This window comes from Patulibacter sp. (assembly GCF_030655195.1).
Classification (GTDB): Bacteria; Actinomycetota; Thermoleophilia; order Solirubrobacterales; family Solirubrobacteraceae; genus Patulibacter.
Genome location: NZ_JAURWA010000133.1, coordinates 1 through 54182, shown reverse-complemented (window position 1 = coordinate 54182; position 54182 = coordinate 1). Strand labels below are relative to the sequence as shown.

Annotated in this window: 64 protein-coding genes, 2 tRNA genes and 1 pseudogene (1 of these 67 running past the window's edge); 31 read left to right on the top strand and 36 right to left on the bottom strand. The window is 72.9% G+C overall.

Features of this window, described 5'->3' with window-relative positions; all coding sequences use genetic code 11:
- Positions 1-520 carry the end of a hypothetical protein gene (locus tag Q7T67_RS14995; RefSeq protein ID WP_304791247.1) on the top strand. The gene continues 1349 nt to the left of window position 1, outside the view, so 520 of the gene's 1869 nt are visible here — the last part of the coding sequence; its start codon lies off the left edge, out of view; its stop codon occupies positions 518-520.
- A 42-nt stretch (positions 521-562) separates the two neighbouring features.
- Here the strand turns inward: Q7T67_RS14995 and Q7T67_RS14990 are convergent, their stop codons facing one another.
- The 4 genes from Q7T67_RS14990 to Q7T67_RS14975 form a co-directional block, all read right to left on the bottom strand.
- Complete coding sequence (locus tag Q7T67_RS14990; RefSeq protein WP_304791244.1) at positions 563-1426, bottom strand: type II secretion system F family protein; 864 nt, start codon at positions 1424-1426, stop codon at positions 563-565.
- Positions 1427-1460: 34 nt separating this feature from the next.
- Complete coding sequence (locus Q7T67_RS14985; protein WP_304791241.1) at positions 1461-2294, bottom strand: type II secretion system F family protein; 834 nt, start codon at positions 2292-2294, stop codon at positions 1461-1463.
- Positions 2291-2674: an ATPase, T2SS/T4P/T4SS family gene (locus Q7T67_RS14980; RefSeq protein ID WP_370695406.1), complete on the bottom strand. Its 384-nt coding sequence runs from the start codon at positions 2672-2674 to the stop codon at positions 2291-2293. Before Q7T67_RS14980 ends, Q7T67_RS14985 begins: the two co-directional genes overlap by 4 nt.
- Before the next feature lie 142 nt (positions 2675-2816).
- Complete coding sequence (locus tag Q7T67_RS14975; protein ID WP_304791235.1) at positions 2817-3335, bottom strand: hypothetical protein; 519 nt, start codon at positions 3333-3335, stop codon at positions 2817-2819.
- A 115-nt stretch (positions 3336-3450) separates the two neighbouring features.
- Between Q7T67_RS14975 and Q7T67_RS14970 the strand changes: the two genes are divergently transcribed.
- Complete coding sequence (locus Q7T67_RS14970; RefSeq protein WP_304791231.1) at positions 3451-3957, top strand: hypothetical protein; 507 nt, start codon at positions 3451-3453, stop codon at positions 3955-3957.
- Between the two features lie 10 nt (positions 3958-3967).
- Here the strand turns inward: Q7T67_RS14970 and Q7T67_RS14965 are convergent, their stop codons facing one another.
- Positions 3968-4246: a hypothetical protein gene (locus Q7T67_RS14965; RefSeq protein ID WP_304791226.1), complete on the bottom strand. Its 279-nt coding sequence runs from the start codon at positions 4244-4246 to the stop codon at positions 3968-3970.
- Positions 4247-4692: 446 nt separating this feature from the next.
- Here Q7T67_RS14965 and Q7T67_RS14960 point away from each other — a divergent pair, with 446 nt between their 5' ends.
- The 4 genes from Q7T67_RS14960 (at position 4693) to Q7T67_RS14945 (ending at position 7378) form a co-directional block, all read left to right on the top strand.
- Entirely contained in the window at positions 4693-5448 is a 756-nt protein-coding gene (locus Q7T67_RS14960; protein WP_304791223.1) for a recombinase family protein, read from the top strand.
- Positions 5449-5585: 137 nt separating this feature from the next.
- A complete protein-coding gene (locus Q7T67_RS14955) occupies positions 5586-5807 on the top strand; it encodes a helix-turn-helix transcriptional regulator (RefSeq protein ID WP_304791220.1) in 222 nt (73 codons plus the stop codon).
- Complete coding sequence (locus tag Q7T67_RS14950) at positions 5804-5959, top strand: hypothetical protein (RefSeq protein WP_304791217.1); 156 nt, start codon at positions 5804-5806, stop codon at positions 5957-5959. Before Q7T67_RS14955 ends, Q7T67_RS14950 begins: the two co-directional genes overlap by 4 nt.
- Positions 5960-6292: 333 nt before the next feature.
- Positions 6293-7378 carry an AAA family ATPase gene (locus Q7T67_RS14945; protein ID WP_304791213.1) on the top strand — a complete coding sequence of 362 codons (1086 nt, stop codon included), beginning with the start codon at positions 6293-6295 and terminating at the stop codon, positions 7376-7378.
- Positions 7379-7956: 578 nt separating this feature from the next.
- Here Q7T67_RS14945 and Q7T67_RS14940 read toward each other — a convergent pair.
- Positions 7957-8511, bottom strand: a complete 555-nt coding sequence (locus Q7T67_RS14940) for a hypothetical protein (protein ID WP_304791210.1) — start codon at positions 8509-8511, stop codon at positions 7957-7959.
- 124 nt (positions 8512-8635) lie between these two features.
- Between Q7T67_RS14940 and Q7T67_RS14935 the strand changes: the two genes are divergently transcribed.
- From Q7T67_RS14935 to Q7T67_RS21250, 5 genes and pseudogenes are all read left to right on the top strand, one after another.
- Positions 8636-8923 carry a hypothetical protein gene (locus Q7T67_RS14935; RefSeq protein WP_304791207.1) on the top strand — a complete coding sequence of 96 codons (288 nt, stop codon included), beginning with the start codon at positions 8636-8638 and terminating at the stop codon, positions 8921-8923.
- The gene (locus tag Q7T67_RS14930) at positions 8920-9255 is read left to right on the top strand and encodes a hypothetical protein (RefSeq protein ID WP_304791204.1); all 336 of its coding nucleotides are present in this window, start codon (positions 8920-8922) and stop codon (positions 9253-9255) included. Before Q7T67_RS14935 ends, Q7T67_RS14930 begins: the two co-directional genes overlap by 4 nt.
- On the top strand, positions 9252-9587 hold the full coding sequence (locus Q7T67_RS14925; RefSeq protein WP_304791201.1) for a hypothetical protein: 336 nt from the start codon (positions 9252-9254) through the stop codon (positions 9585-9587). Before Q7T67_RS14930 ends, Q7T67_RS14925 begins: the two co-directional genes overlap by 4 nt.
- Positions 9587-9988, top strand: a complete 402-nt coding sequence (locus Q7T67_RS14920; protein WP_304791198.1) for a hypothetical protein — start codon at positions 9587-9589, stop codon at positions 9986-9988. Before Q7T67_RS14925 ends, Q7T67_RS14920 begins: the two co-directional genes overlap by 1 nt.
- A gap of 438 nt (positions 9989-10426) precedes the next feature.
- Positions 10427-11419 (top strand): annotated as a pseudogene (locus Q7T67_RS21250) (recombinase family protein); the annotation flags it as partial.
- A 29-nt stretch (positions 11420-11448) separates the two neighbouring features.
- On the opposite strand, the gene Q7T67_RS14910 reads toward Q7T67_RS21250, so the two are convergent.
- From Q7T67_RS14910 to Q7T67_RS14895, 4 genes are read right to left on the bottom strand one after another with little or no spacing between them, the layout of a single operon-like run.
- Complete coding sequence (locus tag Q7T67_RS14910; protein ID WP_304791192.1) at positions 11449-12894, bottom strand: CpaF family protein; 1446 nt, start codon at positions 12892-12894, stop codon at positions 11449-11451.
- On the bottom strand, positions 12891-13571 hold the full coding sequence (locus tag Q7T67_RS14905; RefSeq protein WP_304791189.1) for an RcpC/CpaB family pilus assembly protein: 681 nt from the start codon (positions 13569-13571) through the stop codon (positions 12891-12893). Before Q7T67_RS14905 ends, Q7T67_RS14910 begins: the two co-directional genes overlap by 4 nt.
- Positions 13568-14284, bottom strand: coding sequence for a sensor histidine kinase KdpD (locus Q7T67_RS14900; protein WP_304791185.1), 717 nt, complete (start codon positions 14282-14284; stop codon positions 13568-13570). The genes Q7T67_RS14905 and Q7T67_RS14900 overlap by 4 nt, the downstream gene beginning before the upstream one ends.
- Positions 14281-14658, bottom strand: a complete 378-nt coding sequence (locus Q7T67_RS14895) for a winged helix-turn-helix domain-containing protein (RefSeq protein ID WP_304791182.1) — start codon at positions 14656-14658, stop codon at positions 14281-14283. Before Q7T67_RS14895 ends, Q7T67_RS14900 begins: the two co-directional genes overlap by 4 nt.
- Before the next feature lie 476 nt (positions 14659-15134).
- Between Q7T67_RS14895 and Q7T67_RS14890 the strand changes: the two genes are divergently transcribed.
- Positions 15135-15425, top strand: a complete 291-nt coding sequence (locus Q7T67_RS14890; RefSeq protein WP_304791179.1) for a hypothetical protein — start codon at positions 15135-15137, stop codon at positions 15423-15425.
- Complete coding sequence (locus tag Q7T67_RS14885; protein WP_304791176.1) at positions 15425-15619, top strand: hypothetical protein; 195 nt, start codon at positions 15425-15427, stop codon at positions 15617-15619. The genes Q7T67_RS14890 and Q7T67_RS14885 overlap by 1 nt, the downstream gene beginning before the upstream one ends.
- A gap of 69 nt (positions 15620-15688) precedes the next feature.
- Here the strand turns inward: Q7T67_RS14885 and Q7T67_RS14880 are convergent, their stop codons facing one another.
- From Q7T67_RS14880 to Q7T67_RS14870, 3 genes are all read right to left on the bottom strand, one after another.
- Positions 15689-16738, bottom strand: a complete 1050-nt coding sequence (locus Q7T67_RS14880) for a hypothetical protein (protein ID WP_304791174.1) — start codon at positions 16736-16738, stop codon at positions 15689-15691.
- Between the two features lie 221 nt (positions 16739-16959).
- Entirely contained in the window at positions 16960-17778 is an 819-nt protein-coding gene (locus tag Q7T67_RS14875; RefSeq protein ID WP_304791171.1) for a hypothetical protein, read from the bottom strand.
- 165 nt (positions 17779-17943) lie between these two features.
- On the bottom strand, positions 17944-18414 hold the full coding sequence (locus Q7T67_RS14870; RefSeq protein ID WP_304791168.1) for a hypothetical protein: 471 nt from the start codon (positions 18412-18414) through the stop codon (positions 17944-17946).
- Between the two features lie 62 nt (positions 18415-18476).
- Here Q7T67_RS14870 and Q7T67_RS14865 point away from each other — a divergent pair, with 62 nt between their 5' ends.
- The 5 genes from Q7T67_RS14865 (at position 18477) to Q7T67_RS14845 (ending at position 22678) form a co-directional block, all read left to right on the top strand.
- Positions 18477-19583, top strand: a complete 1107-nt coding sequence (locus Q7T67_RS14865) for an MrcB family domain-containing protein (protein WP_304791163.1) — start codon at positions 18477-18479, stop codon at positions 19581-19583.
- Positions 19584-19785: 202 nt separating this feature from the next.
- Positions 19786-20403, top strand: coding sequence for a recombinase family protein (locus tag Q7T67_RS14860; RefSeq protein WP_304791160.1), 618 nt, complete (start codon positions 19786-19788; stop codon positions 20401-20403).
- Positions 20404-20777: 374 nt separating this feature from the next.
- Positions 20778-21002: a hypothetical protein gene (locus Q7T67_RS14855; protein ID WP_304791158.1), complete on the top strand. Its 225-nt coding sequence runs from the start codon at positions 20778-20780 to the stop codon at positions 21000-21002.
- A gap of 130 nt (positions 21003-21132) precedes the next feature.
- Entirely contained in the window at positions 21133-21333 is a 201-nt protein-coding gene (locus Q7T67_RS14850; protein WP_304791155.1) for a hypothetical protein, read from the top strand.
- 19 nt (positions 21334-21352) lie between these two features.
- Positions 21353-22678, top strand: coding sequence for an AAA family ATPase (locus tag Q7T67_RS14845; RefSeq protein WP_304791152.1), 1326 nt, complete (start codon positions 21353-21355; stop codon positions 22676-22678).
- Positions 22679-22848: 170 nt separating this feature from the next.
- Here Q7T67_RS14845 and Q7T67_RS14840 read toward each other — a convergent pair whose 3' ends face one another.
- Both Q7T67_RS14840 and Q7T67_RS14835 read right to left on the bottom strand, forming a co-directional pair.
- On the bottom strand, positions 22849-23274 hold the full coding sequence (locus tag Q7T67_RS14840; RefSeq protein WP_304791149.1) for a hypothetical protein: 426 nt from the start codon (positions 23272-23274) through the stop codon (positions 22849-22851).
- A 105-nt stretch (positions 23275-23379) separates the two neighbouring features.
- A complete protein-coding gene (locus Q7T67_RS14835; protein WP_304791146.1) occupies positions 23380-23973 on the bottom strand; it encodes an HK97 family phage prohead protease in 594 nt (197 codons plus the stop codon).
- A 160-nt stretch (positions 23974-24133) separates the two neighbouring features.
- Between Q7T67_RS14835 and Q7T67_RS14830 the strand changes: the two genes are divergently transcribed.
- The 5 genes from Q7T67_RS14830 (at position 24134) to Q7T67_RS14810 (ending at position 27367) form a co-directional block, all read left to right on the top strand.
- Complete coding sequence (locus Q7T67_RS14830) at positions 24134-24394, top strand: hypothetical protein (RefSeq protein WP_304791144.1); 261 nt, start codon at positions 24134-24136, stop codon at positions 24392-24394.
- Entirely contained in the window at positions 24394-24714 is a 321-nt protein-coding gene (locus Q7T67_RS14825) for a hypothetical protein (protein WP_304791140.1), read from the top strand. Before Q7T67_RS14830 ends, Q7T67_RS14825 begins: the two co-directional genes overlap by 1 nt.
- A 5-nt stretch (positions 24715-24719) precedes the next feature.
- On the top strand, positions 24720-25043 hold the full coding sequence (locus tag Q7T67_RS14820) for a hypothetical protein (protein ID WP_304791138.1): 324 nt from the start codon (positions 24720-24722) through the stop codon (positions 25041-25043).
- Position 25044: 1 nt separating this feature from the next.
- Positions 25045-25524 carry a helix-turn-helix transcriptional regulator gene (locus tag Q7T67_RS14815; protein WP_304791135.1) on the top strand — a complete coding sequence of 160 codons (480 nt, stop codon included), beginning with the start codon at positions 25045-25047 and terminating at the stop codon, positions 25522-25524.
- Positions 25525-25600: 76 nt separating this feature from the next.
- The gene (locus Q7T67_RS14810) at positions 25601-27367 is read left to right on the top strand and encodes a recombinase family protein (RefSeq protein ID WP_304791132.1); all 1767 of its coding nucleotides are present in this window, start codon (positions 25601-25603) and stop codon (positions 27365-27367) included.
- On the opposite strand, the gene Q7T67_RS14805 is transcribed toward Q7T67_RS14810, so the two are convergent.
- The 4 genes from Q7T67_RS14805 to xseA form a co-directional block, all read right to left on the bottom strand.
- Positions 27301-27699, bottom strand: a complete 399-nt coding sequence (locus Q7T67_RS14805) for a response regulator (protein ID WP_304791129.1) — start codon at positions 27697-27699, stop codon at positions 27301-27303. The genes Q7T67_RS14810 and Q7T67_RS14805 overlap by 67 nt on opposite strands.
- A 30-nt stretch (positions 27700-27729) precedes the next feature.
- On the bottom strand, positions 27730-29607 hold the full coding sequence (locus Q7T67_RS14800; protein ID WP_304791126.1) for an FUSC family protein: 1878 nt from the start codon (positions 29605-29607) through the stop codon (positions 27730-27732).
- A gap of 215 nt (positions 29608-29822) precedes the next feature.
- On the bottom strand, positions 29823-30422 hold the full coding sequence (locus Q7T67_RS14795) for a hypothetical protein (protein ID WP_304791123.1): 600 nt from the start codon (positions 30420-30422) through the stop codon (positions 29823-29825).
- Entirely contained in the window at positions 30419-31801 is a 1383-nt protein-coding gene (xseA, locus tag Q7T67_RS14790) for an exodeoxyribonuclease VII large subunit (protein ID WP_304791121.1), read from the bottom strand. The genes Q7T67_RS14795 and xseA overlap by 4 nt, the downstream gene beginning before the upstream one ends.
- 284 nt (positions 31802-32085) lie before the next feature.
- Between xseA and Q7T67_RS14785 the strand changes: the two genes are divergently transcribed.
- Complete coding sequence (locus Q7T67_RS14785) at positions 32086-32562, top strand: hypothetical protein (protein ID WP_304791119.1); 477 nt, start codon at positions 32086-32088, stop codon at positions 32560-32562.
- 320 nt (positions 32563-32882) lie between these two features.
- On the opposite strand, the gene Q7T67_RS14780 is transcribed toward Q7T67_RS14785, so the two are convergent.
- The 6 genes from Q7T67_RS14780 to Q7T67_RS14755 form a co-directional block, all read right to left on the bottom strand.
- Complete coding sequence (locus Q7T67_RS14780; RefSeq protein WP_304791115.1) at positions 32883-34244, bottom strand: transcription termination factor Rho; 1362 nt, start codon at positions 34242-34244, stop codon at positions 32883-32885.
- Positions 34245-34500: 256 nt separating this feature from the next.
- Complete coding sequence (locus tag Q7T67_RS14775) at positions 34501-35190, bottom strand: transaldolase family protein (protein ID WP_304791112.1); 690 nt, start codon at positions 35188-35190, stop codon at positions 34501-34503.
- Positions 35191-35440: 250 nt separating this feature from the next.
- Positions 35441-36409, bottom strand: a complete 969-nt coding sequence (folP, locus tag Q7T67_RS14770) for a dihydropteroate synthase (protein WP_304791109.1) — start codon at positions 36407-36409, stop codon at positions 35441-35443.
- Positions 36406-37179 carry a dihydrofolate reductase family protein gene (locus tag Q7T67_RS14765; RefSeq protein ID WP_304791106.1) on the bottom strand — a complete coding sequence of 258 codons (774 nt, stop codon included), beginning with the start codon at positions 37177-37179 and terminating at the stop codon, positions 36406-36408. Before Q7T67_RS14765 ends, folP begins: the two co-directional genes overlap by 4 nt.
- Positions 37176-38528 (bottom strand): hypothetical protein, encoded by a 1353-nt coding sequence (locus Q7T67_RS14760; RefSeq protein ID WP_304791103.1) that lies wholly within the window; start codon positions 38526-38528, stop codon positions 37176-37178. Before Q7T67_RS14760 ends, Q7T67_RS14765 begins: the two co-directional genes overlap by 4 nt.
- Before the next feature lie 89 nt (positions 38529-38617).
- Entirely contained in the window at positions 38618-40291 is a 1674-nt protein-coding gene (locus tag Q7T67_RS14755; protein ID WP_304791100.1) for a glycerol-3-phosphate dehydrogenase/oxidase, read from the bottom strand.
- Between the two features lie 182 nt (positions 40292-40473).
- Between Q7T67_RS14755 and Q7T67_RS14750 the strand changes: the two genes are divergently transcribed.
- Genes Q7T67_RS14750 through Q7T67_RS14740 form a run of 3 tightly spaced genes read left to right on the top strand, consistent with a single transcriptional unit; the run spans position 40474 to position 43512 of the window.
- The gene (locus Q7T67_RS14750; protein WP_304791097.1) at positions 40474-41547 is read left to right on the top strand and encodes a PspC domain-containing protein; all 1074 of its coding nucleotides are present in this window, start codon (positions 40474-40476) and stop codon (positions 41545-41547) included.
- Positions 41544-42797 (top strand): sensor histidine kinase, encoded by a 1254-nt coding sequence (locus Q7T67_RS14745; RefSeq protein WP_304791094.1) that lies wholly within the window; start codon positions 41544-41546, stop codon positions 42795-42797. The genes Q7T67_RS14750 and Q7T67_RS14745 overlap by 4 nt, the downstream gene beginning before the upstream one ends.
- A 37-nt stretch (positions 42798-42834) precedes the next feature.
- On the top strand, positions 42835-43512 hold the full coding sequence (locus Q7T67_RS14740) for a response regulator transcription factor (protein WP_304791091.1): 678 nt from the start codon (positions 42835-42837) through the stop codon (positions 43510-43512).
- A gap of 19 nt (positions 43513-43531) precedes the next feature.
- Here Q7T67_RS14740 and Q7T67_RS14735 read toward each other — a convergent pair whose 3' ends face one another.
- The gene (locus Q7T67_RS14735; protein WP_304791088.1) at positions 43532-44344 is read right to left on the bottom strand and encodes a DUF4328 domain-containing protein; all 813 of its coding nucleotides are present in this window, start codon (positions 44342-44344) and stop codon (positions 43532-43534) included.
- 193 nt (positions 44345-44537) lie between these two features.
- Here Q7T67_RS14735 and Q7T67_RS14730 point away from each other — a divergent pair, with 193 nt between their 5' ends.
- Entirely contained in the window at positions 44538-45626 is a 1089-nt protein-coding gene (locus Q7T67_RS14730) for an SDR family oxidoreductase (RefSeq protein ID WP_304791085.1), read from the top strand.
- Positions 45627-45667: 41 nt separating this feature from the next.
- The gene (locus Q7T67_RS14725) at positions 45668-46777 is read left to right on the top strand and encodes a hypothetical protein (protein ID WP_304791082.1); all 1110 of its coding nucleotides are present in this window, start codon (positions 45668-45670) and stop codon (positions 46775-46777) included.
- 57 nt (positions 46778-46834) lie between these two features.
- Here Q7T67_RS14725 and Q7T67_RS14720 read toward each other — a convergent pair whose 3' ends face one another.
- Complete coding sequence (locus Q7T67_RS14720; RefSeq protein WP_304791080.1) at positions 46835-47839, bottom strand: hypothetical protein; 1005 nt, start codon at positions 47837-47839, stop codon at positions 46835-46837.
- Positions 47840-47917: 78 nt separating this feature from the next.
- Here Q7T67_RS14720 and Q7T67_RS14715 point away from each other — a divergent pair, with 78 nt between their 5' ends.
- Entirely contained in the window at positions 47918-48478 is a 561-nt protein-coding gene (locus Q7T67_RS14715; RefSeq protein ID WP_304791077.1) for a cob(I)yrinic acid a,c-diamide adenosyltransferase, read from the top strand.
- A 23-nt stretch (positions 48479-48501) separates the two neighbouring features.
- Here the strand turns inward: Q7T67_RS14715 and Q7T67_RS14710 are convergent, their stop codons facing one another.
- The 7 genes from Q7T67_RS14710 to Q7T67_RS14680 all read right to left on the bottom strand — a co-directional run bounded on the left by Q7T67_RS14710 (position 48502) and on the right by Q7T67_RS14680 (position 51939).
- A complete protein-coding gene (locus Q7T67_RS14710; protein WP_304791074.1) occupies positions 48502-49446 on the bottom strand; it encodes a phosphatase PAP2 family protein in 945 nt (314 codons plus the stop codon).
- Positions 49447-49470: 24 nt separating this feature from the next.
- Entirely contained in the window at positions 49471-50010 is a 540-nt protein-coding gene (locus Q7T67_RS14705) for a glutathione peroxidase (protein ID WP_304791071.1), read from the bottom strand.
- A 35-nt stretch (positions 50011-50045) separates the two neighbouring features.
- Positions 50046-50258, bottom strand: coding sequence for a DUF3072 domain-containing protein (locus Q7T67_RS14700; RefSeq protein ID WP_370695407.1), 213 nt, complete (start codon positions 50256-50258; stop codon positions 50046-50048).
- 114 nt (positions 50259-50372) lie between these two features.
- On the bottom strand, positions 50373-50792 hold the full coding sequence (locus tag Q7T67_RS14695; RefSeq protein WP_304791065.1) for a hypothetical protein: 420 nt from the start codon (positions 50790-50792) through the stop codon (positions 50373-50375).
- A 191-nt stretch (positions 50793-50983) separates the two neighbouring features.
- A complete protein-coding gene (locus tag Q7T67_RS14690; RefSeq protein WP_304791063.1) occupies positions 50984-51334 on the bottom strand; it encodes a hypothetical protein in 351 nt (116 codons plus the stop codon).
- Positions 51335-51461: 127 nt separating this feature from the next.
- Positions 51462-51788 (bottom strand): hypothetical protein, encoded by a 327-nt coding sequence (locus tag Q7T67_RS14685; RefSeq protein ID WP_304791060.1) that lies wholly within the window; start codon positions 51786-51788, stop codon positions 51462-51464.
- Between the two features lie 78 nt (positions 51789-51866).
- Positions 51867-51939, bottom strand: a tRNA-Glu gene (locus tag Q7T67_RS14680).
- Between the two features lie 203 nt (positions 51940-52142).
- On the opposite strand from Q7T67_RS14680, the gene Q7T67_RS14675 reads away from it, so the two are divergent.
- Positions 52143-52226 (top strand) — tRNA-Leu (locus tag Q7T67_RS14675).
- 167 nt (positions 52227-52393) lie between these two features.
- Here Q7T67_RS14675 and Q7T67_RS14670 read toward each other — a convergent pair.
- A complete protein-coding gene (locus Q7T67_RS14670) occupies positions 52394-53572 on the bottom strand; it encodes an NAD(P)/FAD-dependent oxidoreductase (protein WP_304791057.1) in 1179 nt (392 codons plus the stop codon).
- Positions 53573-53582: 10 nt separating this feature from the next.
- Positions 53583-53978 (bottom strand): translation initiation factor, encoded by a 396-nt coding sequence (locus Q7T67_RS14665; RefSeq protein WP_304791054.1) that lies wholly within the window; start codon positions 53976-53978, stop codon positions 53583-53585.
- Positions 53979-54182: the final 204 nt, after the last annotated feature.

Here is a 54182-nt window from a genome sequence, read left to right as displayed (position 1 = left end):
GCTCGGCGGGACCGGCGGCCTGACCGCCAAGCCGCAGTCGATCGACGGCGCAGACTCCGGCTTCGTCCTCGGCCTGCCCGGTCTCCCCCTCCAGCTCGCCGCCGGCGTCCAGGGCGACCGCGTCGCGATCGGCCTCGGCCCCGACTCGGTGACGAAGGCGCTGAAGCCCGCGAAGCCGTTCTCCGACGACGCGCTCTACGCGCAGGCGAAGGAGGAGCTCGGAGGCGTCGCCCCGTCGTTCGTCCTGCAGCCCAAGCCGCTGACCGACCTGCTCTCCAGCCTCGGCGACGGCCTCGGCGGGCTGCTCGGCAACATGGGCGGCCTCGGAGGCGGCTCCGGCAGCGCGAAGGGCGCCTCGGGCATCGGCGGTCTGCTGAGCTCGGACGGCTTCGGCCGGGCGGTCGACGCCGCCGGTCGGGTCAAGCTGGTCACCGCCGCGCGCGAGAAGACCGGTGCGACGACGTGGCGCGGCAGCCTCGTCGTCCGGTACGACGCCGCGAAGGCACCGGCCAAGCCCTGAGTCCGGGCGGCGCGCGGTCCTCCGCCGCGCGCCGGCATCGGCTCAGCCGCGCATCTGCAGGAGGCCCGCGGCGATCAGGAGCATCGCGGCGGGGACCAGCAGGAGGGCCACGACGAGCTGCACCTTCGGGGCGGCGCGCGCGGCCCGGTCGATCGCGGCCCGGGCGCGCCGTGCGCGCAGGTCCTCGGCCAGCGCCTGGAGCCCACCGGCCGCCGTGCCGCCGTGGCGGTGGGCGCGCAGGAGCAGGGCCACGAGCTCAGGAGCGCCGTCGGCCGGGCACCGGCGCCCCAGGGCGACCAGCGCCCGGTCGGTCGGCACGCCGATCCGCATCTCGGCCGCCGCCCGCCGGAGCTCCGCGCCGATCGCACCAGGGTGGTGGGCGCCCACCCGGGCGAGGGTCTCCGGGACGGATCGTCCGCTGCGCAGCGCGATCCGCAGCAGGTCGATGACGTCGGGCAGCTCGACCAGCATCCCCTCCCCGCGGGCGCGGATCCGGCGGCCGACCAGGAGGTCGGGCAGGAGGACCAGCGCCACGGGCACCGCCGCCGCGAGGAGCAACGCGCCGATCCCGAGGACCGGCAGCAGGACGACCGCGAAGGCGGCCCCGACCAGCAGGGCCGCGCCGCGGACGGCCCCGAGGTCCGCAACGGTGACGCGCGGCGAGAGTCCCGCCGCCTCCAGGCGGGCGGCGGCGTCTCGGGGTCCAGGTAGTCGTCGCCCGGCGCCCGGCCCGATGCGCCGCGCCAGCCCGAGCACCACGCCCGCCGGACCGGCGGGCTCGGCCACGCATCCGGCGTCGGTCGTCGGGCGACGCACCGCGCGCCGGTCGGCCCGGGCCACCAGCGCCTCGCCCGCACCGGCCCCGAGCGCGGCCCCGGCCAGCCCGGCCAGCACCGTGGCGATCATCGGCCCGTCCCCTCGGCCGCGTGGCGGACGGCGCTCACCGGCTCAGCCCCATCGTCAGGCGGCGGACCGCGATCATCGCCGCGACCTGGAGCAGCACCGCGGCGACGACGAGCACGGCACCCAGCGCGTTCCCGGTCACCTGCGCCACCGCGCCGGGGGCCAGCACCACGGTCCCGATCATCACGAGCGCGGGGATCCCTCCGACGATGCGGGCGGCCGACCGCGCCTGGACGATCGCGCTCTCGGCCTCGGCGGTCGCCCTCCGCGCGCGTTCGAGCGCCTCGGCCTGGTCGCGCAGGACGTCGGCCAGCTCGCCGCCCGCCTCGCCGTGCAGGAGCAGCCCGGCCACGATCGTCCGGTGCGCCGGCTCGTCGGTACGGGCCCGCCAGGCGTCCAGCGCCGGAGCCAGCGGCTCGCCCGACTCGAGCCGTGCGGCGACCCGACGCAGCTCCTCGGCCGCCGGTCCCGTCAGGCCGCTGGACCGGGAGGCCTCGCCGATCGCGCGGCGCACGCCGTGCCCGGCGTCCAGTGCGTCGGCGATCGACCGGGCCACCTGCGGCGCGCCCCGTCCGACCGCCCGCCGACGCCGCTCGTGCCGACGGCGGCGGAGCGCCCGCAGCCCCGCGGGGCCGATGCCGACAACGAGGGCGAGCGTCGGCGTGCCGAGCACCAGCAGCACGAGCGCGGTCCCGACGGACGCGGGCACGAGCCGTCGTCCCGCCCGCGACGTCCCGGCCGCATCGGACGCCCCGGCTGCGCGCCGCGCCCGCCAGCGGCGCGCACCGGCCACGACGTCCGGCGTCAGGTCCACCAGCCCGCCCGCCGCGAGCGCCCCCGCCAGTCCCGCGGCGGCGACCGCCCCGGTCACGACGGCGCCTCCGCGTCGACGGGCTCCAGCGACCACCCGTCCGCACCGGAGGTCACCCGGGCGGCCGCGGTGACGCGCCGGTGCCCGTCGGCGGTGCGGGTCTGCTGGAGGACGACGCCGACCGCGTCCCCGACCATCCGTGCGACGGCGACGTGCGGCAGGCCGACGTCCGCCATCAGGCAGAGCGTCTCCAGCCGGCGGAGCGCCGCGTCCGGCGAGCGGGCGTGGATGGTCGAGAGCGAGCCGTCGTGCCCCGTCGTCATCGCGAGCACCATGTCCAGCGCCTCGGCACCCCGGACCTCCCCGACGACGATGCGATCGGGCCGCATGCGCAGGCCCATGCGTACTTCAGATCGCAGCCCGGTGCGGCCCTTCGGCATCGTCCGTATGCCGCCCAGCCGCAAGTAGCAACCCAAGCGGCACGCTGACCGCCTCCTACCGGCGTGGACCCGGCCTGCGCGCCTCGCGGTGCCGCTTGGGGTGCTGGTAGAGGTACCTGCCAGCGGGCGGGTTCTCTCCCCCCTACTTCTCGTCCGGGTCGTTCTCCTGAACGGCCATCAGGGTCACGAGGATGGCTCCGACGAGGCCCAACGTCGTCACGAGGTCCTTCGTGGCGGTGTCGACTGCGCCAGCGCGCTCAGAGAGGTCCGCGAGAAGCGCCAGGACGGCGAACAACAGCGTCGACCGCTGAGACGGAGTGGCGCTCGTCAGGAATCCGTCATGGGTCGTGTCGTCCGCGACCTCGCGCCAGAGTTCGTCGGGAACCTCCTGGTACGCCGCGAGAGCATCCTCAGACACGGGAAGGTCGGCGGCGACTACCCGCGCGTACTCGACTATCGGAGCAACGTCGTGGGCGAGCGCGTTCCGCAGCGGCGCTAGATCAGAAGTCGTGCGGAGGGACTTCCGCAGGGTCTCCAACTGCGACGGAGAGAACGCGAGTCCAAGCGGCGCGATGCGGTCCAAGGTGCGCTGCATGTCGTTGAACGGCGCGATGCGGTCCAACGTCTTCTGCATGTCGTACAGCGGCGCGATGCGGTCCAAGGTCCGCTGCATATCCGCCGTCGGGTCAGAGCGCCTTGCCACAACCCACACCGTAGGCCGTCAGCCGGACGCCCTACTGCTAGCAGGCGTCCGGCCGGCGCGGGACCATGCCCGCATGGCCGACGAGCCCAAGAAGTCCGGCGCAGACAGCATCCTGGCGAGGATTCGAGAAGGGCGCGCACGCTACGAGGCGATGACGCCCGAGGAACGCGCCGAGTCCGACGCCCGGTCGCGCGAGCGGACGGACCGGCAACTAGCGGAGTTGCAGGCGCAGAACGAGGCTACGCGCCTACGTCAGATTCGGAACGAGCCGTTCATGCGGATGCAGGCTGACCAAGAGGACCGGATGCGCGACCTCCAGCGGTCGAACGCCGAGATGGCCGAGACGATGGCGAAGCGCCGCGCGGAGGGCGTCGGCCGTGAGGAGGCGATGATCGAGCGGCTGGGGGTACTCGCGGAGGCCGCGACGCACGAACGCGCCGAGGCCCAAGAGCGCGAGCGCGTGGCAGAACGTCGCCATACAGAGGCTCTAGCCATCGCCCGTAGCGGTGTGTTCTGGGCGCGCGTCGCCGGAATCCTGGCTGCCGTGGCGATCATCGCCACCGTCGCGGTCGCGGTCTAGGAACAGACGCCTACTGCTCGCAGGCGATGCCGTCGCCGTCCCGGTCGTGACGGTCGTACGCGCCGTCCGGCACCGAGTACGAGTGGCCGATGTCGTCGCAGTTGCCGCCGGGCGCGGTGTAGGTCTCGGTCACCCGTGCCGGTGGCGACGGGTTGTTGATCTCGTCGATGATCGCGCTGCCGATCCCGATGCCGAACCAAGCCACGAGCCCGAGCGCGACGAGCCACGCGACGCCGACGCAGGCGTAGATCCCCGGCTCGTCCCGAACGTTCCTGATGAACCCACGCACGGGGCCACCGTACACCGAGGGTCCTGGCGCGAACCAAGGGTGCAGCGGGTCAAGTGGTACGGAGCCTGTTTGGACCCTCAGGTGAGGGACCACTAGCCCGAGTGTGGACGCCCCCGATTCTTCGGGTCGATTCTTCGCTGGACACCCGGTCGGCCGTCGGCCCGACCGCAGCGACCCAAGCGGCCCCGGCTCCCCGGTCATCGTCGGCACCGCTCGCGGCCCTTGGGTCGCTTGGGTCGCTGGCCCTCGACCTTGGCTTGAAGGTCGACGGCCCAGGCCACCCACGCCTCCGGTCCCGGATGGAGGTCCGCCCCGACCGCCGACGTACACACTTCGCTTGCGTTACGTGTACGAAACTGGGACGATGGCTCGGCCGCTACGAAAGATCGGAGCGCGAACCAACCAAGCCGATGACACCCCTCCCCGCCCCCGTCCCCACCCGCGCCGTGATCCTGGCGCGAGTCTCGTCCTCCGAGCAGAAGGACGATGGGTACGGACTGAGTGCCCAGGTCCATGCCTGCCGGCAGTTCGCCAAGGCAGAAGGCATCGAGGTCGTGGAGGTCCACGAGGAGGACGCGAGGTCCACCGTCCTCCTCTCTCAGCGGAAGGGTGGGCGTGCGGCGCTCGACGCGATGCTCCTACACGGGGCCGGGGTGCTCCTTCTCGCACGTCGCGACCGCCTAGCCCGTGACCCGTACGTGGCTGGGGATGCAGAGCGCACGGTGGCTGCTGGTGGCGGGCGCATCCTCTACGCCGACGGGTCCAACGGCACGGACGACGGCGCGCTGCTGCTGAACGACATGCAGCACGCCATCGCAGCCCACGAGCGCCGCGCCATCGTGGCGAGGTTGAAGGCGGGCCGCGAGGCCAAGGCACGCGAGAAGGGTCCCAAGGCGTACACGGGCGGGCGTCCTGCCTTCGGCTACAAGGCTGACCCCGCCACGCGGGAGTTGGTCGTGGACGACGAGGCGGCCGAGGTCGTACGGCGAGCGTTCGGCATGGTCCGCGACGGGTCCAGCATCCGCGCCGTTGCCGAGGCCCTGAGCGCCGAGGGTGTAGGCGGGCGGCGCTGGCATCCGACGGCCGTTGCCCGTCTCCTGAGCCACGAGCAGTACAAGCAGGCCCACCCCGGTCGGATCGTGGACCCCAAGGTCTACAACGCCGCCCAGCGCGCACTTGCGGCGCGTCGTCGGGGTGCTTGACATATGGCAGTTTTGCCGTAGTCTGCAAGCCCGCCGAGCGCGCTACCACACCTCCTACGTCTTGTCAACACGGCTGGTATGCTTGACCCATGGTCAGTCATCGAAGCCGTGGACATCGCGGCAGGAAGGAGAGGCCCATGCCTCGCACCATGCTCAGGAAGTACAGGAAGGCCGCTGGTCTGTCTCAGGTTCAGCTTGCAGCCGCCATCGGGGAGGGCGTCGACCCGTCGACCGTCTCCTACTGGGAGAGCGGAGACCGCTGCCCGAGGTTCGTCCACGCGATGGCGCTAGAGGACGTGTTGGGAGTAGCCGCCACACGGCTTCTCGCACCCGCGCCCGTCAACGTAGAAGGGGCGTGATCTTCATGCAGATCACGCCCCAGACAACGCCGAGCAGCACGGGTATCGACAACCGGACCGCCACGGACATCGTACCGCGCGTCCTGTCGTCTCGTGGCCTCTGGACGACGCTCTACGTCCTCGCCTTCGCGACCGCTGCGGTGGTCGTATGAGCGCGGCTGACGTAGTCCGGCGGAAGATCATCGACGCGGTGGCTACGGCCTTCGCTACGGAGGGCTTCACCCGCGACGACGTGCCCGAGCTTCGCGCCATCGCGCGTGCAGAAGCTGCGAAGCACGGTGCGGCCGTGACCCGTCGCGAGCTTGACCGCCTCGTGCGGCTGGGGGTGCCTCGTGCAGTCCGTATCTAGCTCTCTCGACGCGGCGCGCGATGCCGTGGCGCAGGCCCTTGAACACGCCGACATCGACCGCGAGACCTTGGCCGGACCCGCACGCGACAGGCAGGCGGGACGTAAGCGCACCACGGAGGCGCAGAATCGTCAGCGCGTGGCCTCCGTCATGGAGGACATCGACGCCGCGCTCGTGGAGTCCATCCCGGACGACACGGAGCGTCTGGGAGCCATCGACGCGGTCCTCGTGGGCGCGGACGTGCCTGCCACGAGGTACAAGCCCGTGGACCTCGGCGCTCTGATGCGAGATGGCGTTCCGCCCGTCGAGTTTGCGCCCGGCCCGCTGGCGCGCGGCCTGGTCTACGCCTCCGGGGTGACCGGCTTCACGGCGCACCCGGAGTCGGGCAAGACCACCATCGTCCAGCGCCTCGCGCTCGACGCGCTGCGCGCCGGCGGGCACGTCATCTACTTGGACTTCGAGCAGGGCGAGGCCGAGACCGTCCGCCGATTCTCGGCGTTGGGCGCTGTCCCGGCCGACCTCGATCCGGCGAGGTTCGTCTACCTGCCCTTCCCCGGTCCGGTCGACTGGATCGCCCTCGGGGCGCTCTGGGACGACCACCCCGGCGCTATGGGCGTGTTCGACTCGACGCGCGGGATTCTCAGGACGCTTGGCCTTGACGAGGACCGCGCGTCGGAGGTCGGGCAGTTCATGGACCCGCTCGTGGAGTTCGCGTTGACGCGGGAGGTTCCGTGCCTCTTGATCGACCACGTAGCGAAGGCCGCGACGGACTCGACCGGGTACGCGCGCGGGTCCGGCGACAAGCTCGCGGCCGTGCAGGCTCAGTGGTTCGTGAAGCGCGTGCGGCCGTTCTCTGAGACCGAGGCGGGCGAGGTCGAACTACACCGCTGGAAGGCCCGCAGCGGAGGACTCCCCCGCGTCCACCGGCTCGGCATCGGTGACGGCGAGGGCAGGCTGCCGATCACGCGCCTGGACGCCGACCTGAGCGCGGAGGGCAAGATCGACACCGCGATCATCAAGTTCCTCCGAGACCACGACGAGTCCGCGTCGCTCGCCGTCGTGGAGAAGGGCATCGAGGGTCGGGCCGACACCATCCGCGACCGCGTGAAGGCTCTCGCGCAGGACGAGTCACGCCCCGTCATCGCGGTGCCTGCCGGGCAGTTCACGCGATACGCCTATGACGCGGACCTCGACCACGAGCCCACGGCACCCTTGGCGTTCTAAACCAAGTGGTACGCGAGACCTCGTCCCGGCTCGGGACGAGGTCGGACGAGGCACCTGGAGCCAAGTGGTACGCCGAGGGTCGTCCCGAGTCGGGACGAGGCCGGACGAGGTCGGCCTCGATCCCGCTCCCTCACGGAAGATGCGCCTCGTCCGCCTTCGGGACGAGGCGGGACGACCCCAGCCACCGGGCCAACGCTCGACCCTCGTCCCCCGCCTCCACCCCTATGGGTGGAGGCGGGACGAGGGGGCGGGCGGGAAGAAGAAGTAGAAGAACCGGAGGCCAGGATCCACGCGGCCCGGCCTCCGAAGGCCCGGACGCCAGCAACCCCAGCCGCGTCCTCGATCCTTCTCGATCCGGCGTCGATAACTCCGGTGACGGGGTGCGAATCCGCAGCCCTTCGGGCCGCTGGGGTTGCTGGCCGGCTACCTCCCACGAAGCGCGAAACTCCGGGCGCGAGTTGGGGCGGTATCGCACGGCCTAAGCAACCCCAGCGAAGCCCGCCACGGGCGCGATACAGCCCCTCTCAGGGCATCCGGCTGCCGGGACGATGTCCGGGAGGCTGGGGGCGCTGGGTTGCTTAGCGGGCCTGCATCAGGAAGACCTCTGCACGTAGCTCTGCGAGCTTGGCAGCGGCGAGGGCGTCGGCCGAAGGGTCCGCCCCGACCTCTACCACCCGTAGCCAGGTTCCATCGTGGACGGCTACGGGCGTGGCGCTGACCTCCGTCAGGTCGACGCCGACGATCATGCCGCCGTCGCGTCGGAAGATGCCGCCCACGCTCAGTCCCCGGATCGAACCGCTGAGGATCCCCGAGTACGCGAATCGAGCCGGGGAACCGGGCTCGGCGTAGTCCACGACGGCGTCCATCATCAGGCCCTCGTCGGTCTCCCACAGGGCCTCGACGCGCCCGAGCGGTAGGTCGTGGCGGTGGTGGTAGTGGAAGCCCAGCCCGGACGCGCGGTTCATGGCGCGGTCGACGCCCGACGCGAAGGCACCGGACGAGAACGCCCCCTTGACGAAGTTCTCGCCCTGGCGGTCGTAACCCGACCAGTTGGCCGCGAGCCCGTGCACCCGAAGGGCTCCGGTCGAGAGCTTGGACACGGTCTGGATCTTGGGCAGCGCGGCGGTCGTCATACGTTCATCCTACGGGCAGGTTCGCCGTCTTCCTTGACTTCGACCGGGTGATCCTGTAGCGCCTGTCACGTCGGTCCCTATCGTGTGTTCCAGAGCAGCAGATCACTCGACAGGAGCACCACCGATGCACAACCCGCTAACCAAGCTCCGCGCGCCGATCCCGGCCCGCGAGACTCCCAAGCCCAGCCCTAACGCTTCGATCCCGCACACGCCGTGGAGGACGGAGCCCACCGCGCCGGTCGACCCCAACACCGGCAACTCGACGGACCGTGCAGTCCGCACCGACGGACGCGCCGCCCTGGCTCGCCTACAGCAGCAGCAGCGCGACGAGGCCGAGCAGGCCCGCGCAGCAGCCCGCGCAGCGCGTCCGCCCCTGTTCCCGCACCACCCGACGCCGGGGTACGGCGCATGAGTTCCGTAGACGACCCGCGTCAGTCCTGGCCCGGCGCGGCTGACGTTCCCGGCAGCGGCACCGTCTGGGTCCTGCGCGACCCGGCTTCCGCTCCTCCTGAGCTACAGCCCTACGCAGCCGTGACGATCACGGCAGTTCACCAGGGCAACGAGTCCGACGACCCCGAGTCCTTCGGGCGCGGGCGAGAGCTAGTGCTACAGCCCGTCGAGTTCGGAGCGCCCGCCATCCCGGCCGCGCTGGATCTGTTCGAGCAGTTCTACACGCCCGAGACCGCGTCGGCCGGGGATGACCTCGACGCAGCGATGGACGCCCTGCAGGCGGTGACCGGATGACGCGCGTCAGCGTAGGCGACACCCTGAGGAACCGCGACGGCCGGGAGTTCACCGTTGTGGGTCAGGACGGCCGCTGGATCCTCTCGGCAGTCGATGGGATGTCCTCCCCCGAGCGCGTAAGCGCGTCGCGCCTTCGCCTGGAGTTCGACGTGAACGACGCGACGAACCCCGCGCCCGTAGCGGACGACGCGGGTGCCGCCGGCTTGTCCCGCTACGGCGCTGAGTTCGCGCGGGCGGCGGTCGCCGCGTCTCCCTACGCAGACCTCGACGCCGCCTGGCGCGAGTCGGAGGAAGCACGCCGCCGCGCGTCGATCTGCGAGGACGACGACTGATGGCCGAGGTAGACGAGGCGCAGTTGGTAGCGGTCTACGACAGGCTCGACGCCGAGGCGAAGGCCCAGGTCGCCCGGTGGGACGCCTATGCCAAGGGCCGGGCAGCGGGCCGCGCAGAACGGACCCCGTTGGCGGTAGCGGCCGAGACCCGAAAGCGCCGCCGGGACGCTGGCCTCCACCGCGAACGGAAGGCCATCGCAGCCAACCCCGACGCCTACTCCAAGCTGCGCCGCGCTCGCGTCAAGAACGACTACACGCAGGCAGAGTTGGGGGCCTTGATCGGGCGGTCCCGGCGAAGCATCTTCATGGCCGAGAAGACCGGCCGGGTACGCGCCGCGACAGCCGCCCGCCTACGGGTGGCCCTCGGAACGCGGGACCTGGGGCTGACCCTATGCCGGTAAGGGTGTGCGCCACGCCTGAGTGCGAGCAGCAGGCCACAGAGCCCGCCAACTGGGGCCACAACCCGATCCGCTGGTGCGCGGGCTGCAAGGAGCGCCTACCCATGATCGTGGGGAAGCGCGGCACCCCTAGCTCCGTAGGCGGCGCTGAGAAGGCGAAGGCGCAGCGGATGACGCCCGACGCCCGCGCGACCGCCTTCACCAAGCTCGTCCACGACAGCCCGGCCGGACTCCCGGTGACCCTGCCGCAGGCGGCGAAGGCCCTGCGGACCTCTGAGCGCACTACGTCTCGGGCGGCGGCGACAGCCGTCGAGCGCGGGGCGGTGCGGCGAGCGCAGGGTGGCGGCTGGCTGCCAGCGACCCCAGAGGCGCAGGCAGCCTGAGCGTCTACTAGTACGCATCGCCGTTGCGGACTACCGGACGACGGGGCATGATGCCTGCATGGCAGAGAAGATCCGCGCGGCCGGCTACGTCCGAGTTTCGACATCGCAGCAGGCGCAGGGCGAGTCCCTAACCGAGCAGACGAAGAAGGTCGAACGGCTCGCGGAGTACGAAGGTTGGGACCTCGTGGAGGTCTACGAAGACGCCGGGCGTTCGGGCCGGAACGTGGACCGCCCTGCGCTCCAGAGGATGCTGGGGGCGCTGGACAGCGTCGACCGCATCGTGGTCCCTCGACTTGACCGCCTCGGGCGATCCGCTACGCAGTTGTTCAGGGTCTACGAGGCCCTGGACGCTGCTGAGGTTGGCCTCGTCAGCGTCCGTGAGAAGTTCGACACGGGCACGGCCCAGGGCAAGCTCATGCGGTCGCTGTTGTCGGCGCTGGCAGAACTGGAGTCGGACCAGATCGCTGAGCGACTGGAGGACTTCAACCGCCGCAAGATCGAGCAGAACCTCCACAACGGAGGCCCCCGCCCCTTCGGCTATCGCTGGGCAGGCGGCAACAAGCTAGAGGTCGTCCCGGAGGAGGCCGTGATCGTCGAGCGGATCTTCTCGGAGTTCGTCGGCGGTGACTCCATGCACCAGATCGCCAAGCGCCTACAGGCTGAGAAGGTGCCGACGGCCCGTATGAACGGGGTGTGGACGGAAGGAAGCGGCCGCTGGACGACAGCCCGCGTGCGGGAGCGTCTGGAGTCCGTCGTCTACCAGGGGGACCTCGGGTCGCGGCTTCACGACAACGTCAGGCCCGGCTCCCACGAGGCCATCGTCAGCCGTTCGACGTTCGCTAAGGCTGCTGCACGTCGGCAGGCACAGCAGACGCAGTCGGGTCAAGGCCGAGGGCGCGCGACGAACGCACTTCTCCCCGGCGGCTTCTTTCGTTGTGGGCTGTGCGGCTGCGGCATGAGGCCGAAGTACAACCGCAACACGTACCGCTGTAGCGGCCGGGACGAACTGCACAACGGCTGCGAGCTTCCGTCGATCCCCCGAGACAAGGTGGACGACGCCCTCCGCACCTACTTCCTGACCTACGTGTTCGACCCGGACGCGAGCCGCGTGGAGTACGAAGCCGAACGCGAGCGGGCGACGGCAGAGGCCCGCGAGTCGTGGAACGTCTGCCTTCGGGGTGCCGCGCAGGCCAAGACCCGCCGGGCGAACATCAAGACCCTCATGCAGGACGGCAAGCTCCCCGCCGACGTATGGGCCGAGCAGGACGCAGACCTCGCGGGCGAGCACGACGAACTGGCCGCGCAGGCCGAGACCGCCAAGCGCCGCCTGGACGCCCTCCTGGCACCTGACGATGCGAGGTTCGAGGACTGGCAGTCGCTCCGCGAGTCTGCCCTCGGAGACCTGACGAAGGACTCCGACCGCGAGCAGTTGCGGGCCGTCCTGCAACGGCTGTTCGAGTTCATCAGCGTTGCGGAGGTCAACCCCGACCCTGCCCCCGGAGAGCCGCCGCTACCGGACGACCTCCCCACGTTCGAGTACAGGGGTAAGCACTTCGCGTTGTGGCTGGAGACCCGTCCCGAGGCGCTGGCCTGGATCGAGCCCGACGACCCGGAAGGCGGCGACCCGTTCCCGGACGGCGTCGGCCCGGTCGGGCTACCGCTCCGACCCGAAGCCCGCAACGGGAAGCCCATGCGACCTTCGGACCCAGACGGCGACGTTCCCGAAGGCCGCAACGGCAGCGCGTTGCGGACGAGCTCGCGGATCGAGATGCCTCCGTGGCCCCCTCCGCGGGCGGGCCGTGCCTCGAGCCGGACGACGTGGGGCTGCCCGAGGCGCAGCTCGGCCGTGTCCTCGACCGTGACGATGCGCTCGGCCGGGTGCAGCAGCGACGCCGCCGCGCCCAGGGTCGTCGTCTTGCCGGCGCCGGTGCCGCCGGCGACCAGGATCGAGCGGCGGTCGCGCACCGCCTCGGTCACGAGCTCCGCGACCGCCGGGGTCCAGGTGCCCCGCTCGACGAGCTCCTCCGGCGTCCAGCGACGGGCGCGGAAGCGGCGGATCGTGACGGCGGGACCGTCGACCGCGACGGGCGGCAACGCGACGTGGACGCGGGAGCCGTCGGGCAGCCGCGCGTCGCACAGGGGCTCGGAGCGGTCGACCCGGCGGCCCGCGCCGGCGAGCATGCGCTCGATCGCGTGCAGCAGCTCCTGCTCGTCGGCGAACGCGACGCCGGTCTCCTCGATGCGCCCGCGCCGCTCGACCCAGACGGGGCGGGTGCCGCTGATCATGATCTCGTCGATCTCCTCGTCGTCGAGCAGCGACTCCAACGGGCCGAGCCCGACCGTCCGCTCCAGGAGCAGGCGGCGGACCTCGTCCCGGTCCTCCGGCGGCAGCAGCGGCGCGTCCCGGCGGAGGACGCGCTCGAGCAGCTCCTCCGGCGACGGGCTGATGCCGCCCTCGGCCGGGGCCGCCGCGAGCACGACCAGCCGCGCGTGCAGGTCCGCCGCGATCTCCCGGTGCACGCTCATCCCGTGCCCTCCAGGGTCGACCTGGCGGTGGTCCCGGCCGCGCCGCTCCCGTCGTCGCCGGGGCCCCGGGGCAGCACCCGCAGCTCGCTGGCGAAGTTCTGCGCGGCCGCCAGGTAGACGGCCTGCTTGACCGTGACGCGGAGCGCCACCGCGATCCGGCCTCCCCCGCCGTCGCCGTTCTCCGACGGTGCCTCCCCGGTGGTCACCACCTCGGCGTTCTCGAGCGCCAGGCGGGTGGTGCCCTCGGCGCCGTCGGAGCCGCGGGTCACGAGGAGGTCGATCCGGCCTCCGGGCCGCACCTGTTGCGGGTCGCCGATCGCCACGATGTCCGCGATCCGCTCCCCGGGCCGCAGCTGCGGCCCGGCGCCGTCGTCGAGCATCGGCACGGAGACGTCCGCGCCGGGCGGGACGGCCAGCCGCGGACGCTGACCGACGATCTCGCCGACCGCGCCGATGCGGTCGGCCGGGGCGTAGCGGCGCGGCACCCGCCGGACGGTGACGTCGGAGCGGCCGACCGCACGGCCGGGCTCGAGCGCCGTGCGGGCCACGACGACGGGCACGCTCGGGCCCAGCCCGGACGCCAGCGCGCGCTCCCGCCGACCGACGTCCCCGGCGGCGAGCGCGCCGAGGACGAGGGCCAGACCGAGGAGCAGGGCCGCCCGCCGACGACGACTCATCGGACGACCGCCCGCGACCGGGCGGCCGGCAGCTCGGCGACCATCCGCGCCCCGGCGGCCGACGGTGCGGAGCGCAGGCGACCCCCGTGGGCGCCCAGGGCCTCGGCCACGATCCGCATCCCGCGGCCGCGACGACCACGTCGGGGACCGTGCACCAGCCGGTCGATCGGGACGCGCAGCCCGTGCCCCTCGTCGGCGACCTCCACGTGGACGCAGCCGGGCCCGTGGCCGACCCCGACCCGGACGGTCCCCTGCCCGTGCTCCACGGCGTTGCGGACCAGGTTGCCGATCGCCTGGGCGAGGCGGTCGCGGTCGCCGAGGACGGTGGCCTCGGCGTCGAGGGCGGCGAGCACGACGCGCCGGCCGCGCGTCCGGGCCGCGACGTCGTGCACGGCGACGAGGTCGCGCACCAGCGGCACCAGGTCGATCCGGCGGACCTCGTCGCGGGCGGCGCCGCCCGCGGTGGCGGCGGCGAGGTCCTCGACGGCGCGGGTCGCCCGGGTCAGCTCGACCGCGAGCGCGCGCAGCGGTGGCCGCCGCGCCTCGTCGTCCGGTCCGCCGAGCGCGAGCATCACGTTCTGCAACGGACCGCGCAGCTCGTGGCAGGCACGGACGACCCGTTCGGTGCTGCGCATCGCCGATCGACGCGCCAGGAGCAGCAGGACCGCGGAGCCGACGGCCAGCAGCCAGCCGGCGAGCAGCAGCCGGCTCATGCGGCGACCCTCGCCGTGACGGCGTCCGGGGCGGCGTCGACGAGCCGGTATCCGACGCCCCACACGTTGACGACGAACTGGTCCCCGGCGTGGCCGAGCTTGCGACGCAGTCGACAGGCGTGGGAGTCGATCGTCCGGGTGACCCCCGGTGAGCGGAAGCCCCAGACCGTCCGCAGCAGGTCGTCCTTGGCGAAGACGCGCGTGGGCTCGCGGACCAGCGCGAGCAGCAGGGCGTACTCCTTCTGCGTCAGCGAGACCGGCGTGCCCCGTACGACCACGGACCGCCGGGAGGGATCGACGACGAGCTCGCCGACCCGGACCACCCCGGCCTCGGGCCGCCCGTCGGCGCGCCGCAGCAGCCCGGCGATCCGCAACCGCAGCTCGGCGTAGGAGAACGGCTTGCCTTACACGTTGGTTGTCGCACTGTCACAGCGCATTCCGATTCCGCCGCCTGAGGTGCCCACGTCCAAGGTCTGTAGCCGGTGCCGCCGGGACCTGCATCTCGACGCATACAACGCCGATAGTCGGCACCGGGACGGCCACCGCTCGGAGTGCCGGGACTGTCAGCACCCAGGCCGGTAGACGGGCCCACTTCACCGGCCCCTTGCTGGGGTTGCCGTGCAGCGAGCCCCGTATGGCGATGTACGAGCCGTCATATCCGAAGGTCCGCACGGGGCCGCGTTCGACCCGCAGAACGCGCAGCGACGAGATGTGGTACGTCGATCCGTCCGGCCCGTATGGGATCGTCTGCAGTCCGGCCTGAGAAGACCGAACGCAGGACAAGGTGCTGCGACGCCGGCTGGAACCCGGCGTCGCAGCGGAACTACGAGTGACTACAGAAGGAATCTATATGGCACGCACGCTGATGGTCCAGTACGACCTGATGTCGCCGGGGCAGAAGTACGACAAGCTCATCGAGTTCGTCAAGACCCATGACGGATGGGCCAAGGTGCTCCAGTCGACGTGGCTGATCGTCACCGACAAGTCGGTCAAGACGGTGCGCGACCAGACCCTCGGGATCATCGACACCAACGACAAGGTGCTGGTGACCGACGTGACCAACGCCCCGATGGCCTGGTACGGGCTGACCGACGAGATCGGCACCTGGATTCAGGGTCGGTACCGGAAGGCGGCGGTCTGATGGCCGGGAAGAAGGCCCCGGCCCGCAGGGCCACGGCCAAGAAGGCTCCGGCCCGTAAGGCCCCGGCTAACAAGCCCCCCGCGAAGAAGTCGACCGGCGTCGCCCACTCCGCGATCACCGGCCGGATCGTCACGATGGCGACCGCGCGTCGGCACCCGAACACCACCTTCGTGGTGCCGAGGAAGAAGAAGTAGCGTCCGGCGCCCCGGCTACATGCCGGGGGCGCTTCGGAGCCCTTCTGGCCCGACCATCGCGAGGTGCGGCTAGAGCCCGGCTAGGTTCAGCTCGGAAGCTGACGTGCCGCAGACGAGGACGATGCCGTAGGCCGTGCAGACATCCCGCCAACGGTCCGCGACCGAAGGAACATCGGAGGTGACGATCGCGCCCTTGAACGGCACGTTGATTCCGTACTTCAGGTTGAGAGTCTTCTGCCGGTGCAAGAACTCAAGGAGTTCACCGAGCGCCAGCCGGAGCTGAGTGGTCTCGTTCTGGGCGGTGATGCCCTTCACCTCTGCGATCCAGACGTGCGTGCCGTCGTTCCACTTTATGTCGTAGTTCGGGGCGGGCTTCTTCGGCTCAACCGGGTCGTAGTTCTTCGCCTGCGCGGCCTTCGCAAGGGCGAGGAGAGTGGTGCGGTGCTTGTTCAACGTGTCCCCGACTACCTCCGGGTTGGAGGCGCTCGACGCCCCCGACAACGTGATGAGCTTCTGCCCGGCGAAGTCGAAGGGCTGTTCCATCACGGGAACGACCCCGCCGGCTATCGGCACCGGGCCCCCTGGGGCAACCGCTCCGGAATCCAACGAGAGGACAGCCTCGTCGAGGGCCCCGAAGCCCTGCGCGAAGCTCGACTGCGCCGCCTCGCTGGCGAACCCGAAGCCCTGGGGGAACCAACCGGTGCCGTGGCCAAGAGCGGTCTGAACCCCGGCGAGATCGACCGGAGCGCTGAACGCAGTGACCTCAAGGAAGAACATCAGGGACCAGGCCGCCCCGTCGCTCGCGTCGGTTCCCCAGAGGCTCGTGGCCGTCAGGGGGTCGTCAACCTTGTCCAGGACCGTCGCCCAGTACCCGAACTTCTTCGACGCGGTGTAGATCAGGCCGACATCACCGGGCTGGATCGAATCCCAGGCTCCCTGCCGTGCTGGCTTGACACCCCAGCACCGTACGTCGGCCGCGGGCACGGTCACGTCGAGGAGCCCCGCAGTGGCGCCGCCGATCATGGCGATGTCACCCGCCGAGACCGGGTTGACGACGGTTGCTTCGAGGTTGACCTTCGCCACTCCGTCGACGCCGGTAAGGAAGAACAGCTTGCTCATCAGCGAGCTCCAGGTTGGGACTTAGGACGACTCCACGCAGAGTCGGTTGCACCGTACTTCCTTGGTGGTGCATCTCCAACCGTCGAGACTGAGTTGCCGTGCTCCTGCACCGGAGCTGCCCCCGCGCCGAGGTGACCGCCTCCTGACCGGAGTGGTCCCGGCTCGCGCGTCGCCAGCGACGCGGGGGTCGCTGGTAGGTAGACCCGCGACGACCGCACAGGTCACCCCCCGAGTTCGCGGTCCTTCAAGTAGAGAACCGTGTGGATCGTGGAGAGGTACACGTAGAACGCCCACTGCAGCCACGCCCCAGAGTCGTAGTCGCGGCGCTGGTCGCGCTTGTTATGCCGGATGGCGAAGCCGTTGGCGAGCAAGAACAGGGCCGATTCGTCCTCTCGCAGCATCAGCGCCCTCACCTCATCGCGCATGGCTTCGAGGACTGCGGCCAAGTTGGTGACAGCGTCGCGGCGGTCGGCGATGGACGAACCACGTGTCGTGAAGACGCGCTTCGCGTGCTCGACCTTGAGGCTGACGCTCTCAGCGTCGGCCGACTCGGGGACCGACGCCGCCATGAGGTTCCTGAACTCTCCAGGCGTCGAAACTACGACTTCTCCGTCTTCATTCATCTCGAACGGGGGTGAGTGATGGGCGAGGGCTACGTTCACCTTGTCGATGAACTCTCGGCGGCCCGGCTTCGTCAGGAACGAGGACGCGTGGTAACCGCACCCACCGAAGTCGTGGACGGCCCCGCGCGTGGGCTTCGCCACGACATCGTGCAGGGCTTCGACGACATCCATCAGGGTGTCCTCGTCCCAGTTCTCGTAGGCCTTCGGCGGCGCCGGCGGGGTCGGGTCGTCCCATACGGAATAGACCTGCTGAGGCTGTGTCCAGTAGGGCCACACGTCTCGTCGACGTGTCGTCAGGAAGAAGTGCGCCTCTGGGTCTTGGATCTCCCCGTCAACATCTCCGTCCACGCACTCGTATCCGAAGGCCTTCTGGAAGTACCCCCGACGGCGCAAGTCTTCGAGCACGAGGACAACCATCCGCCGGAAGTCTTCGAAGGGAAGGGGGGCCGCGAACGGGCCGCGCCCTTGGCGCTGTGAGAAGGACGGACGAGGGGACTTCATACGCACTCGCGAGGATCGCAGTCGCGGCGGTCGTTCTGTGGAGCTCCCGAAGCCCCGTCCTGAGCTCAACCAGCAGCCGCCTCAGTGTCGCCTTGATGGTGTCGCGCCGACGACCTCAACTCGGACGGACTGCGCGAGCCCATGCGCCGCGGAAGCAACAAGTGCGCTCGCGTCCTCGGGGCTCGGTGCGACGACCTCCCAGACGGAGAAGTGTTCATGTTCGTTCGACGGTGTGACCTCACCGCCAGTGTCGTTCACCGAGCCGATGAAGCGCATCTTCTGCTGTAGATCGCCGTTGAATCCCCACACGTTGACCTTGACCTCGTATGCAGCCCAGCCAGGGTCATAGACCAGCGTCATCCCACCGAGGTCGATGGGGCTCCACGCCCCAGCTTGCGTGCCGTAGGCCCCCCCTTCCGGCTTCGAAGTCCCGAGAACGTTCGTACCCTCCACCGAATCGACCGTCACGATCTTCGCGTCCTCGTGGGGCTTCCGCACGTCGCGGTACTGCTGGTTAGCGCGAAGCGGGAATCGAGTGGGCTCATTCGACATGACGCGAGCCTACGCCCTGTCTCCCGACACGTCGCGTCCGTCCCGAAGTAGAGACTCTGACCGTGCAGATCGAACTTGAGAGGGTCATTCAGCTCCAGTCGTCTTGGTCGCGGACCAAGACCGCCGAGATGGACGAGCGCGGGACCCTTGTTCGTCACGGTGCGGCAGGTTGGCTCCGCGACCGTGGCGGCGACCTCGCCGCGGCAGTCGGACTTACCCTCGATGACCTGCTCGTGGAGGGCCGGGACGGGACCGGCCTCTACTCCCGGGTCCCTTGGGTTCGATTCGGCTCCAAGGCGCAGACACCGAGTGCCACCGACGGCTTCTACGTCGTCTACCTGTGGGCAGCAGACGGCAGCGCCGTCTACCTCTCGCTGAACCAGGGCACGACGGACTTCGTCAGCGGCGAGTTCAGGCGGAAGCAACCGGCGACGATCGCGGGTCGCGTCGCCTGGGCACGGTCCGTCGTCGCCGAGTGGATCGCGGACAGAGACGATCTTGTCCCCCTCGCGCTGCAAGATGCGGGCGCAAACAGCCTTGGATCCGGCTACGAGTTGGGAGAGATCGCGACGATCAGATACGTCGCCGGGGAGGTCCCGGGAGACGATGTGCTCGCGTCGGATGCCGCAGACTTCGCCGCTGCCCTTGGGCAGCTCTACCGCGCTCAGTCCAAGGCGCCGCTACCCGATGAGGTCCCCGAGCTAGACGCACTCGCGGAAGCCGCGGACGTTGCCGCCGGCAAGAAGCGCCCGCCCAGAGCCGCCGGGTTCTTGCAGAACAAGGACGAGCGGGATCTGATCGAACAGCACGCCGTGCAGGCAGCGAAGGCCTACTACGCGGACCAGGGCTGGAAGGTTGAGGTCAAGGGGGCGCCGTACGACCTGAGGTTGACGCGCGAAGGCCAGAAGTGGACGGTCGAGGTCAAGGGCACTACGTCACAGGGCCAAGCTGTGGCCCTGACGAGAGGTGAGGTTGAGCACCACGCGAAGGCGTACCCCAACAACGCGCTCGTCGTGATGCGGAACATCAAGCTAGACCGCTCTACGTCGCCACCGACGGTGAGCGGGGGCGAGTTGTTCGAGCAGCAGCCCTGGCGGATCGACGATGCCAGTCTGCGTGTCGTGAGCTACCGCTACGAGGTCGGCGGCGACCTCTACGACCCCACTTGACCCCCGTCCCGACGGAAGGATTCGTACCACTTCTGAGACACCCCGATGCGCGGGACCAGGTGCCCGGTATATCGCTCTACGACTGACGATTCTTCGATTCTTGTCTCCTTGACGAACGTCTCGCAGACAGTAGGCTGTCTCACATCAGAGACACCGATCAGCGACCCAAGGTTCGCCGGTCACGCAAGACGGAGCGGGCAACGTGCGGGTCATCGGGTACCTCAGGGTGAGCACCAACGAGCAGGCCGACTCGGGGGCCGGGATCGCGGCGCAGCGATCAGCGATCTCGGCCGAGGCGGCACGCCGAGGGTGGGATGTCGAGTTCATCGAAGACCTGGGCTTCTCGGCCAAGTCGATGAAGCGGCCGGCGCTCCAAGCGGCCCTGGGGACCCTGGGGAGAGGGGACGTGTTGCTCGTCTCCAAGATGGATCGCTTGTCCCGCTCCATGCTCGACTTCTGCACGGTCATGCAGCGGGCCCAGCGTGAAGGCTGGGCCCTGGTTGCGCTCGACTGTCCAGCGGACCTGACGACGCCCTCGGGCGAGGCCATGGCGTCGATCATGGCCGCGTTCAGTCAACTGGAGCGACGACTCATCGGAGAGCGGACCAAGGCTGCGCTCGCGGAGCGGAAGGCAGCCGGTGTCCGGCTCGGCCGAGAGCGTGTCATCAGCACCGATGTCGAGACCAGGGCGAAGGCTCTCCGCGCGTCCGGCTTGTCGATCCGCAAGGTTGGCGCGGCGCTCGACGCCGAGGGCCTGCACGCGCCCGGAGGCAAGCCCTGGCACGCGGCCAGCTTGTCGCGGGTTCTCGCCCGAGCCTGAGTTCTCGATCTGGCGTCCTGGAGACCGGTGACCCGAGGGCTGCCGTGGTGGCTGGTGGTCCTTGGGATGCTGCGCGTCTCGATCACCAAGACGCGAAGAACGAACGGGCCCGATGGAGCGACGGGTCACGGACGACCGGACCACTCCGAGGACGGTCTCTGACGAACAAGTGGTACGCATGAGGTCAACCGAAGATGCGGTTCATGTCATCTCCGACCGAGGCCCCGAACCCGGACCTGGTACGAAGGCATCGCGCGTTCGCAGTCGTGGAGCCGAGTTCCGAAAGTGCCTGGTACAGAGGGGTTCTAGGCCCTTCTGATGTCACGACGAGTGCTCAACTTGATGTAGCGGTTCAACTACACCAAGGGAGCACGATGCTCGTCATCACGAAGCAGATCAACGACGCCTACGAGGCGCTCGACAGCAGCAAGACCGATGCGGCCCGCAGAGTCGGCGTCACGGGTACTGCCTTCAACTTCTGGCTCACCGGCCGGTCTACCCCGCGCGACTTCATCCGCCGGCGCATGGAGAGGGAGTACGGACTCGATCCGGGGTCTCTGGGCGTCAAGGCCACCGACGTACAAGGGGCCGCAGCATGATCGCCACGACCCCCGAGAACACCACCAGCGCCCGCCAGAACGCTACGCACATCGTACCGCGCCTCCTGGCATCCCGAGCGACCTGGACGGCCCTCTACGTCCTCACGTTCGCGACCGCAGCGGTTGTCGTATGAACGTGGTCGAGGCTGTACGTCGGAAGATCATCGACGCCGTCGCGACCGCGTTCGCGGTCGACGGGTTTACCCGCGACGACGTGCCCGAGCTTCGCGCCATCGCGCGGGCCGAGGCCGCTCGACACGGGGCTTCTGTTACCTCGCGTGAACTTGACCGCCTCGTGCGGCTGGGGGTGCCCCGTGCCGCCCGCATCTGAGCCCGTCGACCGGACCGACGTGATCCGGCAGTTCTCCGACTACATGGCCGGTCTCCGCGACGACGACGCACGCGCGGCGATCATGCGGAAGGTCAAGGCCCGCGTGAACGTGAAGGACTCTGCCAACGGCGGTCCCCCGGCTCCGGTCCTACTCTCGGCCGAGGACAAGGCCGTGCAGGACGCCGAGCACCGCACGCACGCTGAGACCGTCGTAAGCAACCTCTACGGCCACGCGCGTGACCGCCTGGCCGGGGACGACTCCGACGCTAAGAAGGCTCGTGCGCACGCCGCGTCGGTGTTGCTCGCGGATCACGGGCTGCCCCTGTCGCAGCCCGACGCCGAGGCGCTGGTCAAGCGCGTTGCAGCGGCCCCGCAGCACGGCGCGATGCTAGGGACGCTGGCTGGTGACCTTCGCCGGGCCGCGCCCGAGGACCACGACTGGATCGTTCCTGGGGTTGCCGCCCACGGCTGGACCGTGAAGTTCGCGGCCCGTGAGAAGACCGGCAAGGGCACTCTGATCGCGCACCTTCTCGGCAAGGTCGAACGCGGAGAGTCCACCGTCTTCGGCCCGGCCACGAGGCCCACCACGGCCTTGATCTACACGGAGGAGCCCTCGGACTCGATGGGCGAGAAGCTGGCCGCGTCCGGCCTAGAGAAGGCCCGTGTCGTCTTCGGCTGGGAACTTGCCAAGCTGGGCCTTGACTGGCGCGGCAAGGCTGACGTTCTCGTGGCGACCGCCGAGGCCGAGGGCCACGAAATCGTGTTCGTGGACAACATCAGCCGCGCCGCCGGCATCGAGGAGGAGTCCGGTACGGAGCTTGCCCGTGCGGCCGAGTACCTGAGCGATGCGTGCAAGGCCGCTGGCAAGTCGCTGTGGCTGGACCACCACCACCGTAAGGGCGCTGGGTCCCTGGAGGACAAGTCTCGCGGCGGCACCGCGATGGCCGGGGCGATGGACAACAACGTCGAGATGGAGCGCCTGGGCGGCTGGGAGAGTCGCGTCCGTCGGCTGTCTTCTCGTGGACGTGTCTCGGCGTCCGTCTGGACTCAGACGATCACGCTGGACGATGACGGCAGGGGCTACACCCTCGTGGCGGACGACACTCAGCCGCAGACGGGGACGGAGCGCAAGCGCCTGGGCGTGCTGAATCGCCATGACGCGGGTCTGACAACCCGAGAGTTCGAGACGGAGGCCGAGGTCTCGAACGAGACCGCCCGGACGACGCTGGACGGCTTCGTGGCACAGGGGTGGGCGAGGAAGGACGACAGCACCCGGCCCGCCCGCTGGTACCCGACCGAGAAGGGCCGTTACTCCGTCGATCCTCCCAAGGTTCTGGAGGTCTGACGGCCGAATCCCGAATCCCAGCCCTAAGGGTGTTGGGACAGTCGGGATTCAGATTCTCCTTCCTCACGTATGCCCCTTAGAGGGGCACCCGTGAAGGTGAGGATAGGAAGGGTCCTGGCCTCCGGTACTCGGAGGCCAGAACCCAGACGAACGGGCGCGCAAGACGGGCACTAAGGGCGGCACCGCTCCGTGAACCCCACGTTCACGAGGTACTTGCCCCGGTTGATGAAGCGGATGCGCCCCGGCAGGAGGTCGACCCGGACGCGGAGCGTAGGAATCGAGTCGCCCTTCTGGTTCTCGCCGTCGGCGTCGACAAGGTTGAATGTCTTGGACCGCGCGATGCCGACGCGGTCGTAAGCCTTGTACCGCTTGCTGGTTGGTTCTGCGTCGAAGTCACGGAGCCGGTCGCAGAACTTCGGGATCAACACCGACACCTGCTCATCCGGCCTCACGGACTTGACCGCGCAGTCGAACCGGACGCCGTTCTCCGTAGAACACCTGATCTGACTCTTGGTGGTTGCGCCAGAGACCGACGACGTGCCGATCAGCGGCACGGCCGCTACGGCGAGAACTGGCAAGACGGCACGCGCACGCATCGGCGCAGGCTAACCCCAGCGGTCCCCGTCAGGCCGCGTTGCAGCCCCTCTGACGGCCTCCGGTTGCCGTGCCGACCTCGCGCCGCTCTGGGGCGCTGGGGTCCCTTAGCGGCCCTGTGCCATCAGGAAGACCTCTGCTCGAAGCTCTGCGAGCTTCGCCGCCGCGAGGGCGTCGGCCGACGGGTCCGCCCCGGCGTCGATGACGCGGAAGTTCGTCCCGTCCCTGAGGGCGGGCGCGTGGGTAGCCGAGCACTCCGTGATCTCGGAGATGCCGACGATCTCCCTAGAGCCGTCGGGGAGGAGTCCGGGCGCACGGTCGAAGTAGCCGCCGACGCTGAGTCGATCGATCTTCTTGCTGAGGATCCCCTCGTACGCGGCCCTCTCGAAGCCGATGTCGTCGGGGTCGACGTAGTCCACCGTGGCGACCAACTGGACCCCCACGGCGTCCTCCGTCAGGGAGTCCACGCGGCCGAGCCTGACCGGCTGGTGGTGCCAGCGAAGCTGGGGGTCAGGGGTGTTCAGGAAGTGCTCGATAGCGGTCGAGAAGCTGCCTGCGCGGAATCGGTCGCCCACCTGGTCTAGGTCCGTCCAGCGGGTCAGGTACCCCGCGATCCTTAGAGCCCCTGACGGCAGCGCGCGGACGACGGTAAGGCCACCCCCGGCGGGTGCGATGTTGGGTAGCGCGGCGGTGGTGCTCATACCCAGATCCTACCCTGCACCTTGCCTTCAGACTTAGGCTCCGTCCGGCGTCTCCCACGGGCGAATGGCACGGCCCAGAGTACCCTCATAAGGAGAGCAGATCACCGACCGGGACCCGCAGATGCACAACCCACTCAGCCGTCAGAACCGTCCGCGCCCCGTGCGCGAGACCCCGAAGCCCACGACGATCCCGTACGAGCCCTGGCGCGCTGAGGTGGCCGCGTCGGTCGACGCCGACGGCATCTCGACGGACCCCGCTGTCCGTCTCGCAGGCCCTCGGGGCCTCGCCGCGCTGGAGGCCGCCCGTCTACGTGACGGCGCCGCCGCACGTGAGGCGGCCCGCAAGGCTCAGGCCGAGCACAACGACGCCCTGTACAAGCGCGCGACCGCGCCCGCCTGGACTCCGGGAGTGAATCGCTGATGTCCGCCGTAGATCCGCGTGGTGAGTGGACCGAGGGACGCGCTCAGGTCCTCTCTGGCCGCTTCCGTCTGCGCGACGCTGCCTCCGCTCCCGAGGGCACGCCCGCGCTCGTGGAGGTCCGAGGCGTCGACATCGGCAACCCCAGCGACGATCCGGCTGCCGCAGGCACAGGCATCGAGTACGTCCTAACCCCACTGCCTTTTGGAGAGGCCGTCGCCTGCGACCGGACGTTGTTCGAGGCGCTGTACCAGCCTGACGTTGCGCGGGACGGCGACACGGCTGCGATCTTCGAGAAGCTCGACGCGCTGGAGTCCGCATGATCCGCGTGGGCGACGTGCTGACCGATCCCGACAGCGGCGACGAGTTCCGGGTGATCGGGCAGGCTGACGGACGTTGGGTCCTCTCGGACTCGTCGGGCTCGTCGCCCGCCTTCAAGGCCGACGGCGAGACGCTGGCGCGTCTGGGCGCTGACGTGAACGAGCCGCCGGCTGACCTTGCCGACGGCTCGGACAGACTCGCGTTGGCGCGGTTCGGCGCTCGGGTTGTCGCTGCCGGTCGGGCGTCGAGCGGCTGGGGAGACCTGGCCGACGTTCACGCCGAGGCGGACGCCATGCGGCGCGCGGCGAGCCACTTCGACTCCGGGGACTGACATGGCGGCAGAGGAGAGGATCGACCTGGACGACCTGTCAGAGGCGGACGAGTTGCTGTTGGTCGCAGCCCTCGCAGAGCGCGAGGTCCAGCGGCAGGACCGCGAGGCGGCGTTGATGATCGCGCGGTCTGAGGGCTACGCCGCTGGCCGCAACGCTGTGCTGGCTGGGAAGCCCCACCGACCCGCGCAGCACGGCGCCGCAACGCGCCGCAAGCTGCGAGATCTCGCCGTGGACCGGGAGCGCCGGGAGGTGGAAGCCAACCCCGATGCCCACCCGCTGCGGGTGGCGCGGGTGGCGCTGGGCATGTCTCAGCGAGACGCCGCTGCCCTCGCAGGTCTCTGCCGACGGACATGGTGGCGACTGGAGAACGGGCGCGGTCGGTTCTCTTGGCCTACCAAGGTCGCAGCGGCGCGGGCGGTCGACAAGACGCCTGCGGCGCTGGGGTTCATGGTGCGAGCGCGAGCAACGCAAGCAGCCTGACAGTCCCCCTACGTCCCTCACCGCGGATACCCGCACCACCTACGTGCAGGCGTGGGCCATCGAGTAGCCTGCGCAGATGACCAGTGCCGTCCTCTACGCCGCCAAGAGCACGACCGACCGGCACCTATCGATCCCCGACCAGTTGCAAGACGCTCGCGACATGGCCGGCGACAACGGCTGGACGGTTGTCGGGGAGTACCAGGACGAAGGGTTCTCTGCCTACTCCGGTAACCGAGGACCGGGCTGGGTCCGGGCGCAGGAGCACGCCGAGCAGCAGGCCAAGTCCGACGGCGACGTGGTCATGCTCGTGGGCCAGGCCCACGACCGCTTCGCTCGCGGCGCTGGCGACAGGCCCGGTGCGCCCGAGTCGCTAGGCGAGGTCTGGCACCGGCTACGGAGGGCGAACGTGTACCTCCGCACAGCAGAGGACGACGAGGAACTAAGGGACCCACAGTCGGTCGCCGCCATCGGACAGCGGGCGCACCGCGACTCCGTCCGCAAGGGCACGAGCGTCAAGAAGGGCATGAAGCGTCGTCGAGAGAACGGACTCCACACGGGAGGTCCTGTCTACGGGTACGACCGCGTTGACAAGCGCCTCGTGCCTAACCCTGAGCAGGTGGCGACGGTCCGACTCATCTTCCAGATGGTGGCCGACGGCACATCGCAGTCCGAGGTCTGCCGTCTCCTGAACGACAAAATCAAGACCACCGGGGCGCCCCGCCCGCTCGGGGGTGGCGACACCTGGTCTCAAGGCTCCCTCTCCGCGATGCTGCGCCGTCGGACCTATCTCGGAGATATTCCGGCTGACGACTGGACCAAGAGGAAGAACCGGAACGTCGTGGAGAAGTGGAGGGACGGCGAGCACGACGGCATCGTGGAGCCTGAGATCTTCGCAGCAGCCCAAGCGGCGAACGCAAGGCGCAACCGTCGTGGAGGTGGCGGTGGCCGCATCCCGAAGGCCGGTCACCTCCTCACGGGGAAGATGCTGCACCACACTTGCGGCAACGCGATGGTCCCGAGGTCAAGTCGGCGCCAAGACGGCACCGTGACGGGGTCGTACTCGTGCTCGGGGCGCAAGACGGGCCAGTGCGAGGGCCTGACTCTGCCCATGAAGGCTGTGGACGACGCCGTCATCGGCTACCTGGCCGAGGTCGGGGTGGATGCGGCCGAGAGCGTCAAGCGCGCCAGTGCCGCCGCCGACGAGACCAGGCGTTCCGTTGAAGCTGCGCGCGCCGACGCCGAGAAGCGGGTCACGGACGCCGAGAAGGCGCTGTCGAAGCTGGACCGCGACTACACCTCTGGGGACCTTCCGGCCGCGCACTTCGGACGGCTGTACGCCGAGAGGGAAGCCGAGCGCGACGACGCAGCCGCGCAAGTGGCGACCCTAGCGACGACTTCCACCCCCGAGGATGTGGTGCCGCTCGTCATCGACGCACTGGCGGTCGTCCGTCAGGCCATCGCTGAGAAGAACGACGATGGCGTCCGAGGCGTGCTGACCAACCTGTTCGATGACTTCATCATCGGTGACCTAAGCGGCACGGAAGGTCTGACGGGCGGCGTGGCGCAGGCCGAGGCCTCGCCGCGCTGGAGGGCGGCGCTGGAGAACCACGACCGCGCCGACATCGAGGCCACGAACGCGGACGCGACGGCGGAGGCGCTGCGACTGGACGACGAGGTCGGGGTCGACGCAGAACCTCCGCTGGAGCCCGTTCCGGGCGTGACGATCCTGCCAGTGCCACGCCGAGACGCCCTTCTCGACGGCGTCGTGGTCGACCGCTACGGCCGGGACGCCTTCCGGAAGCTCCCGGTACCGATAACGCATGTGCAGGGCTTGACGACGTAGTCGTCGGCCCCGCGCTCCAGGCCGCGGACGCGGTCGATCTCGCTGTCGCGACCGGTCAGGAGCACGACCGGCGTCGCGGGGTCCACGCGCGAGACGATGCCGTCGGCGGAGCGGATCCGGGCGACGACGTCGAAGCCCGACCCGTCCGGCAGCGTGAGGTCGGAGAGCACGAGGCACGGCGAGGAGCGCTCGAGCTCCTCCAGGGCCTCGGCCACCGTCGCGGCCTCGACGGGGTCGTAGCCGTCGGCGGCGAGGTGCTCGACGAGGAACGCGCGGGTCAGCGCGTCGTCCTCGACGATCAGCAGGGGGGAATCGGCGGGCGTGTGCGACATGGTCATGAGGAGTCCGCACGCCCGTCACGTTCACCCCCCTTCCTCGGCACGGATCCGTGCCAGAACCGCACCGGGCGGTGCCACGTCGGGGTCCGCCCGGGCGCCCCCTCCCCGGAGCACGTCGCGCAGCTCGACGAGCGCGCGGTGCGTGGCGGGGTGGCCCTGCAGCGGCGGGACCGGGACCAGCGCGGGCGCCCGGTGGCCCTCGGCGATCGCCGCCAGCGCGTCGAGGGCGGCGTGCAGTCGCGGCAGCTCCGCGCGGGCGGGCAGCACCTCGGTCGGCGGGGCCTGGAAGCCCATCGCCGCGAAGGAGAGCCGCTCGACCGCCGAGGTCGTGCGCCACGCGTCGTCGAGCGTCCGCCCCGGGGCCAGCGCCAGGTCGCCGACCGCGTCCTGCTGCACCGCACGCAGGTTCAGGAGCGCGGTGTGGAGGGTGCGGCGCGAGCGCCGGACGAGCACGCTGCTGGGGGCGTCGGACCGGGTCAGCGCCGCGTGCAGCACGTCGCGGACCGCCTCGATCGCTGCGCCCTGAGCGGCGCCGAGCCGGGTGGCCGCCGTGCGGGGCCACAGGAACCGGCGGGCCAGCAGCCCGACCGCGCACCCCAGGAGCGTGTCGACGATGCGATCGCCGACCAACGATCCCGCGGGGGTCCCCGGCCGGCCGAGGTCGACGATCAGGAGCGCGAGCGGTGTGGCGAAGAACGTCGCCACCCCGTAGGCGGCCACGATCGTCGACTGCATGAGCGCCTGGAGCAGCATCAACGCGACGACGATCACGCCGGCGACCGGGTGGAACGCCAGCAGCAGCGCGGCCAGACCGACGCCGAGGATCGTGCCGCCGGCCCGCTGCAGCGTCCGCTGGGCGGTGAGGGTGACGTTGCTGGCCTGCAGCACCGCGGCGGCCGTCAGGCCGACCCAGATGCCGCGGGCCGGGTCGATCAACAGCCCGATCCCGGTGCCGACGGCCACCGCGATGCCGCTGCGGACCGCCGTCGGGAGGACGAGCGACCCGGGGTGGATCGCCCGCCGGACCGCGGCCAGCGGCGACCGTCGACGTCGACGCCCGAACGGCACGAGCGTGGACTGCAGCGCCAGGGCGGGGTCGGCAGCGGCGACGGCCCGCTGCATCATGCGGGCGAAGCGGTCGCCGTGGACCGCGTCGGGGGCCTCGTCGGGCAGGCGCAGGTCGCGCGCGGCGGACGGGTCCCGGACCGAGTCGCGGATCGTCCGTGCGGCGGCGGCCCAGCCGGGGTCCAGCGGCGGGCAGTCGCGCAGGACCAGCCCGAGCGCGGCGTCGATGGCACCCTCCGCTGCGACGGCGACACCGAACAGCCGGTCGCCGTCGCCGCGCCGGTGGCCGGCCCGCGTCAGGACCAGGCGCGCCTCCTCGACCGAGAGCAGCGTGGCGTGGCGGGCGGCGCCGACGTCGGGGCCGCCCATCGCGTCGAAGAGGTCGGCGAGGCGGTCCCAGAGCGTCTGGAGCGCCCGCTCCTCCGGCCCGCGGGGCCGCACGAGCCCACCCGACATCGCCAGCGCGGTGACCGTCGCGGCCCCGCCGAGGACGAGCGCGGCCCGCAGCGGGACGTCGCCCGCGTCCCCCGGGTACTGCGTGGCGGCGAGGAACGAGAGGACGAGGATGAACTCGCGCGGCCGACCGATGTCCCAGGCCGACCCGAGCAGCGAGCCGAGACCGGCGATCAGGCCCGCCGCGATCACGATCCCGACGGGCAGCGACGAGAGCAGCGTCCCGGCGGAGACGACGAGCACGAGCGCGAGCCCGACGCCGATCATCACCCGCAGGCGGCGGCGGTACGGCTCGTCGCGCGCGTAGACGGCGACGAACGCACCCTGGGTCGCGACGGCGCCCTCGTGCGGGTGGCCGAGTGCCACCGCGACGGCGAGCGGCACGCCGAAGCTGACCCCGATCCGGGCCGAGACGGCACGGGTCGACCACGCGGCCCGGACGACGGATCGTGCGCGGCGGCCCACCGACCGGGCCCGTGCCGCGACGGAGCGATCGGCGTCCGGTGCCCGGGCCGGGGTCGGGAGGTCCGCCACCGGGTCGTCCGGACGGTCGCCGCCGGGACGGGACGGGGTCGCCCCGCCGGAGGTCGGCGGAGCGCTCAGAACGGGATGTCGTCGTCGCCGGCGAACCCGAGGGTCGGCTGCGGCGGGGCGGGCCGGGACTCGGGCTCGGACTCCGCCGCGGGTGCCGCGCTCTCGGAGTCGGATCCGGCGGGAGCGGACGGCGCCGGCGCGGTCGGCGACGAGGGCGGGGCGACGGGCTCGGGCGCGACCGGTGCCGCCGGTGCGGTGGCCGCAGGTACGGGTGGCGGGGCCAGAGCGGGCGCAGCCTGTGCGGCGAGCGCCGACGCCGGCGGATCGGACTCCCCCGCCGAGGCCGGCCGGTCCGGTGCCACCGGCTGGTCCGGGACCGCGGGACTGCGCGCCACGGCAGGCGCCTGCGGCCTCGCCGGGGTCGCCGCGTCGACGATCCGGTACGGCACGGTGCCCTCGCCGTCCTCGATCGCGCGCACCTCCTGCTCGACGCGCTCGAGGTGGTCGCGCAGCGCGCGCTCGAGGCCCTTGCCCTCGCGCAGCAGCGCGATCAGGCGGTCCGGGGCCATCGTGGCGTCGGCGCCGAGCTCGGCGGCGACCGCCTGCAGCCGGTCGTAGGCGGCACCGAAGGAGAGCTCGGCGGGGGCGGACGGATCGGGACTCACGCGGGGTCCTCCGTGGTCGTGGGACGGTCGGTGGCCGGCGCGTCGACGCGGACGTCGGTGACGGTCGCGTCGGCGACGCCGTCGGCCAGCTGCAGGGTCAGGGTCCCGCCGGGTGCGAGGTCCGAGGCACGGCGGACGAGCCGGCCGTCGGCGTCCTGCGCCGCGATCCAGCCGCGCCGACGGGGGTCCGCGGCGTCGAGCAGCCGCGCATGGGCCTCGACGTCCCGGCGCAGCCCGTCGACCGCCCGGCGGCCCAGCGGTCCGACGGCACGGGCGTCGATGCGGTGCCCGACGGCGGCGAGGTGCGCCCGGACGCGGTCCGGTCCGCGCTCCAGGGCGCGGGACGCCTCGCCGAGGCCGGCGTGCAGGCCCCGCAGGAAGCGCTCGCCGTGCCCGTCCACCGTCCGGCCGACCGCGCCGACGGCGGCTCGGTGCCCGTCGAGGCGACCGCGGTCGTGCAGGCCCGCGGCGGTGGCGTCCAGCGAGCGCCGCAGCTCGGCGGGCCGACGGGTGGCACGGTCCAGCGCGGCCCACGCGTGCCCGACCTCGCGCAGGAGCTCGCGACGGTCCGGGACCACGCGCTCGGCCGCGTGGCGCGGGACGAACGCCGCGTGGGTGACGTGGTTGCAGACCGGGTTGTTCTCGGTGTGCCCGATCGCGGTCAGGACCGGCGTCGAGATCGCACGGATCGCGCGACACAGGCGCTCGTCGTCGAAGCACGCGAGGTCCTGCACGGACCCTCCGCCGCGGGCGACGACGATGACGTCCACCCGGGGGTCCGCGTCCAGACGGGCGAGCCGGTCGACGACCTCGCGCGGGGCCGCCGCGCCCTGCACGCGGCAGCAGGCGGTGAGGACCGGCACGGCCGGGAAGCGGTCGCGCAGGCCCCGGATGACGTCGTGCAGGGCGTCGGAGTCCTTGCCCGAGATGAGGCCGACCCCGCGCGGGAAGCGCGGCAGCGGCGGGAACGCGGCCGGGTCGCACAGGCCCTCGAGCGTCAGCCGTTCGACAAGCTCGGCACGGGCACGGAGCAGCTCGCCCTCCCCCGCGGTCTCGACGTCGGCGACGACGACGCGCAGCCGTCCGCCGCCGCCCCAGAACTCCGTGTGCCGGACCGAGACCCGCACCCGGTCGCCGTGCTTGGGCTCGTGCGTCGGACGCCGGGACCTGGTCAGCCACGGCAGGTACGAGCACGGCAGCACGTTCTCGCCGTCGGTCAGGTCGAACCACCAGACGCCGCGGCCGCCCTGCTTGGGCCGCTGGACCTCGCCCTCGACGACCGCGGGGCCGGCCTCGCGCAGCGCCAGACCGATGCGGGAGGCGTAGTCCGCCACCCCGATCGGGGCCTGGGTCGTCGGGTCTGCGGGGGCCTCGGGCATCGCTCCCCCGAGCGTACGCGGTGGTCCGGCCGGGCCGTCGTCCGCGCGAGATCGGCCCGGGTCGGACGCCGGACCGTCACGCGACGCCGGACGCGCGGGCCGATCGCATACTGCATCGGGGCGGGTGCAACATCGAACCCAAGGGTCGTCCGCCCGAGGACCCCCTGACTAGGATGCCGAGCACGTCCTGGAACGCGGTTGCCGCCGTGCGCTCCGGGACCCCTTCATCTGTCGTGTGGGCCGGCCTCGCCGCCGCCTCCGACCCACCGCGTCCAGCGAGCTTCATGGATTCCACCTTTCACGGGAACTACGACTCCGGCGAGGACTTCGTCCTCGAATACGGAGATCTGCGGTTCACCTTCAACGAGCGCGACTTCTCGGAGCGCTGCGAGCAGGCAGCGTCCCGGCTCGGCTTCGTGCACGACCGCCTGGACCGCGACGAGGTCGACGACCTCGTGGAGCTCACGGTGTCCGGCGAGGTCGCCCACCCCGTCTCCCGCCTGGGCGAGCACGTCAACGAGTGCTGGACCGAGCTGTCGGGCCCGTCGGAGCGGTCGCTGGTGCACTGGATGCGCCGGCTCGTCTTCCGCGGCGCCTGGATGGACCAGCGCGTGAAGGAGGGCGAGCTCGACGTGCGCTTCGACGAGGAGCTGCAGCGCTTCGAGTACGTGCAACCCGCCCGCGACGACGAACCAGTCGAGCTGGCCCCGGCGCCGTCCTGGTTCCAGGTCTCCTACTCGCCGGTCGACGACCGCCGGTAAGGGGAGCGGGCCCCGCCCCGAGCGTCTCGGGCCCGACCGCGTCGGGACGAGACGGGGCTCGGCGCACCCGCGAAGGGAGCGGGCCCCGCCCGACCTAGGACGAGGACGACGCCGGGAACGCCGGCGACGCCCCACTGAACGACGAAGGGCCCCTCGAGAGGGGCCCTTCGTCGTTCCGGCCCGCCTACGCGGTGCGGGTGGATGCCAGGTGTTCGTGGACCGAGGAGGTCGGTGCGGGCGACGGGAGAGCTGTGCACCCGCACTGCCGAGCGTCGCCCGTGCCGAGATCCGAAGCGTCCACGGACGCCTGGCGCCGCCCGCTAGCGGAGCTCGGCGCGGGCCGCGGCGATCGTCGCCGCGCCCTCGTCACCGACGAGCAGCTCGGGGCGCAGCGTGCCCGACCCGGCCAGGTCGAGCGCGGGGAACCGGGCGGTCGACGTCAGCGCGACGTCGAGGCGGATCACGGTGCTCTCGCCGCCGACCGGGGACTCCCGGGTGGCGACGATCGTCAGCGAGCCGCCGTCCTGCAGCTTGCGGGCGGCGGCGAGGATGCGGCGCGCCGCGCCCTCCCCCAGGCCGTCGAGCGTGTCGATCAGCAGCACGGCGTGACCGCCGCGTGCGGCGATCCGGCGGCCGCGGTCCACGACCTCGTCGATCGCCTTGCCGCGGGTGTCCGGGCCGGCCGACAGGTCGAGGGCGATGGCGGGCTCGAGGCCGGCGTCGGTCCAGTCCGCGACCTCCTCGGGCCGCACGCCGGCGAGCACCGGCAGCAGCTCGAGGCCGTCGACGGCCTTCAGGGCGACGGCGATCCGGCGCAGCGCCTCGGTCTTGCCGGCGGCGTGCGGGCCGACGACGACGGCGCGCGAGCCGCGACCCAGCGGGGTCAGGTACGCGATCGCGGCGACCGTCGGGTCGTCGCTCTGCACGGCGAGCAGCTCGGTGGGCCGTGCGACGGCGAGCTCCTCGAACTTCGTGCCCGTGGAGGTCTCCTCGGGGTCCTTGCCGTTGATGGTCTCGACGCGGATCAGCGACGGGTAGCGCTCGCTGCGGCGGGCGCTGCGGGTCGGGCCGGAGACGGTGTCGCCCTCGACCAGCTCGCAGCGGCGGACCTGGCCGGCGGAGACGTAGACCTCGGTGCCGTCCTTCGCCTTCAGCATCGCCGAGCCGTTCTGGCCGATGGCCAGGACGCCCTCGACGGTCTCGCCCGTCTCGTCGGCCCGGTCGTCGCGGCCCCCGCGATCCTCGCGGCCGCCACGGTCCTCGCGGCCGCCACGCGGTCCGCGGTCCTCGCGGCCCCCGCGCTCGTCGCGGCCACCCCGGCCGCCGCGCTCGCGACCGCCCTCGGTGCTCTGGCCCTCGTCGTCGCCACCGCGGCGACGACGACGGCGCGGGCGGTCGTCCTCGTCCTCGTCGTCGGTCAGGGAGACGACGTCGCCCCGGCCGGCGTCGGGGGTCTCCTCGTCGCGGCGACCGCCACGGCGACGACGGCCGCCGCGGCGACCCTCGTTCTCGGTGTCGTCGTCGGACGGGGCGGCGGCGGATCCGCCGCGGCGCTCCACGATGGTGTCCACGAGCGCCTCGCGGCGCAGCTTGCGGAAGCCGTCGATGGCGAGCTCGCCGGCGAGGGCGTGCAGGTCGGCAAGGGTGCTGGACTCCAGGACGTCGCGTGTGAGGACGGTCATGGGTGCTCCTTCGGGTGTTGTCGTCGGTTGGCGTCCGACCGCGTTGTGCGCAGCGGTCGGCGACTGTCGCCTCACCCTAGTGAACCCCCGGACCCCCGCGCGTCGCCCCCTCCGTCCCGCACGGCGACCGCCGTGTCGCCGTACGCGCCACCGGGAACCCCGCGATTAGCGGGCAGAACGACGACGGACCGCCGAGGCGGTCCGTCGAGGTCCTGTCGGGGAGACGCCGGCGGGTCGACGGCGGCGCCGCCCGCGCCTACTTCTTCTTCGAGGCGTCGACGAGCCCGTCCATCCACACCTGGAGCTCGGGCTTGCTCGCCCAGTCCTTTGCGAACTGGTCGTTGCCCGACGTCGTCAGCGGGTGGTTCAGCATCTGCTTGAGCACCTTGTAGGGCACCGTCGAGACGTCGGCGCCGACCTGGGCGGCCTTGATCGCGTGCAGCGGGTTGCGCAGCGACGCGGCGAGGACCTGGGCGCCGGTCGAGTTCTCGTGCACGGCCTCGACGACGTCGGACAGCGTGGCGATCGAGTCGATGCCGATGTCGTCCAGGCGCCCGAGGAAGCTCGAGATGTACGTGGCGCCGGCCTCGGCGGCCAGGATCGCCTGCGCCGCGCTGAAGACCAGCGTCATGTTGACGGGGTGGCCGAGCTCGCGGAGCTTCGCGGTGGCCTGCAGCCCGGCGGGGCCGAACGGGACCTTGACGATCACGTTCTCGTGGATCTCGCGGACCGCGATGCCCTCCTCGACCATGCGGCCGGGATCCTCGGACACGACCTCGGCGGACGTCGGGCCCTGGACGATCTCGGCGATCCGCTTGATCGCCTCACCCGCGTCGCCCTCGCTCTTCGCCAGCAGCGACGGGTTGGTCGTGGCGCCGGCGAGGATGCCCCACTGGGCGATCTCCTCGACCTCGGCGACGGATCCGGTGTCGATGAACAGCTTCATGCGGGGGCACTCCCAGGAGGTGTGGTGGTGATGCAGGTCGTCCTCCAAGGGTACCCGGACCTGCCGCCCGGTCACCGTCCCGGGGGGCTCCGGGCCCTCTCCGGGTGCCCCGGGCCCGGCCGACGACCGAGTCGATCCGGCCCGAGAAGCTCGGGGTGGGGCCCGATCCCCCTCCGGGTGCCCCGAGCCCCGCCGACCACCGCAGCGATCCGACCCGAGAAGCTCGGGGCGGGGCCCGGCCCTCCCTCCTTCAGCGCTTGGCGGGCTCGCGCGAGCCGCCGCCGTCGCCCGGATCCTCGTCCTCGTCGTCGTCGGCCTCGCCGTCGTGCAGCCACTTCAGGCGCACGTCGTCGCGGTCGATCGTCGGCATCGGCTCGCGGCCGTCCATGACCGCCCGGACCCGCAGGTAGTCCGCGGCCTCGCGCACGTCGTGCATGCGGGCGATCGAGAACTTCGCCCGCTCGGCGCACCAGCCCAGGGCGGCGAGGGTGCCGGCCAGCCGCTGGTCGGGCTCGCGGTGGATGATCGTGCCGACGAAGTACTTGCGCGAGACGGCGAGCAGGATCGGGTGCCCGTGGACGGCCAGCGTCGGCAGGTCGCGCAGGACCTCGACGGTCTCGCCCGGCATCTTGGCGAAGTCGGGGCCCGGGTCCAGGATGATCGAGTCCGAGCGGACGCCGGCCTGCAGCGCGCGCTCGCGCAGACTGTTGAGCACGCGGCGCACGTCGTCGATGACCCGGCTGCCGTAGTCGGGGAAGTAGTCCGTCTTGGGGTCCGCGCGGGTGTGCATGAGCACGATGCCCGCGCCGCGCGCGGCCACGACGTTGGCCAGACGGGCGTGGTAGAGCCCGGAGACGTCGTTGATGAGGTGCGCCCCGGCGTCGAGGACCGCCTCGGCGACCTCGGGCTTCCACGTGTCGACGGAGACGATGAGCCCGGCGTCGACGAGCCGCCGCACGACCGGCACGACGCGCTCGCACTCCTCCTTCGCCTTGACCATCGGCGTGTGCGTCACGCCCGACTCGCCGCCGACGTCGATGATCTCGGCCCCCGCGTCCGCGAGCTTGAGGCCGTGGGCGACCCGGGCCTCGAGCGTCTCGAGCCGGGTGCGGTCGGAGAACGAGTCCGTCGTGCAGTTGACGATGCCCATCAGCGCGGGACGGCCCGCCTTCAGGGTCAGCGTCTGGTCGCGCAGCCGGAGGATCAGCTCGTCGCTCATGCGGGGCTCCCGGGGTTCAGGTGGTAGTGGAGGAAGAGGACGTCGCCGCCGCGCCAGGTGCCGCGCAGCGTCAGGTCGCGCGGGGGGCCGGGGCCGAGGTCGCCCCGGAGCATCGTCAGCGCGCTCTCGCCGCCGACGAGCAGCGGGGACACGGTGACCAGGAGCTCGTCGAGCAGGCCGTCGCGCACGAGGGCCGCCAGCAGACCGGGGCCGCCCTCGCAGTTCACGGTCCCCACGCCGCGGTCGTGCAGGTCGCGCAGCGCGGCGGCCGGGGAGGCGTCCTCGAGGCGGACGACCTCGATGCGCTCGGCGTCGACGGCGAACGGCGGCTCGGTCTCGGTGTAGACGACCGCGCGGGTCAGGTCCTCGTGGAGGAGCGGCAGGTCCTCGTCCAGCGAGAAGGACCGGCTGATCGTCGCGAGCACCGGCTCGGGGGCCAGGCCGGCGGAGCGCCGCGCCGTGCGGTGGGGCTCGTCGAGCGTCGTGGAGTACCGCTCGCCGTTGAGGGTCCCGGCGCCGACGAGCAGGGCGTCCGCCCGGGCGCGCAGCCCGCGGAAGACCGCCCGGTCCTCGGGGCCGCCCAGCCCACCCGAGCGGCCCTCGACCGTCACGTGGCCGTCGGTGCTCTGGACCATCACGCCGATGGTGCGCGGTCGGCCTGCGGCGTCCCGCGTGGCGGGGCTCGACGCGTCGGCGACCACGGCGTCGATCAGGTCGTCGGTCCCGAGCTCCGGGCCCGGATCGAGCGACCGGAAGGCCGGGGTGCTCACCCGTTGTGGATGCGGACGGTCGCGCCGGGCAGTCGCAGCTCGCCGACGAGGTGGCCCGACGGTGCGGCACCCGTGGTCCGCGTGCGCTCCGTCGTCGTCCCACCGCCCGGTGCGGGGCTGCCGGCGGGTTCGGTGGGGTCGTCGCCGCCGCCCATGAGGGCGATCACGAGCGCGACGATGACCGCGACGAGCAGGATCGCGACGAGGGCGATCTGCCAGCGCGGTGCGCGGCCGCCCCGGTCGACCGGCTGGAGCAGGTCCCCGGAGGTGTCGCCGCTGTCCCACTCGTCGTCCCACTCGTCCGCGACGTCCTCGCCCGGGAGGGCCTGGGCCGCGGGAGCGGCGGCCGCGCGCTGCGGCGGCACGGCGCCCTCGAGGCCGAGCGCGGCGATGTCGGTGGACGACCACTCGACGGTCGCGCCGGGGTCGACGGGCTCCGCACCCGCGCCGCGCGGGGCGACCGGGCCGGCGGCGGCGGGCGCCGCGATCGGGGCGGAGGGTCGCGCGCCGGAGGCGGGGTCCGGCTGCGTCGGTGCGGTGGCCGGGGCCTCGGTCGCGACCTCCGTCGACGCGGTGCCCACGAGCGGTGCGGGCTGCACCTGGTCCGCGGCCGCGACCGCGGCGTCGAGCAGCCCGTCGGGGACGGGCTCGGGCGCCCAGGAGCGGTAGGTGAGCCCGGCCTCGTCGAGCGCCTCGACGACCTCGCGGTGCCCGTCGGAGGAGCCCAGCCAGGCCGACAGCCGCTCCCGGCCCTCGGCGCCGCGGAGCTGTCCGTCCTGCCGGAGGGCGGCGAGCGCGAGCGCGTGACGGTCCTCGGGGTCCTCGGTGGCGGTGGCCGCCAGGGCGCCGCCGGTCTGCGCGTCGCGCAGCATCAGCCGCGACTGGGCGAGCATGGACGCCAGCAGGCCCGCGTCGACCCGCAGCAGCGCCGACAGCGCCGCGTGGTCGAGGTCGCTGAGCCCGCGCAGCGCCAGGACCTCGCGCTGGTCGACGGGCAGCGCGGCGTTGGCGGCGACGACGGGCGACTGCGGCGGCGCGGCGGCGCGGGCGGCCTCGTCGTGCAGGCGCAGCTGCTCGGCGTAGGCCGGGTTGGACGCCAGCTGGGCGAGCAGGGAGCGGGCGTGCCAGCAGCCCATGAGCAGGAGGTCCTGGTCCGCGACCCCCGCCGGGGCGTCCGCGGGGATCCGCTCGGCGACCGCGGCGAAGGCCGCGGTGGTGGCATGCCAGGCCGCGCCCGGACTGCCCGTGATGCGCAGCGTCAGGTTGTAGGCGGACTCGCCGGCACGGCGAAACCGCGTGGCGGTGTCGTCCGGTGCTGCGCTCGGGGCTGTTCCGTGATCACTCGACATCGATCTGGGCTTGATCCTAGGGCGTCGGGTGGTCGCCGCCCCCGTCCCCTGCCTCCCGGGGCGGCTCCGGCCCCCGCGCGGCGCCCGGGTCAGGCGCCCGGGACGAGGCCCTCGAGCGCCGCCTCCCGGCGGAAGTCCGCGACCCCGCGGTCGACGCCCGCCGCGTCCCAGCCGAGCTCCGGGGCGATCGCCTCGGCGACCTCGCGGGCCCCGCGCGCGTCGTCGGCCAGCAGCCCCCGGGCGGCGGTCAGGCCGAGTCGGGTGCGCCGCAGCAGGACGTCCCCGAGGGACCGGGCGTGCTCGGTGCGCGCCGCGTGGACGGTCTCGGCGAGGACGTCGACCGGCCCGTCGGCGACGACGGCCCGCGCCAGCTCGGGCCGCTCCTCCGCGAGCTGCAGGACGTCGCGGGCGACGCTGCCGTACCGGGCGGCCAGGTGCTCCCGGGTGGCGGGCGAGGTGCCGGGGACGTGCGGCAGGCGCAGCGCGTCGATCGGCTGGCCCAGCGGCGTCTTCTGCGTCCGGCACGGGGCGTCGCGCCCGTCGCGCTCGGTCAGGCGGTCGACCGTGGACTTGGCCATGCGGCGCCAGGTCGTCAGCTTGCCGCCGGTGATCGTGAGCATCCCGGAGGAGGTCTCGTAGAGCTCGGCCCGGCGGGAGATGTCGACGGAGCGCTTCGGGTCGCCCGTCGCGATCAGCGGCCGGACGCCGGCGTAGGCGCCCTGCACGTCGGAGGACCCCAGCGACGTGCCGAAGAACGAGTTGATGCCGTCGAGGATGTACTCGACGTCCTCCTCGGGTGCCCGCACGTGGTCGAGGTCGCGGTCGTCGATCTCGTTGTCCGTGGTGCCGACGAGGGTCCGGCCCAGCCACGGCAGCGCGAACATGAAGCGCCCGCCGCCGGAGGGCACGATCGCCCCGGAGCGCAGCGGCAGCTTCTCGCTGGGCAGCGTGACGTGGGTGCCGCGCGACGGACGGATGACCGGGACCTCGGCCTCGTCGTGGAGCTCCGCGGGCCGCAGGCGGTCCGCCCAGACGCCGGTGGCGTTGACCACGTTGTGCGCGCGGATCGCGAACTCGGACCCCGTCTCGCCGTCGCGGACGGTCACGCCCTCGGCGATGCCGTCGCGCTCCAGGAGCCCCAGCACCTCGATCCGGTTGGCCGGGACCGCGCCGAAGCGCTCGGCCTCCTGGAGGATCGTCAGGACCAGGCGGCTGTCGTCCGTCTGGCAGTCGTAGAAGAGGAACCCGCTCTTGACGTCCTGTCCGTCGAGCGCCGGCACGTGCTCGACGACCTCGCGCGGGTCCAGCGTGCGGTGGCGGTCGGGGCTCCAGCCGCGCTCATCCTCCGAGAGGGCGCCGCGCCCGCGCCCGCGACCGCGGCGGTGGTCCAGGGCGAGGGCGTCGTAGAGGTTGAGGCCCACCCCGGTCATCCGGTCGGGCCGGTGGTCGGCGGTCGTGGCGACGACCAGCGGCAGCGGCGTCACGAGGTGCGGGGCCACGCGGGCGTTGATCTGCCGTTCCAGCAGGGCCTCGCGGACCAGGCCGATGTCGAACGACGCGAGGTAGCGCAGGCCGCCGTGGACGAGCTTGGACGAGCGGCTCGAGGTGCCCGAGGAGTAGTCCGCCCGCTCGACGAGGGCGACGGAGTAGCCCCGGGACGCGGCGTCGAGGGCCACGCCCGCGCCCGTCACCCCGCCACCGACCACGACGACGTCGAACACCTCGTCCGACAGGGCCTTCAGGGCGTCCGCGCGCTCGAGCACCCCCGGAGCATGGCACCGGCGCCGGACCGCCGGGGCGGGCGGGGACGAGGGGCGTGCCGGCGGGCGCGGGCGGCCCGGGCGCCGCCGGGCCTGGGATCCTGACCCGGGGCCGGACCCGGGACCGGCCCGGGGCATCCCCCATAGGAACCGCGCGCCCCCGCAGGCACCCTGGATCCACGCCCATGAGCCCCGATCCGACCGACCCCACCGACCCGATCCGCGAGCCGTCCACGGCCGCCGGTCCCGACGACCGCCCGGCCCCCGACGGACCGCCGCCGGGCCTCTCCCGCTCCGCCGACGACCGGATGCTCTTCGGCGTCTGCGGCGGGATCGCCGAGCGCTACGGCATGGAGCCGCTGCTCGTCCGCCTGGCGTTCGTCGCCACGCTCTTCCTCGGCGGCGCGGGCGTCCTCTTCTACCTCGCCGCGGCGCTGCTGATCCCGGCGGCGCCGGGAGGCGCCGCCGGCGCCGCGCGCCAGAGCGGTCCCGCCGCCTCGGCCGCCGGCGGCGTCCTGCGCGCGCTGGTCGGCATCGCGGTGGCCATCGCCGCCTTCACCGCCCTGTGCACCGTCGCCGTCGTGAGCTTCGGGACGACCGCCCTGCTCGGGGCGTGGCCGGCCGCCCTCGGGCTGCTGCTCCTCGGAGGCCTGCTGGTCGTCTCGGCCCGCGGCCGCCGCGCGACGGGCGCGCTCCTCGTCCTCGCCCTCGCCCTCGCCGTGCCGGCCACCGCCGCCGTCGTCGCCGACGTGGACGTGGACCGGTCCGTCGGCGAGCGGGACTTCCGGCCGGGCACCGTCGCCCGGGCCGAGCAGGGCTACCGCCTCGGCGCGGGGCAGATGGTCGTCGACCTGCGCGATCTGCCGCTGCGCCGCGGGCAGCGCGTGACGATCCCGGCCCGCGTCGACGTCGGCCAGGTCGGCGTCGTCCTGCCGCGCGACCGGTGCGTGGCCTGGACGATCCGCACCGACCTGGGCGCGGCGGGCGGGTACGACGTCCTGGGCTCCTCCTCCGGCGGCGGCTCGTGGACCGGGAACGGCGACGGCCCGGTGATCGAGGTCGACCCCGCGCCGGGCGCCGACGACGACCGCCCCCGCGTGACCCTCGACCTGCGGGTCGGCGTCGGGCACGTCGCCGTCGCCCAGTCGCGCGGTGCGATCGACGGTCCCGGACCGATGGCCCGCGGCATCGTCCGCCGCGGCGACGACCTGCTCCGGACGAGCGCCTGCCGCACCTCGACCCCCCGGCGGCGCGGGTGACCGCACGCCCCCTCGTCCTGCTGTCCGCGGTCTGCTGCGGGCTGCTCGGCGTCCTGCTCGTCGCCGTCGAGCAGGGCGCCGGCGGTGCCGCGAAGGGTGCCGCCGGCGTGGTCTGCGCGCTGCTGGTGGTCGCGACGGTCGGGGCGCGCGTCGCCCTCGGGATGGAGCGCCGCCGGGAGCGCCGGGCGCTCCGCGACGCACGGACGAGGCTCCGCGCGACCGCGCAGGACCCCGCCGCCGGGGGCCGGCGCACCGTCGCCGCGGCCGTCCTCCTCGCCGCCGGGGTGCTGGTGGGGCTCCTCGCCCTCCGGTCGGTGCTCGGCGTGAGCGTCTGGGCGCTGGTGCTGCTGGGTGCCGGCGGCTTCGTGCTCTGGGCGCAGACCGCGGAGCTGCCCGCCGCCGACGCGACGGGGCCGACCTCCGGGTGGCAGCGCCTCGTCGGGCGCCGTCCCGGCAGGCGCGGTCAGCGGGCCGAGACCGACGGGCTCCTGCTCGCCAGCGGCATCGGGCTCGTCGTCCTCGGAGCCCTCGTGGCCCTCTCGTCCCTCGGGGCCCTGGACGCGAGCCGCACCTCGGTGGTGCAGCTGCTCGTGGCCGTCGCCGCCGTCGGCGTCGTCGTCGCCCCGTTCTGGCGGCGGTCCGCCCGGCGGGCCCAGGCCGAGCGGTCCGAGCGGATCCGCGGCGACGAGCGCGCCGAGGTCGGGGCGCACCTGCACGACTCGGTGCTCCAGACGCTCGCGCTGATCCAGCGCCGCAGCGACGACCCGCGCGAGGTCGCGGGCCTCGCCCGGCGGCAGGAGCGGGAGCTGCGGGCGTGGCTGTCGGGCCGCAGCGAGCGCCCCGACACCGAGCTGATGGCCGCGCTGCGCGCCGCGGCCGCCGCGGTCGAGGTCGAGCACGGCGTCGAGATCGAGGTCGTCACGAGCGGCGAGCTGCCGCTCGACGACGGCACGGCCGCCCTGGTCGCGGCCGCCCGCGAGGCGATGGCCAACGCCGCCCGCCACGCGGCCCCGGGACCCGACGCCGCCCCGGTGCCCGTCTCGGTGTTCGCGGAGGTCGACGACGGCCGGGTCGAGGTCTTCGTCCGCGACCGCGGGCGCGGCTTCGACCCGGAGACCCTGCCCGCCGACCGCCGCGGCGTCCGCGAGTCGATCGTCGGCCGGATGCGCCGCGCCGGCGGACGCGCCACGATCACCTCGGCCCCGGGCGAGGGCACCGAGGTCGAGCTGCTGCTCGAGGACCGCCCGTGATCCCCGCCCGTCCCCACCCCCACCGAGAGCCCCGCCGATGACCGCGCCGCCCACCGTCGTCCTCGTCGACGACCACGCCCTGTTCCGCGCCGGCGTCCGCGCCGAGCTGGAGCACGCGACCGGCGACGGCGGGCCGCGCGCCACCGTGATCGGCGAGGCCGGGGACGTGGACGTCGCGGTGCGCCTGATCCTCGACCGCGAGCCCGACGTCGTCCTGCTCGACGTCCACATGCCCGGCGGCGGTGGCGCGGAGGTGCTGCGGCGCGTCCACGAGACCCGTCCGGGCCAGAAGGTCCTGGCGCTGTCGGTGTCCGACGAGCCGGAGGACGTGATCGCCCTGGTCCGCGGCGGCGCCCGCGGCTACGTCACGAAGACGATCTCGGGCGACGAGCTGGGTGCGGCGATCGCGAAGGTGCGCGACGGCGACGCGGTCTTCTCGCCGCGCCTGGCCGGCTTCGTCCTCGACGCGTTCGCGGGACGGATCGACACGGCCGTCGCGCTGGTCGCCGACCCCGAGCTCGACGGCCTGACGGACCGCGAGCGCGAGGTCCTCCGGCTGATCGCCCGGGGCTACATGTACAAGGAGATCGCCCGGCGCCTGACGATCTCGCCCAAGACCGTCGAGCACCACGTCTCGGCGGTCCTGCGCAAGCTCCAGCTCTCCAACCGCCACGAGCTGACGCGCTGGGCGACGGAGCGGCGGCTGGTGGACTGACGCCGGCCGGCGTCCCGGCCTACGTGGCGGGCGCCTCGCGCTCGGCGATCCGCGCGTCGTGCCGGGCGGTGATCCGTTCCATGACGGCGACGAAGAGCACGCCCGCGACGATCGTCGACACGCAGGCCACCACCGAGCCGCCGTAGAGCAGCGTCTGCCCGGACAGCGTGTCGTCCGTCAGCCGCGTGGCGCCGTTGCCCACGATCTGGCCGACCAGCCACGTCGCCCACCAGGCGGTGAAGAGCGTCGGCACGGCCCGGACCAGCCACGCGTCCCCGCCGGCCCGGCCCTCCGACGCCGGCGCCGCGGCGCGCCATGCGTCGTTCAGGGCGCGCTTGGGGCCGAACAGCGACCAGATCGGCACGAACCACGAGAAGCCGGCCGCGACGGGCGCGTAGCGCGGCCGCGGGACGCCGAGCCCGCGCTGGTTGCGCAGGACGACGTTCTCCCACCGGATCACGAAGACCGCCGCCACGATCAGCGCGAGGACGCCGATGATCGCGACGACCCCGTCGACGCCCGAGACTGCGTTGAAGCGGTCGATCGCGTCCTGGCTCACCGTGAGCCCGTCGAGCGGCGTGTCACCGCCGCCGGGCTCGTCGCCCGCGACGCTGCGGGTCTCCCAGAGCGCCCAGGCGGAGGTCAGGCCCTCGACCAGGCTGAGGATCGCCGCGCCCACGACCGCGATCCGGGCGGGGCGCAGCCGGCGGGCCGGCGAGACCAACGGGCCCGTCGACGCCTCGACGGCCGGCCCGGGGACGGGGTCACCGCCCCAGTTCCCCGGCCGGTGCTCCGCCGCCGTCCCGGGTGGGCGGGCCCACGGGTCGTCCACCACGTCGTCGTCCGGGCCGCCTTGCGTCGGCGCAGCGTACGGCGCAGCGCCCCTCCTGGCGAGCCCCGAGGACGGGGCGACCGCGTCCGTCGGCCCCGCCGGCAAGGGCCGCGGAGCGGCGCCCGCGGCGGCACGACGACCGTTGCGACCGCCGGTAGGCAACGGCTCCTACGCCTGAGTAGGATCCGCGCCCATGGCTGCGCGGACGATCCTCTTCACCGGCTTCCCGGGATTCATCGGCGCCCGCCTGATCCCCCTGTTGCTGGACCAGGATCGCGAGGCGACCGTGGTCGCGCTCGTCGAGCCGCGGATGGTCGAGAAGGCCACGGCCGTGGCCGCCGAGCTCGGCACCGGCGACCGCCTGACGATCCAGCCCGGGGACATCACCGCCCCCAACCTCGGGCTCTCGGAGGCCGACTGGCGCCGGCTGGCCGACGACACGGTCGCCGTCCACCACCTCGCGGCCGTCTACGACCTGGCGGTGCCGCTCTCGATCGCCGAGCGCGTGAACGTCGAGGGCACGCAGAACGTCATCGACTTCTGCCGCGCCTGTTCCCGTCTGGAGCGCCACAACTACGTCTCCACCGCGTACGTCGCCGGGCTGCGGGGCGGCACGGTGCACGAGGCCGACCTGTGGGCCGGGCAGTCGTTCAAGAACCACTACGAGTCGACGAAGTTCGCCGCCGAGGTCCTCGTCCGCGCGTCGATGGACGAGATCCCGACCACGATCTACCGCCCCGGCATCGTCGTCGGTGACTCGCGGACCGGGGTCACACAGAAGTTCGACGGCCCCTACTACCTGCTGCGCACGATCCAGGCGGCGGTCGGCCGCCACAGCCCGATCGTGCAGCCCGGCGCGATGACCGCCCCGTTCAACGTCGTCCCGGTCGACTTCGTCATCGACGCGATCGTCACCGGTGCCGGCGACCCGGACTTCGCCGGCGAGACGCTGCACCTCGTCGATCCGGAGCCGATTACGGCCTCGAACCTCTACGGGCAGCTCTGCCGCGCCTACGCCGGCAAGGCCCCCGCCTTCAAGCTGCCGTGGGGCATGGTCGACCAGTCGCTGCGGCTGTCGGTGATGCGCCACCTGCTCGGCGGCACCCCGCGCGAGTCGCTCGTGTACCTCAACCACCAGGTCCGCTACGACACCTCGCGGGCGACGGAGCTGCTCGGCCGCCACGGCGTGCGCTGCCCGCCGGCCACGGCGTACGTCGGCCCGATGGTCGCGTTCTTCCGCGAGCACGAGGACGACCCCGCCTTCGCGCCGCTGAAGAAGTAGGACCGGCCGGACCGGAACTCCGACCGGCGGCACGGGTTCCCATGTACGTGACGTCCCGCCCCTCCCCCGTGCGCCCCGCCGCCCTCCTGCTCTCCGCCGTCGCCCTCGGCGCCCTCGGCGCGGTCGGGACGGCCCCTGCCGCGGCGGCCCCCGGACCACTGGCACCGACCGTCCTGTCGGTCGAGCAGAACGACACGCCGGTCGACGGGTGGGGCGGCTGGCTCGTCTGGAGCCGCCGCGACGACGACGGCCGCTACCGGCTGGTGGCCCGCACCCCCGACGGCACCGGCGTGCAGCTGGGCGTCGCACCGCAGGACGCCCCGATCGACGCCGGCATCGGCCCCGGCCCCGACGGCACCCCGCTCGTCGTCTACACGGTCTGCAAGCAGGCGGCGACGGCCGTGCCCACGGGCTGCGACGTGCGGCGCCTGGACGTCCTCACCGGGGTCGACGCCCCCGTCCCCGCGGCGTCGTCTCCCGACGTCGACGAGCGGTTCCCCGCCGTCTGGGGCTCGCGCATCGCGTTCTCCCGCCCCGCGTCGGCGGCCCGCCCGCTGCGCACGGGCATCGCGATCGCCGACCTCGGCTCGACGACCGCCGTCGGCCCGACCGTGTTCGGCACCCGCACCGAGAAGCGCGGCCGCCGCCGGGTCGCCTCGCCGGAGTACGGCCCGCAGGGCATCGACCTCCGTCGCTCGGTCGTCGCGGCGTCGTGGCGCACCGCCGGCGCCGGCCCCGAGCGCTGGCGCCTGATCGTCCGCCGCGGCAGCTCCGCGCCTCGCACGGTCGTCAGCGCGACGACCAACCGGCGCACGCTCAGCCGCCTGGGCCGACCGGCCCTCTCCGCCCACGAGGTCGTCGCCCCGCGCCAGCGCGCCGGGACGACGAACCGCTCCGAGCTGCTGCGCTCGACGCTCAGCGGCAAGCGCATGTGGACCCTCGGCAGCGGCTTCAGCGACGCGCAGAGCGAGCGCTACGGGTCGGCGCTGAGCGCCGTCACCCGCATCACCGAGGACCGGCTCGTCGTCGTCCGGCGCCTGGCCAGCGACGGGCGCTGGAGCTGCAAGCACCCGCTGCTGCCCGACGCCCGCGGCTGCGAGCTGCTGCAGCTCGACGCCGAGGCGCAGCCCTGGCGCCGCGTCGCGCGCTGAGCGCGGGTCCTGCGCCGATCGCGTCCTCGCCGGCCGACGGCGTCCCGACGGCGCGGGTCAGCGGCGCGCCGGGGCGGCCTGCGACGGCACGCCGATCACCGCACCCCGGTCGTCCACGCCGACCGCGAACCGCTTCTTCAGGACCGTCTCGTCCAAGGCACCCGCCGCGCGCAGCACGCCGGCGTCGTCGGTGCCCGTGACCGCCCAGCTCGGCGGCTCGTCGCGCCAGCGCGCCGCGAAGATCGCCCCGGAGCCCGCGCCCAGCGTGCGCGTGACGCGCCCGTCGGCGCCGGTCAGGCCGATGCTCCGGCCGTCCTTCGCCGGGACGACGGGGATCCCGGTGGTGCGGGCCCCGCGCTCGGCCAGACCGAGCGACGGATCCTCGCGCAGCTGCACCCAGGTGCCCACCGCGATCCGGGCGGATCCGGGGTTGTAGGAGGTGCGCACGAGGTTGGAGACCGCCGGGATGCCGTAGCGGACGAGGGCGTCGCGGACCATCCGGCAGGCCTGGGCGCGCTCCTCGCCGCACTCCACGCGGACGGGCCAGCGCTTGCCCTCCTGGCCGTGGAGGAACGGCTCGGGGAACGTGCCGACGACACCGCGCGGGACCACCGGCGAGGCCCCGAGGTCCAGCCAGATCGTGTCGCCCTCGCTGACCTTCGTCGTCCGAACCGTGTCGAGCACCGGCAGCTGCTGCAGGTTGACGTCCTGCTTCGTGGCGGCCAGCGCCCCCGAGCGCATCGGCGAGCCGTTCAGCCACAGCGTCCAGCGCCGGTCGCCCGAGGCGCGGCGGCCGTCGATCGACGTGACCGCACCGCGGCCGTCGACCTCGGTCTTCGCCGCCCGGCGCAGGACCTCGAGGGCGGGCTCGTCGTCGGAGGCCCGCACGCCCGGCCGGTCGAGCACCGTGCGGGCGCCCTGGTCGGTGGTGATCAGGACCCGCACGCCGGCCCCGGTCTCGTCGACCTGACCGCAGCCCGTGGCCACCGCCCCGGCCATCAGGACGACGGCGAGGGCGGCCAGCTGCCGGACGCGGGACGGACGGGCGGGCGGCAGGGGCACGGAGACCGATTCTAGGTGGGTCGCCCCGCCGCCGCCCCGCCCCGCGGCGGTCGTCGCCGTCCTCGCTACGCTGCGCCGATGACGGTGAACCTCACGCGCATCTACACCCGCACCGGGGACGCGGGCGAGACGCACCTCGGCGACATGAGCCGCGTGCCGAAGACCCACCCGCGGATCGAGGCCTACGGCGACATCGACGAGCTGAACAGCCAGCTGGGCGTCGTCGGCACGCTGCAGGACCTGCCCGAGCGGTTCCGCCCGTGGCTCGTGCGGATCCAGAACGACCTGTTCGACCTGGGCGCGGACCTCGCCGTCCCCCACGACAGCGAGCACGCCCGGAAGGACCGCCTGCGCGCGACGCCGCAGCAGGTGACGTGGCTGGAGGAGCGCTGCGACGAGGTCAACGACCAGCTCGAGCCGCTGCGCTCGTTCCTGCTCCCCGGCGGCGGGCCGGCGGCGGCGCAGCTGCACGTCGCCCGCACGATCGCGCGGCGGAGCGAACGCCGTGCCCTGCTGGTCGAGGGCGCCAACCCCGAGGTCGTGAAGTACCTGAACCGCCTGTCGGACCTGCTGTTCATCCTCGCCCGCGCCTCCACGCAGGGCGACGAGCCGCTCTGGCAACCCGGCGCGAGCCGCTGAACGGGACCTCGGTCGGCCAGGGGTCAGCCCGCGCCGTCGGCGGGCGGCCCGGGAGCGGCGCCGTCCACCGGGCGACGCCGGCGCCCCAGCCGGGTCCGGCGCCGGTCCTCCCGCGCGTCCGGCAGCGACGCCGTCAGGGCGACGAGCGTCAGGGCCAGCGCGACGAGGCCGCCCAGCACGACCACCGCGACGGTGTGGTCGCGGACCGTGCCGACCACGCCGTCCGCGTCGCGCTGGGCCAGCGACACCGCCGTCAGCGCGCCGAGGACGAGCAGGAGCGCGGGACCGGCCAGGTGCCGCCGGCGCACCGGGGCCAGGTCGGGGGGCCGTACGACGGGGCGACGCCGCTGCCACTCGAGGACGACGACGGTGGCCAGCGTCACCCAGACCGCACCCCAGAGGTACCCGCCGAAGATGTCGGTCGGGTAGTGCGCCCCGACGGTGACCATCCCGAAGCCGACGCCCAGCGCCCCGAACGCCCCCAGGACCGCGATCAGCGGACGGAGCCGTCGCGGGGCGATGAGGACGGCCAGGAGCGCGACGGTCATCGCCGCGGTGCTGTGCCCCGACGGCCAGGCGGCGTCGCCGATCAGGCTGCTCATCGCCACGCCGGGTCGCGGCCCCGCGGTGAGCTGCTTGATGCCCTGCGCGGTCAGCTCGCTGGCCAGCATCGTCAGCGGGGCCAGCAGGACCCAGCGCCACCGGCGACGGACGGCCGCGGCGAGCATCAGCGCGAGACAGAACTGCAGGTAGGCCGCGGGCGAGCCGACCTTCGTCAGCGCGACCCAGCCCGCGTTGGTGTCCGGCGTGTCGAGCGGCCGCAGGGCGCTCAGCGTCCGCCCGTCGATCGTGTCGCCCAGCGCCGTCGGACGGATCGCCAGGCCGAGCACGAGGAAGACCGCGAGCAGGACCCAGAGGGCGCGCGTCAGGCGGTGCTGCAGCAGGCTGCGGTCGACGACGGGGGGCACCGGCCCGGGAGGCCCCGGGAGACGCTAGGAGGCGGCCGGGAGGACCGACTCGATGCGGCCGACGAGGTCGGCGTCCTGCGGCGTGGTCTTCGAGTTCCAGCGCGCGACGAGCTTGCCGTCGCCGTCGACGAGGTACTTCGTGAAGTTCCAGGACGGCGGCGCGGAATCGGGCTGGCGCGCCAGGTCCTCCCACAACGGGTGCGGGTCGGCGCGGACGGACATCTTCTCCGTGACCGGGAACGTCACGCCGTAGTTGCGCTGGCAGACGTCGCCGATCGCGTCGGCATCGTCGTGCTCCTGCCCGGCGAAGTCCCCCGAGGGGCAGCCGACGATCTCCAGACCGCGGTCGTGGTACTCCTCGTACAGCTTCTGCAGGCCCTCGAACTGCGGCGTGAAGCCGCACTTGCTCGCCGTGTTGACGATCAGCGTCGGCTTGCCGCGGAGACCCTCGAGGTCGAGCGTGCCGCCCTCGAGGAGTCCGACCGAGTGGGCGTAGACGTCCGTGGGGGCGTCCAGCTTCTTCGGTCGCTTCGTGTACATGCGGAGTGTCGAGAGGATGCCCATGTCGAGGAATCTACGCCGACGGGCGCCCCGTGGACTCAGGACTTGCCGCGGCCCGTCTTCTCCTGCAGCTCGTCGATGAGCTTCGAGGCGTCCGCCTTCGACAGGTTCTCGGGGACGTCGACGCCCGCCTCCTGCGCCAGCGTGGAGACGTAGGAGAGCTGCGGCCCGGTGGCCGGCTCCCCGCCGGTGGCCCAGTCGGACGGGTCCTTCTCGGCGCTGCGCGCCGGGGCGTCGGCCGCGGGCTGCACGGTGCCGTCGGGGGCGATCGGGGCGTCGCCGGTGGTGGTGTCCTGCGCGTCGGGCGTCTGGTCGTTCATGCCTTGGTGCCTACCCGCTGACGGGCCGGCGCACCGGTCGGTCGGTCAGACCGCGGGGGTGCGGGGATCCGGGTCGGCCGGGGGCTCCTGGCCGGGGGCACGGACGAACTCCGCGAGGGGCGCCGGGGGCACCGGCGCCGCGGCGGGGTCGACGGGCGCGGGAGGGGCGGCCCGTCGCACGGGCACCCCGACGGCGGGGCGCGCGGATCGCGGCGCCACGACGGGCGTCGGACCGTCGGCGACGAGCTCCTCGGCGGCGGCCTCCAGCTGGTCGGCGAAGGTCGCGAGCAGCAGCTGGGTCTCCGCGAGCTGCCGGCTCAGGTTCTGGACGGCGTCGATCATCCGCTCCATGCGCTGGGCGTCCGTGCGGGCCTCGCCGCCCGTCGGTCCCGCGCCCGGCTCCCGCCGCGCCGGGAGCCGGGAGACCGAGCCCGTGCCGGTCGGCGACGTGGGAAGGGTGCTCACGAGCGTCCCCCGTCCGCCACCGGGTCCGAGGAGGGCGCCGCGAGCGGGCGGCGGGTGCGCGGCCCGGGCGCGGCGACGCGCGAGGACCTCCGGAGAGCGGTGGTCATGCGAGGGGAAACGGCCCGCCCGCGGGCCCGGATGCAGTTGCGGACGCAACTGGACGGACGTCCGGTCGTCGCGTCGGGGTGGCGTCAGCCGGAGACGGGAGGGTCCGCGTCGGCCGGCACCGCGCGGATCCGCGGCGTCGCGGGCACCGGACGGGGGTGCTCCTGCGCGAGCCGGTCGACGAGGCGGATCGCGTCGGCGATGCGCAGCAGGGCGGCCGACAGGTGCGCCTCCGCGGCGGGATCCGCCTCCGTCACGGCCAGCGCGGTGCGCTCGACCTGGGTCCGCAGGTCGACGACCGCGGCGGCGACGGCGTCGACGTCGGCGGCGGCCGGCAGCCGCCCCCGGCGCCAGTGCGCGGCGATCAGCTCGATCCGGTCGAGCACCGAGATCGCCCTCTGGTGCAGCTCGTGCGGGGTGAAGGTCCGGTCTGGCACGTCGGTCGTGGGCACTCCGGCACGTCGCCCGGAGAACCGCCGGGGGATCCTAGCCGGTGGACCCGGAAGCCCACTTCCGGCTCAGGCGTCGGGCGACGGTCGTCGGAGGCTGCGGTCGCGGACCCGCTCAGTCGTCGAGCGCCGAGCGCCACAGCGACGCGAGGACGCCCAGGACGAGCACGGTGAGCACGCCGGTGGTCAGGAACAGCGCTCCGTCGCGCACGTACCGGTCGCTGCCCTGCAGGTCGACGGGCTCGATGCCGATCGCGCCGAGCATCGACAGCACCACGATCCCGAGCACCCACAGGACCGCCACGAGGAACACGGCCAGGAACGGCAGCGCGATCGCCGCCGCCCGCCGTCCACCCCGGGACCGCGGCCACGCCGCGATCACGACGTCCACCGGACCGCGCAGGTCGGCCACCACCCGGTCGCGACGCGTCACGTGCTCCATCGACCGAGGGTAGCGCCGGAGGGCGGACGAGCACCCCGGGAACGACGAAGCCCCCGCCTGGGCGGGGGCTTCGAGAGGTACCGCTACCGGGATTCGAACCCGGGTTTCCGCCGTGAGAGGGCGGCGTCCTAGTCCCCTGGACGATAGCGGCGCTGATGTCGCACGACGGTGCCGCGCGGAGCGGATTTATAGCACCTCGCCGCGCGGATGCGTCGTGCGGTCGCGCCCGCCGACGGGCCGGGAGCCGCGGGCCCGGCGTCCCCCGCGGCCGCGGGGACGGGTCCGCGAGGGCGGCCGCCGGATCGCGGGACCTTGCGCTAATGTCCCCGCTCGCGATGCAGGTCGCGACGCCACGCGGATGTGGCGGAATTGGTAGACGCGCGGCGTTCAGGTCGCCGTGGGGGCAACCCCGTGGAGGTTCGAGTCCTCTCATCCGCACCTGCAGGAAGGCCCCGCTCACGCGGGGCCTTCCGTCTTTCCGGGGTCCCTCGCCCGCCGGGGCGGCTCAGCGCCCCACGTCGAAGCCGGCGATGCGCTCGTCCATGTGGACCTCGGAGGCCCGGAGCCGAACCGATCGCCCCGGCCGGCGCCCGCGGACCCCGCCGTCAGACGACCTGCGCCGCCGCGTGGCCCGACGCCCACGCCCATTGGAAGTTGAAGCCGCCCAGGTGGCCGGTGACGTCCAGCACCTCGCCGATGAAGTAGAGGCCGGGGCTGTTGCGCGACTCCATGGTCTTCGGCGAGACCCCGCGGGTGTCGACGCCGCCCAGCGTCACCTCGGCGGTGCGGTAGCCCTCGGTGCCGCCCGGGACGACCTGCCAGGCGTTCAGCGTCGCGGCGACGTCGCGCAGCTCGGCGGCGGTGTAGCGCTTCATCGGCCGGGAGGCGAACCACCGCTCGCCCAGGAGCGTCGCCATCTTCTTCGTGAAGACCTCGCCCAGGACGGTCTTCAGCTCGCTGTCGGGCCGCGCGGCCTGCCGGTCCTGCAACCACTCGTGGGCGTCGCGGTCGGGCAGCAGGTCGATCTCCACCGCGTCGCCGAGGTGCCAGAACGAGGAGATCTGGAGGATCGCCGGGCCGCTGAGCCCACGATGGGTGAAGAGGATGTTCTCGGGGAAGCTCTCGCCGTTGCAGCGGACGACGGCGTCCACGGACGTCCCGGTCAGCTCGACGCAGAGGTCCTTGAACCCGTCGGTGATGATGAACGGCACGAGACCGGCGCGGGTCGGGTGGACGTCGTGACCGAACTGGCGCGCGACCTCGTACCCGTAGCCGCTGGAGCCCAGCGTCGGGATCGACAGACCACCGGTCGCGATCACCACCGACTCCGCCACGACGTCGCCGAGGTCCGTCCGCAGCGCGTAGCCGTCGTCGGTGCGCTCGATCCGCTGCACCGCGGTGTTCACGTGCAGGTCGACGCCGGCCTCCCGGCACTCCCGCAGCAGCATGTTGAGGATGTCCTTGGACTTGTCGTCGCAGAACAGCTGGCCGAGCTTCTTCTCGTGGTGCGCGATGCCGTGCTCGTTCACCAGGCCGATGAAGTCCCACGGGGTGTACCGGGCCAGAGCCGACTTGCAGAAGTGCTCGTTCTGCGAGGCGTAGTTCGCCGGCTCGGCGTACATGTTCGTGAAGTTGCACCGGCCCCCGCCGGACATGAGGATCTTCTTGCCCGCCTTGTTGGAGCGGTCGATCAGCAGCACGTCGCGGCCGCGCCCCGCGGCGGTCATGGCGCACATCAGCCCGGCGGCCCCCGCGCCGATCACCACCACGTCGGTCGTGCGCACGACGTCTCCGTCAACCACCGGCGAGCACCACGTCGAAGCCCTCGCCGCGGAGCACCTCGACGACGACGTCGCGGTGATCGCCCTGCAGCTCGATGACGCCGTCCTTGGACGAGCCCCCGACGCCGCAGCGCTTCTTCAGCCGCCCGGCCAGCTCGCGCAGGCCGTCCTCGTCGAGCGGGACGCCGGAGACGGTCGTCGCCGTCTTGCCGCGCCGCCCGGCGGTCTCGCGGCGCACCTTGACCCGGCCTCCCGGGTCGGGCGCCGGCGCGGCCGCGGACCGGCCGCCCCGGGCCTTGGCCGCCTTCTTCCCGCCCGTGCGACCGCCACCCGGACCCTCGCGGCGGCGGACGTCCCCGCCGTCGCTGGACCACACGATGTCGTCGTCGCGTCGCGGGATGCGGGGCATGGGCGGGACGCTAGCTCAGTGGGAACGGCGCGGGCCCGCCCACCGCGTGCGCGGCCGGCGGGCGACGGGGCGTCGCCGGGTCCGGCGGGGTGTCGCCGGGCGCCCGGGTGGGATGATCGACGGGATGCCCGGCCCCCGCGACGACGACGAGCGCACCGGGTTCGGCGCCCGGCGGGGCTGGCGCGCGCCGAAGGGCGCCGGCGG

Bases quoted from the DNA above. Each gene is read 5' to 3' on its own strand.
- Q7T67_RS14990 (WP_304791244.1), bottom strand. From the start codon at position 1,426: ATGATCGCCACGGTGCTGGCCGGGCTGGCCGGGGCCGCGCTCGGGGCC.
- Q7T67_RS14980 (WP_370695406.1), bottom strand. From the start codon at position 2,674: ATGCCGAAGGGCCGCACCGGGCTGCGATCTGAAGTACGCATGGGCCTG.
- Q7T67_RS14970 (WP_304791231.1), top strand. From the start codon at position 3,451: ATGGCCGACGAGCCCAAGAAGTCCGGCGCAGACAGCATCCTGGCGAGG.
- Q7T67_RS14955 (WP_304791220.1), top strand. From the start codon at position 5,586: ATGCCTCGCACCATGCTCAGGAAGTACAGGAAGGCCGCTGGTCTGTCT.
- Q7T67_RS14940 (WP_304791210.1), bottom strand. From the start codon at position 8,511: ATGACGACCGCCGCGCTGCCCAAGATCCAGACCGTGTCCAAGCTCTCG.
- Q7T67_RS14935 (WP_304791207.1), top strand. From the start codon at position 8,636: ATGCACAACCCGCTAACCAAGCTCCGCGCGCCGATCCCGGCCCGCGAG.
- Q7T67_RS14930 (WP_304791204.1), top strand. From the start codon at position 8,920: ATGAGTTCCGTAGACGACCCGCGTCAGTCCTGGCCCGGCGCGGCTGAC.
- Q7T67_RS14925 (WP_304791201.1), top strand. From the start codon at position 9,252: ATGACGCGCGTCAGCGTAGGCGACACCCTGAGGAACCGCGACGGCCGG.
- Q7T67_RS14920 (WP_304791198.1), top strand. From the start codon at position 9,587: ATGGCCGAGGTAGACGAGGCGCAGTTGGTAGCGGTCTACGACAGGCTC.
- Q7T67_RS14910 (WP_304791192.1), bottom strand. From the start codon at position 12,894: ATGAGCGTGCACCGGGAGATCGCGGCGGACCTGCACGCGCGGCTGGTC.
- Q7T67_RS14905 (WP_304791189.1), bottom strand. From the start codon at position 13,571: ATGAGTCGTCGTCGGCGGGCGGCCCTGCTCCTCGGTCTGGCCCTCGTC.
- Q7T67_RS14900 (WP_304791185.1), bottom strand. From the start codon at position 14,284: ATGAGCCGGCTGCTGCTCGCCGGCTGGCTGCTGGCCGTCGGCTCCGCG.
- Q7T67_RS14890 (WP_304791179.1), top strand. From the start codon at position 15,135: ATGGCACGCACGCTGATGGTCCAGTACGACCTGATGTCGCCGGGGCAG.
- Q7T67_RS14885 (WP_304791176.1), top strand. From the start codon at position 15,425: ATGGCCGGGAAGAAGGCCCCGGCCCGCAGGGCCACGGCCAAGAAGGCT.
- Q7T67_RS14880 (WP_304791174.1), bottom strand. From the start codon at position 16,738: ATGAGCAAGCTGTTCTTCCTTACCGGCGTCGACGGAGTGGCGAAGGTC.
- Q7T67_RS14875 (WP_304791171.1), bottom strand. From the start codon at position 17,778: ATGGTTGTCCTCGTGCTCGAAGACTTGCGCCGTCGGGGGTACTTCCAG.
- Q7T67_RS14870 (WP_304791168.1), bottom strand. From the start codon at position 18,414: ATGTCGAATGAGCCCACTCGATTCCCGCTTCGCGCTAACCAGCAGTAC.
- Q7T67_RS14855 (WP_304791158.1), top strand. From the start codon at position 20,778: ATGCTCGTCATCACGAAGCAGATCAACGACGCCTACGAGGCGCTCGAC.
- Q7T67_RS14850 (WP_304791155.1), top strand. From the start codon at position 21,133: ATGAACGTGGTCGAGGCTGTACGTCGGAAGATCATCGACGCCGTCGCG.
- Q7T67_RS14840 (WP_304791149.1), bottom strand. From the start codon at position 23,274: ATGCGTGCGCGTGCCGTCTTGCCAGTTCTCGCCGTAGCGGCCGTGCCG.
- Q7T67_RS14835 (WP_304791146.1), bottom strand. From the start codon at position 23,973: ATGAGCACCACCGCCGCGCTACCCAACATCGCACCCGCCGGGGGTGGC.
- Q7T67_RS14825 (WP_304791140.1), top strand. From the start codon at position 24,394: ATGTCCGCCGTAGATCCGCGTGGTGAGTGGACCGAGGGACGCGCTCAG.
- Q7T67_RS14815 (WP_304791135.1), top strand. From the start codon at position 25,045: ATGGCGGCAGAGGAGAGGATCGACCTGGACGACCTGTCAGAGGCGGAC.
- Q7T67_RS14810 (WP_304791132.1), top strand. From the start codon at position 25,601: ATGACCAGTGCCGTCCTCTACGCCGCCAAGAGCACGACCGACCGGCAC.
- Q7T67_RS14805 (WP_304791129.1), bottom strand. From the start codon at position 27,699: ATGTCGCACACGCCCGCCGATTCCCCCCTGCTGATCGTCGAGGACGAC.
- xseA (WP_304791121.1), bottom strand. From the start codon at position 31,801: ATGCCCGAGGCCCCCGCAGACCCGACGACCCAGGCCCCGATCGGGGTG.
- Q7T67_RS14785 (WP_304791119.1), top strand. From the start codon at position 32,086: ATGGATTCCACCTTTCACGGGAACTACGACTCCGGCGAGGACTTCGTC.
- Q7T67_RS14780 (WP_304791115.1), bottom strand. From the start codon at position 34,244: ATGACCGTCCTCACACGCGACGTCCTGGAGTCCAGCACCCTTGCCGAC.
- Q7T67_RS14775 (WP_304791112.1), bottom strand. From the start codon at position 35,190: ATGAAGCTGTTCATCGACACCGGATCCGTCGCCGAGGTCGAGGAGATC.
- folP (WP_304791109.1), bottom strand. From the start codon at position 36,409: ATGAGCGACGAGCTGATCCTCCGGCTGCGCGACCAGACGCTGACCCTG.
- Q7T67_RS14760 (WP_304791103.1), bottom strand. From the start codon at position 38,528: ATGTCGAGTGATCACGGAACAGCCCCGAGCGCAGCACCGGACGACACC.
- Q7T67_RS14750 (WP_304791097.1), top strand. From the start codon at position 40,474: ATGAGCCCCGATCCGACCGACCCCACCGACCCGATCCGCGAGCCGTCC.
- Q7T67_RS14740 (WP_304791091.1), top strand. From the start codon at position 42,835: ATGACCGCGCCGCCCACCGTCGTCCTCGTCGACGACCACGCCCTGTTC.
- Q7T67_RS14730 (WP_304791085.1), top strand. From the start codon at position 44,538: ATGGCTGCGCGGACGATCCTCTTCACCGGCTTCCCGGGATTCATCGGC.
- Q7T67_RS14725 (WP_304791082.1), top strand. From the start codon at position 45,668: ATGTACGTGACGTCCCGCCCCTCCCCCGTGCGCCCCGCCGCCCTCCTG.
- Q7T67_RS14715 (WP_304791077.1), top strand. From the start codon at position 47,918: ATGACGGTGAACCTCACGCGCATCTACACCCGCACCGGGGACGCGGGC.
- Q7T67_RS14705 (WP_304791071.1), bottom strand. From the start codon at position 50,010: ATGGGCATCCTCTCGACACTCCGCATGTACACGAAGCGACCGAAGAAG.
- Q7T67_RS14685 (WP_304791060.1), bottom strand. From the start codon at position 51,788: ATGGAGCACGTGACGCGTCGCGACCGGGTGGTGGCCGACCTGCGCGGT.
- Q7T67_RS14665 (WP_304791054.1), bottom strand. From the start codon at position 53,978: ATGCCCCGCATCCCGCGACGCGACGACGACATCGTGTGGTCCAGCGAC.